We start from the raw sequence: 57384 nt of genomic DNA on the forward strand, positions 1-57384 counted from the left end.
TCATGGGTTGCTCGGTCGGCACGGTCAAGAGCCAGGTCTCCACCGGCCTGCACAAGCTGCGCGACCGCCTGGGCGCCGGGTTCCTCGACGCGCCCCCCAACGACGAGACGGTGACCCCATGACGGACACGCTCCGGGACCTCCTACGGATGGACGCTGCTGGCGTGGAGATCCCCGTCTTCGACCCGCACGAGGTGATCGGGCGCGCCGAACGGCGCCGGCGTCGTCACCGAGTGGCCGGCGCGCTGGCAGCTGTCTCGGCCGTCGCGGCGGTCGCCATCGCCGGCGCCGTGCTGGGCAGCGGCGAACCACGATCCGTGGGTCCTGCGGACGTTCCGTCGCACGGGCCTCGAGCCGAAGCGCCGAGGTCTCGCCCGATCGTCTGGAGCGACGACCTCGATCGCGGTCGCGTCGGCACCCTGCACGTGGGCGACCAGACCGTCGACATCGGCCAGGAGCTGACCTCGGTCCTCGACTGGTCCATGTCCGTGACCGACGCCGGGGCGGTGTACGCGCACGATGACGGCAGCGTCTGGTTCACCGACGGCGACCGACCGACCAGGATCGCCCGGAAGGCCTGCGCCGTCGCAGCGGGAGCAGCACGCGACCTAGGCCTGGCGACCGGGAACACCGGCGCACTGGTCGCGTGGTTCGACTGCGAGCCCGGGTCTCGAGGCGACCTGGTCGTCTACGACACCGCAGCGGACCACGAGGTGGTGCGCCACCGGGTCCCGTGGTGCGACGCCACGGCCGCGCCGATTCACCTGCCGGCGTCCGGTTCGGCCTGCCTGCCCGACGCCCTGGTCGGTGACCATGTGTACTTCACCCACCTCCAGGACGGGCAGGACGCGCAGACCACACGCCAGTTCCGCTACGACCTGACGAGCGGCCTGGTGGAGCCGTCCGGCCAGGCGGCGTACCGCGAGGACCTCCGTGGCCGTGCTCGCACCCTCGTGGTGGGGGCGAGCGGGCTGGACGGCACACCGAGCGAGGCCAGGGGGGTCGCCGGCGGATTCTCCTTCCGTCCGGCCGGGAGACGCTTGGTTCCCGTCGAGCACGTCGACGTGGGAGAGGTGGGCGCCGAGACCCGGGTCTTCGACGGTGCCACCGCACGTCCCGTGGAGCTGCGGCTGCCCGAGGGCTACCAGCCGACACCCGCCGACGTCCCGGTGTCGTTCTTCATCTTCGAGTGGCTCGACGACGACACCGTCGCGCTCGCTGAGAGCGGCTTCAGCACCGTCGGTGACGTCCTTGTGTGCCACCTCTCCGACGGTCGTTGCCGATCCGCGCTCACCGGTGCTGGAATCGTCCCGGGCATGCCTCTCCCGGGCTGACTGCAAGACCAAGGAGTCGCCATCAAGGTCCTGCTCGAGCATCGTTCACAGTCGGCCATCCGCCGACTGCTCATGGCCGAGCCCGAGCCAGGTTCGATGCTGCCGCCCGACGCGGTCGAGGCGGCCGCCCACCTGATCGGCGCCGACGTGTTCGGCGTCTTCGAGGCAGACGAGACGGGATGCTGCCTGAGAGCCATCACGTACCCGGAGCAGGGACTCCAGGACCCGCAGGTGTGCGACAGCGCGTTGCCGGTCGGGGTCGTGCACGACGCCGCCCAGCACGACGACGACCGGGAAGCCCCGCACTTCGGACTGCGCGACATCCTGTGGCTGGGGGTGCCGACGGGCTCGGGGACGGTGGTCCAGCTCGCGTACGACCGCCGTCAGCACGTCTTCACCGAGCAGGACGTCGCCGTGCTCACCCTCGTGGAGCCCGCGATCCGGCGGCTCGTGCGCGGCTGCGCGACACCCGCCCCTCCCACCGTGCTGACGCTGTCCGAGCGCAGGGTGCTCCACCTGGTGTCGACGGGCGCGTCGAACCGTGAGGTCGCCGAGGAGCTGGTGATCACCGTGCACACCGTCCGCAAGCACCTCGAGCACGCGTACCGAAAGCTCGGTGTCACCAACCGCACCGCGGCCGCCCTGGCCCTCCGCTCAGGGTCCTGACCGCGGCAGATTCGCCGATCGGCGAATATCCGCCGGGCGGCGGCGCTGGAACCGTGATGTCCGTTCAGGACTCACCGGCTCTAGGAGAAGACATGTCCAGGTTCGCCATCGGCGCCGCGGCCGTTGCAGCGGTGCTCGCCTCGCTTCCCGCCGCTGCGCAAGCCACCCCGTCGGGCACTTCCTGCCCCGGCGGCGCCAGCGATTTCGTCCTCTGGGACGTCACCGCCGAGCCCTACGGGGTGGACAACCTCGTCGACGAGAGTGGGAACGCCGATGGCTGGGCGTGTGCGAAGCCCATCTACGTCGTGACCGACGACGAGGGCAACCCCTTCCAGATCTACAACTTCCTCGACAACAAGTTCCAACCCCAGGGTTGACCGGCACGGACCTGGCAGACTCGGCAGATGGCCGAGAAGGACGAGCCCTCGCTGGAGCTGCCCTCACTACGGCTGAGGAGACGCTCCCGCCCGGCGCCGTCGGACCCGGCGCCCTCGGACTTGGCGCCCTCGGACCCGGCGCCCTCGGACCCAACGTCCTCGGACCCGGCGCCCTCGGACCCGACGTCCTCGGCCCCGTTGTCGCGGCGACTCGAGCTCCCGGCTTCCCTCGGAGCGGCGCTGACCGGACTCTTGGTCGGCGCGGCCGCGGTCGGGCTCGTCCGAGCGGGTCAGTCGGCGTGCGAGGCGATGTCCGGCACGTCGTCGTGCGGCGGTGGCCCGGGCCTGCTGGTGCTGGTCGTGATCGTGGTGTTGCTGGCGGGGGTCGGCGCGGGCCTGTTGCGGGTGCTCGGCGTACCCCACCCCGGCAGCACCAGCACCCTCGCCGTGGGTCTCGCCACCGTGGTGACCCTGCTGCTCTGGGTCGACGCGCTGTTCGAGGTCAGCGGTGCGGTCCTCGCCGCCCTCACCGTCCTGGTGGCGTACGTCGTCGCCCAGGCCGTGACCTCGGCATCCGACGGGTAACGCGCCGACACATGCGCTTCTGCCCCGATATATGGGGCCAGAAGCGTAAGTCAGGGCGCGTTACCCACAGAACCCCGCGCCTCACAGACGAGCGGCGACCAGCTCGGCGATCTGGACGGCGTTGAGCGCGGCGCCCTTGCGGAGGTTGTCGTTGCTGACGAAGAGGGCCAGGCCGCGACCGCCGGGGACGCCCTCGTCCTGGCGGATCCGGCCGACGTACGACGGGTCGTTGCCGGCCGCCTGCAGCGGGTTCGGGACGTCGCTGAGCTCGACGCCCGGCGCGGAAGCGAGCAGCTCGGTGGCGCGGGCCACCGACAGCGGACGCGCGAACTCGGCGTTGATCGCCAGCGAGTGACCGGTGAAGACCGGCACGCGCACGCAGATGCCCGAGACCGGCAGGTCGGGGAGGCCGAGGATCTTGCGCGACTCGAAGCGCAGCTTCTGCTCCTCGTCGGTCTCGCCGAGTCCGTCGTCGACGATCGAGCCGGCCATCGGGAGCACGTTGTAGGCGATGGTGCGGGCGTACTTCACCGGGTCGGGGAAGGTCACCGCCTCGCCGTCGTACGCCAGCTCGGGCGCCTTGTCGCCCGCGGCCGCCACCTGCGAGGCGAGCTCCTCGACACCGGCGACGCCGGACCCGGAGACGGCTTGGTACGTCGACGCGATGAGCCGGACCAGCTCGGCCTCGTCGTGCAGCGCCTTGAGGACCGGCATCGCGGCCATGGTCGTGCAGTTGGGGTTGGCGATGATGCCCTTGACGGCGTTGGCGATCTCGCCGGGGTTGACCTCGGAGACGACCAAGGGGACGTCGGGGTCGCGGCGCCAGGCCGAGGAGTTGTCGACGACTGTCGCCCCGGCCGCGGCGAAGACCGGCGCCAGCGCCCGCGAGGTGGTCGCGCCCGCCGAGAAGATCGCGATGTCGAGGCCGCTCGGATCAGCGGTGGCGGCGTCCTCCACGACGACCTCGGCGTCCTTCCAGGGCAAGGTCGTGCCGGCCGACCGGGCCGAGGCGAAGAAGCGGATCTCGGAGAGCGGGAAGTCGCGCTCGGCCAGGATCTGCCGCATCGCGACGCCGACCTGGCCGGTGGCACCGACCACACCGAGACGCACTCCGCCGGAAGCGTGGCGGCTCATCGGCCGGTCCCGCCGTACACGACGGCCTCGACCTCGGTCGAGTCGAGGTCGAAGGCGGTGTGCGTCGCCTGGACCGCGGCATCGACGAGCGACTCGTCGACGATCACGGAGATGCGGATCTCGGAGGTGGAGATCATCTCGATGTTGACGCCGGCCGAAGCCAGGGCCGCGAAGAACCTCGCCGTGATGCCGGGGTGCGAGCGCATGCCGGCCCCGATGAGCGAGACCTTGCCCACCTGGTCGTCGTACAGCAGCTTCTCGTAGCCCACCTCGTCGCGGATCCGCGCCAGCGCGCCCATCGCGGTCTGGCCGTCGTCGCGCGGCAGCGTGAAGGAGATGTCGGTGAGTCCGGTGGCGGCGGCGGAGACGTTCTGCACGACCATGTCGATGTTGACCTCGACCGAGGCCAGCGCCTCGAAGATCCGGGCCGCCTCGCCCACCTTGTCGGGGACGCCGACCACCGTGATCTTGGCTTCGCTCCGGTCGTGGGCGACGCCGGCGATGATGGCCTGTTCCATGGTCTCGTCCTCTGCGGGGTCGGGCACGATCCAGGTGCCTTCCTTCTGGGAGAAGGAGGACCTGACGTGCACGGGCATCTGGTAGCGGCGGGCGTACTCCACGCACCGCAGGTGCAGGATCTTGGCGCCGCTGGCCGCCATCTCGAGCATCTCCTCGTAGGAGACGCGGTCGAGCTTGCGGGCGGTCGGCACGATCCGGGGATCGGCGGTGAAGACGCCGTCGACGTCGCTGTAGATCTCGCAGACCTCCGCGCCCAGCGCCGCTGCCAGCGCGACGGCGGTGGTGTCGGAGGCGCCGCGGCCGAGGGTGGTGATGTCCTTGGTGTCCTGCGAGACGCCCTGGAAGCCCGCCACGATCGCGATCGAGCCGTCGGCCAGGGCCTGCTCGATGCGGCCGGGCGTGATGTCGATGATCTTGGCCTTGCCGTGCGCCGAGTCGGTGATCACACCCGCCTGCGAGCCGGTGAACGAGCGCGCCTTGTGGCCCAGCTGGGCGATCGCCATCGCCAGCAGCGCCATGGAGATGCGCTCGCCCGCGGTGAGCAACATGTCGAGCTCACGCGGAGGCGGCAGCGGCGTCACCTGCTGCGCCAGGTCGCGCAGCTCGTCGGTCGTGTCGCCCATCGCCGAGACGACCACGACGACGTCGTGTCCGGCCTTGCGGGTGGCCACGATGCGTTGCGCCACCCTCTTGATGCCGGCCGCGTCGGCGACGGACGAGCCGCCGTACTTCTGCACGACAGTGGTCTTCGAGCTCACGATCCGTCCTCATACGGCTCAGCGGCGAAGGCGCCACGCTGCGCCACGACGAACCTCGAGTCTACCCGGAGACGGCGTCGCCCCCCGCGCACCGACCGGTGGTCGAACTCCGTCCTGGAGCTCAGCGGGCCGGGCTGTCCTCGGCCAGCATCTCCTCGGCCACGGCGACCTGGTCGGAGTCGAGGTCGACGTCGACGTCGAGGCGGTCGTGCGCGACCACCGAGAGCAGGGCGTTGAGGGCGGCGCCGGCAAGGTTGCCCCAGGAGGAGACGTAGGAGAACTGCCACCACCACAGGGCCTCGTCGACGTTGCCCAGACGGTAGTGCCGCAGGCCGTTCTCGAGGTCGCTGGCGATGCTCGTGAGGTCGTCGGAGAGCTGGCTCTCGACCACCTCGGGCACGTAGGGGTCGAAGACGAAGCCGTAGGTGTCGATGTTGCCGAGCAGGTCGGCCAGGCGCAGCCGCATCGCGTCGAGGTCGGCGTCGGGGCCGACGTCGGGCTGGTACTCCTGGTGGGGCGTGAAGTCCTGGAGCGCCCCCAGCCGCGCTCCGGCGAGCAGCACCTGGCTGATCTCGAGGAGCAGCAACGAGATGGCCCGGCCGCCGTCGGTCTCGCGGGCGATCGCCCGCAGGGCGAGCAGGAAGCTCTCGACCTGGTCGGCGATCTGCTGGGCGAACTCCGCGGTCTCCGCGTCGATGGCAGGGTCGCCGAGCGCACGCTCGGGAACCTGCATGTCGTCGGTCATTCGGCCGACCTCCTTCCAGCGAACGCGCGGCCCAGGGTGACCTCGTCGGCGTACTCCAGGTCGCCTCCGACCGGAAGTCCACTGGCGAGCCTGGTCACCCGGATCTCCAGGGGTTTGAGCATACGGGTGAGGTAGGTCGCGGTCGCCTCGCCCTCCAGGTTGGGGTCGGTCGCGAGGATCACCTCGGTGAGCTGGGAGTCGGCGAGCCGGGTCATCAGCTCGCGGATGTGCAGCTGCTCGGGGCCGATGCCCTCGATCGGCGAGATCGCGCCGCCCAGCACGTGGTAGCGCCCCCGGAACTCGCGCGTCCGTTCGATGGCCACGACGTCCTTGTACTCCTCGACCACGCACAGCACGGTCTGGTCGCGCCGGGGGTCGGCGCAGATCCGGCAGAGGTCGGCCTCGGAGACGTTGAAGCAGACCGAGCAGAACTTCACCCTCGCCTTCACCTCGACGAGGACGTCGGCGAGCCGGCGTACGTCGACGGGATCGGCCTGCAGCAGGTGGAACGCGATGCGCTGCGCACCCTTGGGGCCTACGCCCGGCAGCCGGCCGAGCTCGTCGATGAGGTCCTGGACGATGCCTTCGTACACGGGTTCTTACTGTCCCGACGGCCCGGAAGGCCCCGGAGGAAGGCCGAACCCGACCGGCCCGGCACCCTCGCCGCCGACGCCCGGGCCCATCAGCCCGGTCGCGCCGAAGGGGTTCATCTGCTCGCCCACGAGGTCGTCGGCCTTGGCCTTCGCGTCGCGGTAGGCCGCGACGATCAGGTCGCCCAGCTCCTCGAGCGACTCGTCGTCGCTGCCGTCGACCACACCCTGCTTGATGGTGATCGCCTTGAGCTCGCCGGTGCCGGTGAGCGTCACCTTCACCGTGCCGCCGCCGACCTCGCCCTCGACCGTGGTGTCGGCGAGGCGGTCCTGGGCGCTGGCCAGCTGCTCCTGGAGCTGTTGGGCCTGCTGGAGCAGGGCGTTCATGTCGAAGCCGCCTGCGCCGAGGGACTCGAACGGGTTCTGGCTCATGGTGTGGTCCTTGTCGGAGGTGGTGGCTGGGGCGGGTCAGGAATGGGGGATCTCGTCGATGATCTCGGCCCCGAGCTCGCGCTTGAGGAGCTCGGTGGTGTCGAGGCCGTCGGTGTCGAGGTCGGGGTCGTCGGGGTGGGACACATCATCGTCTGCCACGGGCGACCGGGCCTCGGGCGCGCCGTCGGGTGCGGACCCGGTCGGGCGAGTCTGCTGGATCGCCTCCCGGGCCGCGGCGACGGCGACGGGGTCGGTCTGCCGGGCGGGCTCGTCGCGGGCCCAGTCGGGCGGCCCGTCCGGGGCTGCCGGGGACGCGGCCACGGGCTCCGCGGACCCCGGGTCCGGGGCAGCGGCCGGCGCGGGCTGGGTGGCGGGCTGGGTGGCCGGCTGGGTGGCCGGCTGGGTGGCCGGCGGCGCAGGGGTGACGGCCTCGGGCGGAGGCGACGTGGGCGCCTGCGCGGCGGGGTCGACCAGGGTGTCGATCTTCCAGTCGGCCCCGACCACCTCGATCGCCGCCTGGCGCAGGATCTCGTCGCAGCCGCCGCTGAGGAAGGAGTCGCGCGCACCGACGGTGTTGAAGCCGAGCGTGAGCACGTTGCCCTCGACGGAGAGCACCTGGGCGTTCTGGGTCAGGTGGATCCAGGCGACGCGACGCCGGAGCTTGGTCGCCTCGACGATGTCCGGCCACAGCCGGCGTACGTCGACCAGAGCCAGCCCTGCCGCGGGACCTGTGGTCGCGGGAGCGCTGGCCACGGAGGTGGTGGGCGGTGGGCCCGTGGGCGCCGGGGCTTCGGGAGCGGGGGTCGGCACGACAACGGGCTGCTGCTGCGCCGCGGGTGGCTCCTCTCGGACCGGTGGTGGCGCGGTGGAGGTCGTCGGCGGTGGCTCGACCGCGGCCGGCGGCGGCGCGGCGACGCTCGGGTTGACCGTCGCCGGGGCGCCGGCGATGGCCACCCGGCGCTCGAGGCGGTCGAGCCGCGCGAGCAACCCGTCGGTGGAGTGGTCGGCGCCGGGCAGCAGCACGCGGGCGCAGACGAGCTCGAGCAGCAGCCGGGGCGCGGTGGCCCCGCGCATCTCGGTCAGCCCGCTGGCCACGAGGTCGGCGGCCCGGCTGAGCTCGACCCCGCCGAAGCGCGCGGCCTGCGCGACCAGCCGCTCGCCCTGGTCCTCCGAGACGTCGATCAGCCCGGTCGCGGGGGCGTCCGGCACGGCCGCGACGATCACCAGGTCGCGCAGCCGGCGCAGGAGGTCCTCGGCGAAGCGGCGCGGGTCCTGACCGGTCTCGATGACCTTGTCGACCACCCCGAACACCGTCGCGCCGTCCCCCGCCGCGAACGCGTCGACGACCTCGTCGAGCAGGTTGTCAGGCGTGTAGCCCAGCAGGCCGGTCGCGAGCTGATGGGTCACGCCCTCGCTCCCGGCGCCGCCCATCAGCTGGTCGAGCACCGAGAGGGTGTCCCGGGCCGAGCCCGCGCCCGCCCGGACGACGAGCGGCAGCGCGGCCGGCTCGATCGGGACGCCTTCCTTCTCGCAGAGGTCGGAGAGATAGGCCGACAGCAGGCGCGGCGGGATCAGCCGGAACGGGTAGTGGTGGGTGCGCGACCGGATCGTCGGCAGCACCTTCTCCGGCTCGGTGGTGGCGAAGATGAACCGCAGGTGTGGCGGCGGCTCCTCGACGAGCTTGAGCAGCGCGTTGAAGCCTTGCGAGGAGACCATGTGGGCCTCGTCGATGATGTAGACCTTGTAGCGGCTGCGCACCGGCGCGAAGAACGCCTTCTCCCGCAGGTCGCGCGCGTCGTCGACGCCTCCGTGCGAGGCCGCGTCGATCTCGATCACGTCGATCGAGCCGGGACCGCCGCGCGCCATGTCGCGGCAGCTGTCGCACTCGCCGCACGGGTCGGCCACCGGCGCCAGTTCGCAGTTGAGGGCCCGGGCCAGGATCCGCGCCGAGGTCGTCTTGCCGCAGCCGCGCGGGCCGGAGAAGAGGTAGGCGTGGTTCACCCGGTTGTTGGCGAGCGCGGCGCGGAGCGGCTCGGTGACGTGCTCCTGACCGATCACCTCGGCGAACGTCTCGGGCCGGTAGCGGCGGTACAGCGCGAGGGGTGACTCCACGTCTGCACCCTAACCAGCGGCCCCGACACCCGACAGGCCGCCAACAGCACGACGCGACGTGTGGGCCACGCAGAGACGAAAGGGCCCCCCGCGTACCCGACAGAGCTCGCCTGCCCTTGCTGCCTTCCGGCCCTGGGGGATTCAGCGGGATGTCGCCACGCGGGGGGTTGGCCGCAGTCTAGGCGAGGCGTCGGCGGGGCCCCAAAGCCGGTCGGCGGTCCACCGATTTCCCGGCCCCCGACCCCCCCAGGTAGCCTCCTGCGCGGAGGATTCGCCTAGTGGCCTATGGCGCTCGCTTGGAAAGCGGGTTGGGTTAACAGCCCTCAGGGGTTCGAATCCCCTATCCTCCGCCAGGAGCGATCTGCTCGAACTCGCGAGGTTCCTTACCTCCGAGAGGCCGAGGGCGTCGCTCAAGGACACGACTGAGCCCTGGTCGGCAGAACGCCTCGCGTTCCTGCCCGCCGGGGCTCTTTCGTATGTGGTGCGCGCCTCCTCCATCACCGGTTCGCGAGCTGCTCGACCACCGGCGGGTGGATCATCCACACGTTGGGCTCCCAGTACGACGCCAGATCAGCCTCGCGGTCGACGCTCAACGGCGCCAGTCCCTCGGGGAAGACGTAGGTGCCCGAGGCGGGGAAGGCCAGGCCGGTCCACGACTCCCACTCGGCGACCGTGCCGGTGATCCGCAGCGAGTCCGGGAGCGGGGTCGAGACCCGCGCGCCGAGCCGCTCGTGCACCCTCATCCACGGATCGAGCAGCTGGCCGTCGTCGCGCCGCCAGGCGACGTACTGCTCGATGGGGGTGATCGGGTAGCGGTCCTTCATCGACGGGCGCACCGGCGCGACCAGGTGGGTCAGGCCCTCGCGCCCGGCGAGCGTGCGCATCGCGCCGAGGATCTCGGCGGCCAGGCCGCGCAGCCGGCCGCCGCGAGGCGTCTCCGCCGCGAGCGCGCACAGGGTGTTGGGAGGAGGTGTGCCCCGGAAGGGCTCGAAGACGAGGCGCAGCGCCTCGTCGAAGCTCGGAGGGAGCGTCGCGTCCTCGCCGTCCCAGTAGAACGCGCCGGTGTGGCCCTCAGCCACGACCTCGTCGGCGTCGTCGTCGTAGAGCACGAACTGCAGCTGCGGGATCTCCTGGTCCAGGCGCGGCCACAGCTCGTTGAGCACGTCGCCGTGCAGGTTGTACTCCGGCCACACGTCGGCCGACTCGATGCCGCGCTCCCAGAGGTCGGGGCGCTCGGCCGCGGTGTGGAGGCTCAGGGCTCGTTCGGGCACGACCGGCATCCTCACAGGCCGCTGCGGCGGCGCGCCAGCAGCGGCCGCAGCAGCGCCGCGATCGCCAGAGCCGCTCCGCCGATCAGGCCCAACCAGACGGCGTTGCGGCGGGTCTCGGCGAGCCGGTCCTCGGGCGGGACCGGGGCCTGCGCGCGGGGGTTGCGGTCCGGCTCCTCGGCGTTGGTGGCCACCTCTCCGGACGCCGCCGGCTGGAGCGGCCGGCTCAGCGCCTCGTCGGGTTGCACGACCCCGGCGCCCGTGAGGTTGTCGGGCACCAGCGGCGCGCCGTCGGCGGTCTGCACGAGGCGGGAGACGACCTGGCGGGCGGACTGGCGTGGGTACGCCGCCCGCAGCACCGCGACGACCCCCGCGACCTCGGCGGCGGCCCAGGACGTCGCTATGGACGGCAGCACGCAGGTGCCGCCGTTGACGCCGGCGGTCACGGCGCCGTACGTCGGCGCGGCCACGTCGATCGCGCTGCTCTGGAGGATCGACGACCGGGGGTCCGCCTCCGCCCCCGGCGCGCCGCCAGCGGTGGCGCTCACGGCCAGCACACCGTCGTACCCCGCAGGGAAGACCAGCCCCGCGGCGTCCTCGCCCGTGCGCAGCTCGCCGAGCTCGTCGAAGAGGGGCTGACCCTCCACCGGCCGGTTGCCGCTGCCCGCCACGACCACGACGTCGGCGTCCAGCACGGCCCTGATCGCCTCCTCCAGCTGGCGGCTCGGCCCGACCACCAGGGCGACCGTGACCACGCCGATGTCGAGACGCTCGGCGTTGTCGGCCACCCAGCGCAGGCCGGCCGCGACCCGCGGCGTCTCGACGCCGACCTGACCCTCGCCGGGCTCGGCGCTGTCGTAGACCCGGACGTCGACGACCTCGGCCCCGGGCGCGAAGCCCACCGGCAGCGGCTCGGGGGCGGCCGTGCGGCGGGGTCCCGCGACGAGTCCAGCGACGGCGGTCCCGTGGTAGTCACCGAGCTCCGCCTCGACCCCGCCGAGGCTGAAGGAGACCCGCTCGACGACCGGGACCTGCGCGCCCGCGGCGACCCCGGAGTCGACGACCGCGACCCGCACCCCGGCCCCGGGGGTCTCCCCCCGCCGAGCGAGCCGGGCCCACGCTTCCGGCATGTCGATCAGGTCGAACGGCGTGCTCGGCGACGTCGAGTCGACGGGCCCGTCGTCGACCCCGATCTGGGAGCAGTCGACATCGGCCAGAGCCTTGGGCGTCGCGGACGCCGGCGCGGCTCCCACGCACACCGCGCCCAAGCAGACGGCGGCGAGCGCTACTCGCACGACGTGGCCCCGTCGTCCCGCGTCGGCGGGCACAACGCGGCGTCCTGGCTCAGCGCCACACCGGGCCGGAAGAGCTGCACCCACGTGTCGGGGACGACGGGTGGCGCGACGCCGGCATACCCGAGCTGGTCGGCGGCGACCCCGACGAGGCGGTAGGCCAGCCCCTTGGCGTCCATGAGGAACGGCGACCCGTCGGTCACATCGTCCGGGTCGTCCGGGTCGTCCGGCTCGTCCCAGTCTCCGGAGAGCACGTAGGCGCCGCGGCCCGCGTCGACGCGGATGGACGTGGTGTCCGCGGCGACGTCGGCTGCCGAGGCGTTGCCCGTGGGGTCGGCGGCCACGTGCACCCGGGGCGCCTCGCCGGGCCGCGCGTCGAGCTGGGCGCACTGCTCCCCCAGCACCGGTTCGAGGAGGCCGCCGGGCCAGTGCGCGTCGGCGTACGTCGCAGGCCCGCGCTCGACGTTGACCGACCCGTCGACCGCGACCACCCGCGGCTCCTCGGGCAGGTTGGTGTACACCGCCAGCGCGAACTCGTCGAGGTCGACGGGGTGGTCGGGTCCGAGCAGCAGCGCGCCGCCGTCGTGCGTCACGACGTCACCGACCCGCGCATCGCCGGGCAGGCCGGACGACGCGGTGGCGTACGAAGCCGGCCGACCCACGTCACCCAGGCCGAGCGTGCCGATCGCGAGATCGCCGCCGGTCGGGAAGAGACCGAGGTAGGTCTCGCTGACTTCGGTGGCGTACGCGCCGGCCTGGAGACCGAGCGCCGTGAGCATGTTGTCGCGGGCGCCGGCTTGACGCGGCAGGAGGTAGCGGTAGGCGCTCGGCGTCTCGCTGCCCGAGGGTCTGGCCTGGGCGAGGAGGTAGAAGCGGCCGCCCTCGCGGACGACCGACCCGGCGCCGGCGGCCGCGCGCACCGCGGGCTCCTCGGAGACATCGAGCCGAAGCCCCGTGGTCGGTCCGGTGCACACGGTCCAGCCTGACCCGATCAGCCGCCCGGCGCCGGGTGGGCTCGCGGGCGCCCCGAGGATGCCGATGTCGCTGCCGACGATCTCCTCCTCGATGGCCGACTGGGCGATGATCGTCGGCTCCACCTCGCTGCCGAGGATCAGCTTGGCCGAGGTGTTGTTGATGACGGGACGGACGACCACGGGCGGACCCTCGTCGGTGATGACATAGGGAGCGCCGGTCTCCTTGGAGACGAACAGTCCAGGCTGGGCCCAGTCGTCGGGCGTCTTCTTGGTGAAGATGCCGGCGATCGCGGCACCGGCGATCAGCAGCACGGCGAGGGCCGCGCCCCCGACGATGACCCGGGCCGGCCTGGCCGGCTCGACCTCGCGTCCGCCCGGCGCGCCCGACACGAACGCCGTGACCAGCCGACGGCGGCTGAAGGAGTGCGCCTCGACGAGGTCGCGCTTGGTGGCCATCTGCCGCCCTACGCCCGGATGTACTCGAAGATGCCCGTCGCGACGACGACGAGAGGCAGCAACGAGAGCAGGCAGACCGACTCGACGAGGTCACCCAGCCGCCCGCGGCGGATCGACGGTGACGCCGGCAGCAGGGTCAGGGCGAGCAGCACCGCGCCGGTCGAGGCGAGCGCGACCGCGGTCGTGGGACGCCAGTCGGGGTGCAGCCACAGCACGGCGACGGCCGTGACGGCCAGCCCCAGGACCCCGGCGGTGAGGCCGACCAGGACCTCGGCGCCGGTGCGGTACTGCCGGGTGCGCAGCATCACGACCAGGCAGCACACGACGGACAGCAGCGTGCCCGCCAGGCCGAGCGAGACCGCGATCGGGCCGATGAGCACGAGCAGCAGGCCGACCGTCGCGGAGATCGCGACGAGGATCTCGTGGGCCGTGCGCGCGTCCGCCGCCACCTGGACGGCGTCGATCTCGTCGGGATCGGCGGTGATGTCGGCATCGCTGAAGAGCTGGTCGACCTTCGTGCCGGTGGCGCCCAGCGCCATCCACGGGAAGACGCTGCCGGCGATGACGACCAGCACCAAGGTCGCCGTCAGCACCTCGGCGTAGCCGACGTCCGCCGCGCGGAGCACCAACCCCGTCGCGAGGAAGACCGCACCCACGACGACCGGCGGGATCATCAGCGTGCGCCCGTCACCGAGCCCGATCAGGCAGACCAGGCCCGCCAGGATGACCCCCACGGCGGCGTACACCACGGGCCGGTCGAAGAGGTCGCCCGAAGGCGCGAGCATCAGCCCCGCGACCACGGCGTAGCCGCAGCCCATCCAGGCCACCGCCACCGCTGCCTCGGTCTCGCGCTGCGCGCGGGAGAGGACGATCGCCCCGGTCACCAGGCCGGCGGCGACCAGGCCGGCCGCGACCGCGGCGAGGGGGCTGTCCTGGATCAGCAGCGCCACCGCTCCGAGCGCGAGCAGCAGCGCGGCCGCGGTGAGGGCGGTACGCCGCCCCGACGCCGGCTGCCAGGGCTTGAGGTCGCGCTCGACCACGTCGGTCATCGCCTCGACCACGTCGTCGTAGACCCGCGGGACCTCGTCGTCGACGCCCGCGGTCACGGTGATCAGCCCGCCGTCCTCGACGCCCTGGATCACCAGGCCGGCATCGCCCGCGAGCGTCCGGCCGTCCGCCGTCACGAGGTGGTAGCCGCCGTAGACCGTCGCGCCGTCCAGCAGCCCCACGCTGCGGGCCAGCTCGGGCACCAGCTCCGCCACCGGGACGGCGCCCGGGAGCACGAGGTCGACCCGCCGCGATCCGGACGCGACGGTCACCCGCAACAGGCTGGAGGCGCCCGATGCGCCTGACCCAGCCGGCCCGGCCGGTCCCGATCCCACTGGCAGGGCCTGGCTCATCGGCACCTGTTCCCCATCACGTCCTCATTCACGGCCCGAAATCCGTACGCGCGAACGCTACCGCCCGAGCCTCAGCCGATGACGCCGGGCGCGGCACCGTCGTCGTCGATCCACTCGCTGGTCTCGGCGATGGAGTCCAGCCGTTCACGACGCGCGTCCTCGTCGTCCTCGCTGCGTCGGCCGTTGCGACCGACGGCTGCGCTGCCCTTGAGGGGGGCCTTGCCGGAGCTCTTGCCCGCGACGCCGCGACCACCAGCGGCAGCGGCACGGCCGCCCGCACGGCCGCCGGACTTGGCACCACCACGAACGGCGCCACGGCCGCTCGCGCCGGCACCGGCACCACGGGCAGTCGAGCCCGCGGCGGCACCGGTTCCGCGACCGAGCGCGCCCGAGGCGCTGGTGCGGCTGCTGGCTCCGAGGGCGTTGGGGGCCGCCCCGCGGGGAACGCCCACACCGCTGACGGCACCGCCCGTCGCGCCACGGATCGCGCCGGTGAGTCCGCCTGCCACCGCGCCGCCGGCGAGGCCGGCACCGAGCGCGCCGGCCGCAGGACCGGGCAGACCCGGTGTGACGGCGTGGCCGGGCAGGCTGCCCGTCGTCGAGGGGATCGGCGCCGGGGCCGAGGGCGTGCTCGGGCCCAAGGGGCCGCCCGGGTGCGGAGCAGAGGGCGGCAGTGACGGGTGCGGGTCGTGCGGCGTCGGCGTCGGGAACGGCTCTGGCAGGTCGTCGGGGTCACGGGGGTCGTCCGGGTCCCGCTGGTCCTCCGGGTCACGCGGGTCGTCGGGGTCCCGCGGGCCGTCGGGATCACGCTGACCGTCCGGGTCACGCGGGTCGGACACGGGGATGCCGTCACCGGGCGGCCGCGTGCCGCCACCACCGGGGACGCCGCCGCCACCGCCTCCAGCCCCACCGGCTCCGCCACCGGCACCACCGACGGGCTCCGGTGCGTAGGGGTCGGGCGGTGCGCCCATGCCGTGCACCTCGGAAAGGGCGACGGCCGACAGGTAGTACTGCTTGTCGACCTTCTTCAGCGCCTCGCCGAACGCCGTCTCGCGCTGGGTGGCCTCGGCGGCGTACGCGTCGGACTTGCCGTTGTGGTCGAGCTTCTGCTGCTCCTCGGTCCGGGAGTCGTTCGGGTCGTACTGGAAGGGGCCGGGGTCGGTCTTGGTCGCCGGGTTGTCGTTGAGGACCCGCTCGGCCTCCCAGAACTCGTTGGCCGCGTCGGAGAGGGCCCGGCCGGACTTGTCGAGGTCGGCCTGCTGCTGCTCCATCTTGTCGGCGAGCCGGAGGAAGGCCTCCTTGGCCGCGTCGGGGGTGCGGCCGGTGATGCCGTAGTCGGCCAGCTTGGGCGCGACGTCGCGAAGTCCGTCCATGACCCAGTTGACGTTGAGGCCCTGGTAGGTCCAGTCGAGTGACTTGCCGATCGCGGGGTTGAAGTCGGCGCGGTTGAGGGCGGCGCGCAACCGCTGCTCGTTGGGTCCCATCAGGCTTCCTCACTCCCTGGCCCGCTCCCTGGGTCGCCGGCGGTGTGGCTGGCGTGCTCCCGGCCGCGCCGACGAGCGTCGTCCAGGCCGGGCAGGTAGGACTGCTCGGTCAGGTTGTCGATCGCGGTGCGGTACTTCGTGAACGCCGCCATGCTGATGCCGTCGACGTCGTCGAACGCGGACTGGGCGCTCTCGAGGTTGGTGTAGAAGGTGTCGATGCACTCGATGACGGACTTGACCGTCTCGAGCATCACGCTGTGCGCCTTCTCGTGATGGCTGTGCAGCATCGGCGAGTGGTCGAAGTCGCCGAACTCGGGCATGGATCCCCCGATGGTGGCGAAGTCACCGGTCTCCAGCGAGTCGCGGAGCATGATCAGGTTGCTCCGCAGGCTCGACATCGCATCCATGTTCCACTGGATGTCGTCGGCCAGCATGACGTTTCCTCCTGCAGGGACTCCCCCGAGTCGTGCTCTTGGGGTGGTGCTGTCGTAGACGCCCGAACAGGGCCGGCGGCGCGCAGTCGTCGTAGGTGAACACGAGACCGGCCGCCGACCCTGACCGGATCAGAAGTCGAAGCTCGCAGCGTTCTTCAGGTCGACGGCTCGGAACTCGGCGTTGGAGTTGTAGACGGTCTGACCGGACTTGTCGAGCAGGTCCTTCATCTCGGTCATCGCGAAGTCCCACGTCTGCTTCATCTCGGCGAAGGCGACCTTCGTCTCGCCGTCCCACTGGTTGACGAGCGGCTGCAGGTCGCCGATCAGGTCGTCGAGGACGCGGTCGATCGAGTCCACGATGCGCTTCATGCCGACCGAGGCGTTCTCGAGGGCGGCGTGGTCGACCCGGAGGCCGTCGAGCTTTCCGTCGAAGGTCATTGGTCTCTCTTCTCTGTGTCAGATCTGGTCACGTGAGGTCTGGTGGGGGTGAGGGCCGGCGACTCAGAAGTCGCGCACGCCCTCCATCTGGTTGCGGATCGAGGCGACGTTGGAGGCGCTGGTCTCGTCGGAGGTGGTCAGCGACTTCTCGGTCTGGCTCAGGCTGGCCTCGAACTTCTCCAGCGTCTGGACGATCGCGCCCTGCTTCTCGTCCCACGCTGTGTTGAGGACACCGAACGCGATGGCCCCGTCACCGCCCCACTTGCCGTTCAGCTGGTTGATCTCGCCCTGCAGCTCGTTGCTCAGGCGACGCAGCTCGACCTTGGCCTCGGCGAGGAGCTGCTCGGTGGTCTTGAGGGTTCCCTCGCCGAATCCCACGCGGTTCTGGCTCATTGGATGCTCACTTCCTTGTCCCCGGTGGATTCGCCGAGGGGCTCGTTGACACCTGTGCGTTGTCACTTGCGTGCGTGTCCGACCGCGTTCCCGAGACGTGGGATCCGACTACCGGACAACGCTGGTCTACCCGGCTCGTCGCGGGCCAAACCTCGGATGCGCGCGGCTGTGGAAACCAGCCGTGGCGCGGGGTGGACCCCCCATCAGCCCGGTCAGCTCGAAGGACCGTTGGCCGAGGTGAGCTCCCAGAGCGCCAGGAACAACCCCGACGACACGATGATGCTGGCCAGCGCGAAGGCACCGGCCACGGACTCCGCGACCTCCGCGCGCCGTGACCACCAGGCAGACCGCCAGCCGCGGCCGGTGGCGACCGCGGCCACCAGGAGCACAGCGGCGACGACGCCGGCACCAACGGCGACGAGCGCCAGACGGCCCTGCGCGAGGCCGAGAAGGAGCTGCCCGGCGAGCACGATCCAGCAGTAGAGACCGGCGACGCGGAGCAACGAGCGCGGGGCAGCATGCCGATAGCTCCGCGCGACGAGGAGCAGCGACGCCCCCACGAAGAACACCATCGAACGCGCGCCGATCCGGTCGATGTCGCCGGCGGCAGTGGTCAACAGCTGCGGCACGGCCACGACGACGATCGCGGCGATCGCGGCGCACGCCGCCGTGGTGGTCCGGGCGGCGCGACCGGCGACGGCGGCGACGCCGGCGAACGAGACGACGGTGCGGCCCCGGCGGCCCCGGCGGCCCCGCGGCACCTCGCGGGCCGACCAGGCCGACGCCGCCAGCCGCTCGAGGTCGATGAGGTGGTGGTCGGGCACGTCGACGGCGAGCAGCGGCACCGACCTGCTCGCGAGCATCGCGACCAGCAGCAGGACCGACCACACGACCGCCGGCGCAACCCCGAGCAACGCCCCCAGAGCAGGCACGACGAAGGCAGTGCCTCCGGCCACGATCCAGACGAGGAGGCCCTCGTCCGGTCCTGCCGCCACTGCGCGAGCCACTCCCGCGGTCACCGCGGCCGCCAGCGCCGCGCCACCGATGATCGCCGGGAGGTGCAGAGGGTCCGGGTCCCACAGCAACGCGTACGCCGCCGCGCCGGCGAAGACAGGTGCCGTCACCGCCCTCAGCGGTGCCAGGCGGCCCACCGGCAGGACACCGGCGACGGCGGCACCGAGCAGCACCAGCACGACCGGGGTGGTGAGGTCGGCCGAGCCGGACGGCGCCAGCAGCCAGCCGGCCAGCGCCGCAGCGGCGGCCGCGGTGACGAACCAGCCGACGGCCAGCGGCCCGGGTGCATCCTCGGGACCGCGCACAGGGGTGCGCGCTGACGGGTGGCCGACGGGCGGACGCTGGGCGCCCGTGGTGGCGACGAGCACCGTGCCGGTCCCGATCCCGCCCTCCGAGAGGACCAGGTCGGGCGGCAGCGACGCGCCGGTGCTGGTGAAGAGCAGCGGGACGGTGCCGAGCCCGGACCGCTCGGCGTACTCCCTGGCGACGTCCCACGTGGACGCGCCGCCCGGGACGACGAGGTCGAGGACGCCCAGCGGGCCGTGCACGCTGAGTGCGACCGCGCCGTGGCTGGAGACCGCGGGCGGAAAGGCGTCGGGCACGCGCCTCGCCCCCTCCGAGAGTTCCGATCTGACCGTGCAGGTGATTGAGCCGGCCCCAGCAGGGTAGTCGCTGTCAGGGGTCCCGCTTAGGCTGACGGTCTCTCGGTCCGGCGGCCGGGGCTGGCAGACACCGACCACTCGGGGGATCGATGAGCACGACGTTGCGGGGCACGCGCCACGACGAGCCCGAGCTCCCCACCGGTCGCATCCAGCTCCAGCCGCCGCCGCAGATCGACCAGGCGGAGGGCGCCGGCGGCGTCCTCATGAACGCCATCCCGATGCTCGGCAGCCTCGGGTCGATCGTGCTCGTCGCCACCATGGGCGGCGGGCAGAACGGCGGTCGCAGCTACATCGCCGCCGGCATGTTCCTCTTCGCGACGCTGGGCTTCATCGTGGTCCAGATCGACCGGCAGCGGAAGCAGCGGACGCAGCAGGTGACCGGCTCGCGGACCGAGTACCTCCGCTACCTCGCCGGAGTCCGCAAGATCGCCCGCGACTCGGCCGACCAGCAGCGCCGGGCCCTCACGTGGCACCACCCGGACCCCACGGCGCTGCCCGCCCTCGCCGAGGAGCGGTCCCGGGTATGGGAGCACACGTCCAACGACACCGGATTCCTGCACGTGCGCTACGGCCTCTGCGCGCAGCCGCTGTCGATCGACCTCGTGCCACCCGACAGCACCCCGATCGACCAGGTCGACCCGGCAGCGGCCTCGGCGCTGCACCGCCTGCTCGTGGTGCACCGCATCCAGCCCCACCTGCCCGCCAGCATCGACCTGCGTGCGTTCGACGGGATCGAGGTGTGCGGGCCCGAGGAGCAGGCGCGCGCGCTGGCCCGCGCGCTGGTGTGCTCGGCCACCGCCTTCCACTCGCCGAGCAACCTGATCGTGGCGGTGCTCTGCGACGAGCAGCACCTCGCCCACTGGGACTGGATCAAGTGGCTCCCCCACGCCCAGAGCGCCCAGCTGAGCGATGCCGTCGGACCCACGCGCATGGTGACCACCCAGCTCGCCGACCTGGCGACCATGCTGCCGCCCGACCTGAGCGACCGGCCGCGGTTCGGCGCGGACGAGCGGCCGGCCACCCCGCACATCCTCCTGGTCGTCGACGGTGCCACGCTGCCGCCGGGCAACCACGTCATCCCTCCCGACGGCCTGCACGGCGTCACGCTCATCGACCTGCCCACCCGGTGGGACCAGCTCGACGACTCATCGCGGCTGCGCCTGGAGATCGAGGATCCCGAGCTGGACGCCGGTGCCGCCGCCCGGCTGGTCGGTCACCCGAGCAAGGTCGCGATCCAGGCGCTGCGCGTGCGCGAGGCCCCGGTCCTCGCACTAGGCGACCAGTGCGACCTGGCGACCGCCGAGGCGTTCGCGCGCCGGCTCACCCCGCTGCACACGGTCTCGGCGGGCGCGACCTCGGACGAGACCCCGAGCGAGATCACCGGACCGTCCGACTTCATGGACCTGCTCGGGCTCGGCGACGTGCACCACTTCGACCCGTCCGCAGCCTGGCGCACCCGACCCGCCCGCGACCGGCTGCGGGTGCCCATCGGCCTCGGCGAGGGCGGCGGCTTGGTGCACCTGGACATCAAGGAGTCCGCCCAGCAGGGCATGGGGCCGCACGGCCTCGTCATCGGCGCCACGGGGTCGGGCAAGTCCGAGTTCCTGCGCACGCTGGTGCTGGGCCTCGCGCTGACCCACTCGCCCGAGCAGCTCAACATGGTGCTGGTCGACTTCAAGGGCGGCGCGACCTTCGCGGGCATCGCCGACATGCCCCACGTCTCGGCCGTCATCACCAACCTGGCCCAGGAGCTCACCCTCGTCGACCGCATGCAGGACGCACTGTCCGGTGAGATGGTGCGCCGCCAGGAGCTCCTCCGCGAGGCCGGCAACTACGCCTCGATCCGCGACTACGAGCGCGCCCGCGCGGCGGGCGAGCCGCTGGCACCCATGCCGTCGCTGTTCCTCGTGGTCGACGAGTTCTCCGAGATGCTGTCGGCGAAGCCCGAGTTCATCGACCTCTTCGTCGCCGTCGGCCGACTGGGCCGCTCGCTCGGTCTGCACCTGCTGCTCGCCTCGCAGCGGCTCGAGGAGGGCCGGCTGCGCGGCCTGGAGTCGCACCTGTCGTACCGCATCGGTCTGCGCACCTTCAGCGCCCAGGAGTCCCGCTCGGTGCTCGGCGTGCCCGACGCCTACGAGCTGCCGTCCGTGCCCGGGCTCGGCTACCTCAAGCCCGATCCGACGACGTTGCAGAAGTTCAAGGCCGCCTACGTCTCGGGGCCTCCGGCCACCAACCGTCCCCGGGTGCGTCGCGACGAGGGCGGACACGTGCAGGGGATCTTGCCCTTCACCATCGCCGAGGTGCAGACCATCGAGTCCCCGGACCCCGGGGAACCGGAGCCCGTGGTCGCGGAGCAGCCGGTCCAGCAGGGCGAGGGGCCGACCCTCCTCGACGTGGCCGTCTCACAGATGGTCGGCCAAGGACCGCCGGCCCACCAGGTCTGGCTGCCCCCGCTCGACGTCCCCGACACCCTCGACGACCTGATGCCCGACCTCGTCGACGACCCCGAGCTCGGGCTCGTCTCGCCACACTGGCGGGCGATGGGTGCCCTCACCATCCCGCTCGGTACTGTCGACCGTCCGCGCGAGCAGCGACGCGACACCCTGACCATCAGCCTCACCGGCGCCGGTGGTCACGTGACCGTCGTCGGTGGTCCCCGCAGCGGCAAGAGCACGCTGCTGCGCACCATGGTCACCAGCCTGTCGCTGACCAGCACCCCGCAGGAGTCGCAGTTCTTCGTGCTCGACTTCGGCGGCGGCACGTTCGCGCCGCTGGCCCGGCTCCCCCACGTCGCCGGGGTCGGCACGCGGTCCGAGCCCGACGTCGTACGCCGGATCATCGCCGAGGTGACCGGCGTGGTCGACCGACGCGAGGCCTACTTCCGCGAGCAGGGCATCGACTCGATCGAGACCTACCGCTCGCGCCGCAGGCAGGGTCGTGCCGACGACGGCTTCGGCGACGTCTTCCTGGTCGTCGACGGGTGGAGCACGCTGCGCGCCGACTTCGACGACCTGGAGCTCGAGCTGCAGCAGCTGGCCGCGCGCGGCCTCACCTTCGGACTGCACGTGGTCGCCGCCGCCGGACGGTGGGCCGATTACCGCGCCGCGATGCGCGACGTCTTCGGCACCAAGCTCGAGCTCCGCCTCGGCGACCCGGTGGACTCCGAAGTGGACCGTAAGGTCGCCGCGCTGGTGCCGACGGGCCGGCCGGGCCGTGGTCTGGTCCCGGGCAAGCTGCACTTCCTCGGCGCGTTGCCGCGCGTCGACGGGGACCCCTCGCCCGATTCCGTCGGCGACGGCGTCGACGACCTGGTCAAGCGCAGCGACGCCGCCTGGCGCGGCCCGCGCGGACCCAAGCTGCGGCTGCTCCCCGAGCTCATCACGCTCGACGCGGTGCGCGCCCAAGCGGTGGAGCAGCGCCTCGACGACCGCCGGTTGCTGCTCGGCGTCGACGAGAAGGAGCTGGCCCCGATCGGTCTCGACATGGACCTCGAGCCGCACCTCCTCGTCTACGGCGACAGCCAGTCCGGCAAGAGCGCGCTGCTGCGCACGCTGATCCGCGAGATCACCCGCAGCCGCACCAACAAGCAGGCCCAGCTGGTCGTGGTCGACTACCGCCGCTCCCTGCTCGGCGAGATCCCCGAGGACTACCAGCTCAACTACCTCACCTCCGCCGCGCAGGCCCAGCCTGCGCTGCGCGACCTGGCGACCTACCTCGAGAGCCGGATCCCCGGTCCCGACGTCACCCCCGACCAGCTGCGCAACCGGTCGTGGTGGACCGGGGCGGAGGCGTTCGTGATCGTCGACGACTACGACCTCGTCGCGACCCAGCAGAGCTCACCGCTGGCCGTCCTCCAGCCGCTGATGGCGCAGGCCCGCGACGTCGGCCTGCACGTGATCGTCGCCCGCCGCTCCGGTGGCGCCTCGCGAGCGGCGTACGAGTCGGTCATCCAGTCCCTGCGCGACCTGGCGATGCCCGGCATCCTGCTCTCCGGCTCGCCCGAGGAGGGCCCGATCCTCGGCAAGCTGCGCCCGCAGCACAGCGCCCCCGGCCGTGGCCGGATGCTGTCGCGCTCGCGCGGCCTCGACGTGCTTCAGGTCGCCTGGACCGATCCCAAGCTGTAGGCCACCTGCTCTCCCGGCCCACCCGGCTGTCCGCACTGTCCCCGCCCCCGCCGCCCCCCGCCGCCCCCCGCCGCCCCCCGCCGACAACAACCGCGCAATTGCTGAGTTATGGCCGTCATGTGGGGCCTCGAAGCGGCAACAGCCGTTCAATTGCGCCGTTGTTGTCGGCGGGTGTGGGCCGCCCGCTCGTGGCGGCAACAACCGCACAATTGATGGGTTTTGGCTGTCCGTGCCGGCCAACGGCGACAACAACTCAGCAATTGCGCGGAAGTGGTCCTGACTCGACGGCCCGGACAGCTACCGACGACCCGACCCGAACATCCCGCGCGCGATCTCGCGGGCGGCAGTGCGCATGAAGTCCTTGAAGGCGCCGGACTGGACGACGTCCTTGACGACGCCCCCATCGCGTGACCCGTCGTCCTCCTGTCGGCGCGAGGTCGTGCGCGAGCGCGCCTTGGCCTCCTTCTCGGCGGCGGCACGGTCGAGCTTGGCCTGGCGCTGTTGCTCGGCGTACGCCGCGTCCTCGGCGGCCTTGCGGGCGCCCTCCTCGAGCTTGGCCGCGAGCTTCTCGCGGGCGGACTCGCGGTCGATCGGCTCGGCGTACTTGGCGTAGCGGGGGCTGGCCTTCACGGCGGCGCCCATCGCGGCGGCGTCGGCGGGGGCCATCAGCGACTCGGGTGCGCGCAGGCGGGTCCAGGCGACCGGGGTCGGGGCGCCGCGTTCGTTCATGACGGTGACGACGGCCTCGCCGATGCCGAGGCTGGTGATGACCTCGCCGAGGTCGTCGTACCCGCTGGTGGGATAGGTGTTCACGGTCGCCTTCAGCGCCTTGGCGTCGTTGGGCGTGTGCGAGCGCAGCTGGTGCTGGACCCGCGAGCCGAGCTGAGCGAGCACGTCGTCGGGGACGTCGGTCGGGCTCTGGGTCACGAAGAAGACGCCGACGCCCTTCGAGCGGATCAGCCGCACGGTCTGGGCGATCTGGTCGAGGAACGACTTCGACGCGTCGTTGAAGAGCAGGTGCGCCTCGTCGAAGAAGAAGACGAGCTTGGGACGGTCGATGTCGCCGACCTCGGGCAGGTCGTGGAAGAGGTCGGCGAGGAGCCACATCAGGAAGGTCGAGAAGACCGCCGGCCGGTCCTGGAGGTTGGGCAGCTCGACCAGCGAGATCAGGCCCTTGCCCTCGGGCGTCACCTGCAGGAAGTCCGCCGACTCGAACTCCGGCTCGCCGAAGAAGGCGTCGGCTCCCTGGTCCTGGAAGGCGATCAGCTCGCGGAGGATCACGCCGGCGGTGGCGGTCGAGAGCCCGCCCAGGCTCTTGAGGTCGACCTTGCCCTCGTCGGAGGTGAGGTGGCCGACCACCGCCCGCAGGTCCGCGAGGTCGAGCAGCGGCAGCCCGAACTTGTCGGCGTAGTGGAAGATCAGGCCGAGGCTCGACTCCTGCGTGTCGTTGAGGCCGAGCACCTTGCTGAGCAGCACCGGCCCGAACGCGCTCATCGTCACCCGCAGAGGGATCCCGGTGCCCTCCCCGCCGAGCGCGTAGAACTCGGTCGGGAAGCCGGTCGCCGTCCAGGTCTGCCCCACCGACGCGGCACGCGAGGAGATCTTCTCGCCGCCCTCACCCGGGACGCTGAGCCCGGACAGGTCGCCCTTGATGTCGGCGGCGAAGACGGGTACGCCGGCCGCGCTGAGCTGCTCGGCCATCAGCTGGAGCGTCTTCGTCTTGCCCGTTCCGGTCGCGCCGGCGACCAGGCCGTGGCGGTTGAGCATCGCGAGCGGGATGCGGATGGGGACGCCGCCGAGGTCGTTCGCGTTGAGCATCAGTCCGCCGAGCTCGAGAGCCGCGCCCTCGAACTGGTAGCCCGCAGCCACCGCCGCGGTGAGCGCGTCCAGCTCCTCGGCAGGAGCGGAGGCCTCGGCGGGAGCGGGGGCCTCGGCGGGAGCGGGAGGCTCGGCGGGAGCGGGGGGCTCGGCTGGGGTGGCTGCCTCGACGGGCGGCTCCGAGCTGGCGTCCGGCGGCGGCGTGGTGTCGCTCATGGGGCGAGCCTAGGAGGTTGCTGGACGATCGGCGCGCAGCGGATCGGATCGTTCGGCAGCCTCTCGCAGCCCGTGGTCGGCCCGAGTCGGAGGCTCTGGACGGTTGGCTAAGGTACCCGCATGGTCCGGGAGAGCGAGCTCCACGGAGGAGGGACCCGCTGATGGTGCGCGGCATCCGCTCCACCCTGACGCTCGTCTTCCTGGTCGCGCTGCTCGTCGGTGCCGTCATCTGGGGCTGGGGCGCCGCGACGAAGCCGCTTCCCCAGACCCAGGACGAGCCGCTCTGCGAGGAAGTCGCCGTCGAGGCGGGGCAGCGCGTCTACCCCGACCAGGTCGCGGTCAGCATCTTCAACGCCAGCTCGCGCGCGGGACTCGCGGGCCGGACGACCGAGCTCTTCCTCGACAGCGGCTTCGGTGAGGGCGACAGCGGCAACGCCCCGACCGGGACCGAGGTGGCGTACGCCCAGATCTGGGCGAGTGATCCCAAGAGCCCAGCGGTGCGCCTCGTGAAGAGCTACCTCGGCCCGCGCGCGACCATCACCGAGGGCGACCAGCTCGGGGTCGGTGTGGTGGTGGTCGTCGGCGAGGAGTTCGAGGAGCTCGTCAAGGGAAAGAAGTCGGTCAAGGCCGCGGCGGACGGGTTCGTCTGCAGCCCTCCCGGCACCACCGACTGAGCAGAACGGACCCGGCCCAGCCGCAGCCGCGACCCGTCACTCGTCGAGCCAGGCGGCCAGCCGTCCGCCCACCGCGACCTGACGCAGCCGGATCTCGGTCGACTCGCGCTGCTTGCGGGGCGTGACGACGACGAGGTCGTCACCGGTGCGCAGCGCCGTGCGCGGCTCGGGCACGAGTGCGCGGCCGCCCCTGATCACCAACGAGACCGACGCCCCTGTCGGGAGGCGCAGCTCGCCGACCTCGACCCCGTGCATCTTCGAGCCGGGGCTGATGGTGACCTGGAGCAGGTCGGCGGCGACCTTCTCGAGGGGCGCCGCCTCGACCTCGAGGCCGCGCGGCTCGCTGCTCAGCGCGACGCCCAGCCACCGCGCTACGAACGGGAGGGTGGGCCCGGTCAACAGGGTGTAGATCACGACCATCACGAAGACCAGGTCGAAGAGCCGCTCGGCGCCGTCGACGTCGGCCGCCAGCGCGATCGTCGTCAGGACGATCGGGACCGCGCCGCGGAGCCCGGCCCAGGACAGGAAGGCGTACTCGCGCCAGGGCATCGGCTGGACGACCGTGCTCACCAGCACCGAGAGCGGCCGGGCCACGAACGTGAGGATCAGGCCGGCCACCACGGCGAGACCGACGATCTCGGGGGTGATCCGACCGGGCGAGAGCAGCAGGCCGAGCATCACGAACAGCCCGATCTGCGCCAACCAGGCGATCCCCTCGGCGAAGGACCGGGAGGCCAGCCGGTGCGGGAGCTCGCTGTTGCCGAGCACGAGGGCGGCGACGTAGATGGCGGCGAACCCGCTGCCGTGCACGGCCGCCGCGGCGCCGTACGCCAGGAACGCCAGGCAGAGCACCGCGATCGGGTAGAGGCCCGAGGCGGGCAGCGCGATGCGCCGCAGGATCCACGCGCCGCCGAAGCCGAAGAGGAGGCCGGACAGCACGCCGACAGCGAGCTCGAAGCCGACGGTGCCCACCATCTCGGCGATGCTCTTCTCCTGCAGCGCGCCTGACGACACGAGCGTGACCAGGACGACGGTCGGCGCGTCGTTGAGTCCCGACTCGGCCTCGAGCGACCCGACCAGCCGTCGTGGCAGCGGGATCGCGCGCAGCACCGAGAACACCGCTGCGGCGTCCGTCGGCGACGTCACCGCACCGAGCAGGATCGCGAGCTCCCAGGACAACCCGAGCAGGAAGTGCGACCCGACCGCCACCACGGTCACGGACACCGCGACGCCCAGCGTGGCCAGCGAGACGCCCAATGGCATCGCGGGGCGCGCCTCGGACCAGCTCGTCGTCAGACCACCTTCGGCGAGGATCACGGCCAGCGCCGCGAAGCCGAGCGCGTGCGCCAGCTGGGCATCCTCGAAGTTGATGCCGAACCCGGACTCCCCCAGCGCAACCCCCATCAGCAGGTAGATCAGCAGGCTTGGCAGGCCGGCGCGGGTCGAGGCCCGCACGGCCAGGATGGCGAGGAAGGTGACTGCCGCGCCGACCAGCACGAACTCGTCGAGCTGGTGGGCGTCGAACGTCACGAGCACCTCGTCGGGGTGGGCGGTGGGCCAGGGAAACGGGGTGGAGGGCCGATCGTATCGGCGTTTGCGGCAGCGGTTCTCCACAGCCCGTGCGGGCGGACGTTTGTCCACAGAGCCGTTCGGGCAGGACGCGTGCCGACGCACCTCGCTCCGAGGGCACCCAGGAGGCAATTTGTACGGCGACGCGGACGCGATCAGGGCCCTGGCCCGACGGCTCGACGAGCAGGGCTGCGACATCATCGACGAGGCCGGTCGCCTGGTCGCCCTGGCGGAGGCGTGCGGGTGGTCGGGGCTGGCGGCCGACGCCATGCGTCGCCGCAACCAGGTCCGGGCAGCCGCGCTGCACAGGACCGCAACGCGTCACGAGGACGCGGCGGCGGCGCTGCGGCGGCACGCCCGTGAGGTCGAGAACCGCCTCGAGCTGATCGCGGCCGCCGAGCGCCAGGTCTCCACCTGGCTCGACGAGGTCGGCGACCTGGTCGGCGGGTTCGTGCCGCCCTCGCCAGGGCATCGGAACTGGCTCGACGTCGACCTCCCCGTGCCGACCACCGTGCCGACCGCGTGAGCGGGGCAGACGAGGCCGTCACGATCAGTGAGGTCGTCGGCGGGAGCAACGGCTTGGCGGTGTCGCACGAGGAGGCGCGCGGCCTCGCCGCGGCGTACGACGAAGCCGGTGACCGGCTGCGCGCCTGGGCGCTGACCGGCGCGCGGGTCCTGGCCGACGGCGACCTGCTGGCGTCAGCGGTGCTGGCGCCGGTGAGCTTCGCCGAGGCCGAGGCAGCCGTGCTGCTGGCCACCACCGGGCCGGACGGCGCGCTGGCCGAGTCGCTGGGCTGGGAGGCGGACGCGCTGCTGATCCGGGCGTGCGTGGCGGCGTTCGAGCGCACCGACCAGGCCGTCGCCCTCGCCTTCCACCTCGTCGACCAGCAGGTGGGGCGCGCCCTCGGTGCGGGGTTGGGGCGGTCCGCGCCGACGGCGCTGGCCGCGGGTGCCCTCGCGTACGCGACGTACCTCACCCTGACCCCGGACGAGCAGCGCGCCCTCCGCGCGGCCGCGGCGGGGGGATCGAGGGCGCTGCAGGCGTGGTTGTCGCGCCACCCGTGGATCGTCGAGCACCTCGCCTCGGGAGGAGGTGGGCTGGTCGACGGCTTGTGGGCGGGCGCGACCGGGCAGCTGGTGCTCGGGCCGGACGGCCAGCCGCTCCCGCACCTCACGACGAGCGCGGCCGCGGAGGTGCTGGCCGGCTTCTACCCCGGCGACGGCGACGCTGACGTGGTCCGGCGCGACGACCTGCTCGCGCACGGGTCGGCGGCCCCGCCCGTGCCGTCGGACCTGGCCGCGATGCTGACGCACCTGCGCGAGGTCAGCCTGCTCTCGACGGGTTCGACCTCCCCCGGCAACGGGACGATCGAGGTGCAGACGATCACTGGACCGGACGGCCCGCGGCACGTCGTCTACCTTCCCGGCACCGACGACATGCTCACGACACCCTGGTCGCGCGACGCCGACGTCCGCGACCTGCCCACGAACTTCGCCGCCGTCGGCGGCGCCGACACCACATACGCCGATGGGATCCTCGAGGCGATGGCGGACGCCGGGATCCGCCCCGGTGAACCGGTCGCGCTCGTCGGCCACTCGCAGGGCGGCATCATGGCCGCCTGGCTGGCCGCGCACCAGGACACGTACGCCGTGTCCGCGGTCGTCACCGCCGGCTCGCCGGTCGCCGGCATGGGCCCCTACCCCGACGGCATGCAGATGCTGTCGCTGGAGAGCTCGGCGGACGTCGTGCCCCTCCTCGACGGAGACCCGAATCCCGACACCCCTCAGCACGTGACGGTCGTCTTCGACGACCCCGGCGTCGATGCGAGCGCGAACCCGGTCGTGGACGCGCACGACCTGGCTCGCTACGTCGAAGGAGCGGCGGCCGCGGGCGACAGCGACGACCCCTCGATCAGGGACGCGCTGCGACGCCTGAGCGAAGCGGGCTTCCTCGGCAGCGACGACCCCGCGCGCAGCCAGGTGCTGCAGATATCCCGCCGATGAGACAGCGAGCCGGCCACGTCACACCGGACTCGGGGTTTAGGGGAGCCCAGGGCGGGGAAGGCGTGCCTCGGAACCTCACCCGGCCGCAACCACGGGTGAGCCGCGGAGGAGCCGCGGACGTGGGACTTCGAGGAGTGAGCCGATGTACGGCGACACCAGCGTGATGCGCAAGCGCGCAGCCCAGCTGCGCGAGCAGGGCGTCGACATCGCGGCGACCGCCGACGGGCTCGTGGCCCAGGCCGACGGGATCTCCTGGACCGGCCGGGCGGCCGACGCGATGCGCACGCGGGTGCGCGAGCGGGCCGCGCACCTGAAGGAGGCGGCGGCGCTGCACGAGACCGCCGCCGACTCGCTGGGTCGTCACCTGGCGGAGGTGGACCGTCTCAAGGAGACGATCGCCGGGATCGAGCAGAGGGCCGCCTCGCTGGGCGCCGACGACGAGACGTCGGCGGCATTCGTCCGGCCCCAACGCGGCCACAAGGACTGGCTCGATGTGAGCCTGCCCGGACTGTGAGTCCGCCGTGATCGTGGCCGGACAGCACCCTCCCCTGACCCCACACCAGACTGCGAGCGCACCCTGATGGCGACCGTCGACCTGACCACCCCCATACCGGCTCCGGACACCCTCCTCGAAGCGCTGCCGCGCCGCGTGACCCTGACCCTTTCGGAGCTGCAGACCGCTGCCCGCCTCGCCGGCGACGCGCCGCTGCCGTTCGACCTCACCGCACCCGGGCCGGGCGCGCTCGAGGACCGGATGGGTCAGAGCCGCGGCTCGATCGAGGACACGGCGTACGTCGCCGCCCTCGGCACCCTGCACGATCCGATCGAGTCGCTGACCAGGCGCGGACTGCTGGACGGAGACACCCTTGACCCTGGGCTTGACCCTGGGCTTGACCCTGGGCTTGACCCTGGGCTTGACCATGGGCTCGCCGGGGCCATCGGGCTGCTCGCCACGCCCGAGGTCGCCCTCGACCTCGAGGTGCGCGTCGAGCAGGTGCAGGCCAAGGCCTGGCACCGCGAGGCCGGAGGCGCGGTCGCGACCCTGGCCACCGTGGACGGGATCGTCTTCGAGCTCGCGTGGTACGACGCCCCGCAGTGGCCCCACGAGCTTGCCCGGGCCGCCGTCGTGCCGGAGGACGTGCCACTGACCACCTCCGCGTTCCCGTGGATGGTCGACCTGCCGTTCGACCTCGCCAGCGGCGCTGCCGAGGCGTTGCGCACCGGCCGCGGCGACCTGTTGCCGGTGCTGGTCTCGCAGCACTCCGGCGGCATCGTCGACGGCGACGGGCAACCGGTGCCCGACCTGGATGTCCAGACGATGCTGCCGGCGCTCTTCGACGAGACACGCGGCCGGCTGCGGGCGATGGTCACCGACCTCTCGTCCGGAGCGGCCTCGGTGGTGGGCGTGGTCTCGTGGGTGCTGCTCGCCGACGGCTGGCGCGCGCTGCGCCCGCACCAACACGGCGACGAGCCGCGCGTCGAGGTCAGCGCCGTGGCGCCCGAGGACCTCGCCGCCGAGCTGGCGCCGGTGCTGGCGGAGGTGACCCGATGACCGAACGCATCGACACCGTGTCGGTCCACGACACGTTCGAACCAGGCGATCCGGAGGCCGCACGGTCCGCCGCAGGCGCTGCCACGGGCGACAAGTACGACCGGCTCCTGCAGCTGGCCGCCGGCTTCGACGCCGCAGGCGAGGACATGCGCGCCCGGGCGCAGCTGGGCGAGACCGTGCTGCGCGACGACGACGTCGCCGCCTCCGAAGAGCTGTCCCCACGGACCTACGCGCAGCTCGAGGAGGACGTGCGCCATGCGACCACCGGCAAGCACGGGCTGCTCGCCCGGTCGGTCGAGCTCGACGCGGACGCCCTGATGATCCGCGCCACCGTGCTGACCTACCGCTGGATCGACGACCTGCAGGAGGCGGCGTACAAGACGCTCGGCGCGATCGCCGGGCGCGCGATCGGCTACCTCGCGCCCGAGGTCGAGCTGGGAGGCGCCATCGTCTCGGCCGGCCTGATCGAGACCGACGCGCTCGACCGCGACGGCGTCGCGGCGTACATCGACGAGCTCGCCAAGAACAACCCCGACCTCCTCGAGCACGTCCAGAGCGGAGGCGGCGGTCTGCTCGAGAGCCTCCAGATGCGCTCCCTGCTGACCGCGGGCGTGCTCGCCGGTGCCTCGGGGGGCGACGCGGGCCGCGGCGGTCTCCGCGCGGTCGGCGCCGAGCCGCTCGCCGCCGACGCAGCCGCCGCGCTGCGCGACGTGGCCGGCGACTTCACCGTCGCCCCGGTCTCGGTGACGCCCGCCCTGCCCACCGACACTGTCGCGCCACCTCGCAACGTCGAGGCGCTGATGTCCGCGCTGTCCGGCGCCGAGCGCGGCATCACCGTGAGCAAGGTCGGCGTCGACCGCTACATCGCCTACCTCCCCGGTCCGATCGAGGCCGGCGAGGGACGGCTGCGCCTGGTCGGGGGCGACCACTCCTCCTACACCTCCCAGGTCGTCGCCGCGGTCGAGCGTGCGGTCGCGAACGGCGGAGAGGGCGTGGCCCGCGTGATGCTGGTCGGCTCGGCGCAGGGAGGCGTCAGCGCCGCGGAGGTCGCGGCGACCGTTCGCTCCGAGGCCTTCGTCGTCGAACAGGTGGTCACCGCGGGAGCCCCCGGATCGCAGGTCCACGACATCCCCGAGTCGACGCGGGTGCTCTCGCTCGAGGACCGCGCCGATCCGGTGGCGCTGCTCGGCTCCTTGATCAACGCGAAGGTCGCCAACCGGCTGACCGTGGTGTTCGACGCCGCCGCGGACGGAGCCGAGCCCGGCAGGATGTCCTACGTCGCCGGCGGTCGCGCAGCCGACCAGGCGGGCCATCCGGAGCTGCGCGCGGAGATCTCGCGCCTGCAGGAGCTGGGCTACCTCGCCGGCTGAGGTGGTTGGGCGACCCACGTAGCGTCGGGGCCGTGTCCGCACTCCAGCGGGTCAGGCAGCTGTTCGGCCGGGTGCCGGACCACCCTTGGGTGGTCCTCGCCCTCGTCGTGGGCGGTGTCGTCGCGCTTCGCGCCCCCGGTGCCGGAGGTCTGGCCTATCCCGACGAGGGCGGGCTGTTGCTGGTGGCCGACCAGCTCCACGACGGACCTCAGCTCTACGGGCGCCTCTTCGTGGACCGCCCACCCGGCCTGGTGGCGGTGTACGCCGTCGGCAACCTGCTCGGCGGGATCGAGGCGGTCCGCTGGATCGGCATCGTGCTCGTGGTCGTGCTCGTCGGGGCCGCGTCCCTGCTGGGCCGGCTCGTCGGGTCGCGCCAGGCCGGGATCTGGACCGGGATCGCGGCCGCGGCGCTGGCGTGCAATCCGCTGCTGGGCACGAGGTCGATCAACGCCGAGCTGGTGGGAGCGCCGCTGACCGTGCTCGGCGTCCTCGTCACCGTCGCCGCCGTACGCCGCCCGCCGGGCTGGTCGCGAGCGCTCCTGCTCGTCCTGGCCGGGCTGCTCGGGAGCGCGGCCCTGATGGTGAAGCAGAACCTCGCCGACACCGTGGTGTTCGGGACCGTGCTGCTCGCGGTGCTCGGGCTGACCCGCGCCTGGCCCGCGCGCCAGGTGCTGACGGCGTACGCCTGGGCAGCGCTCGGGCTCGCTGTTCCCTGGTTGGTGACGGCTGCCTGGGTCGTCATCGACGGTCCCGGCCTGCGGGTGCTGTGGGACACGCTGTACGCCTTCCGGGTGACGGCATCGGCGGTGATCGCCGACCAGGACGCGAGCGCGCCGACGCGACGGCTGCTGACCTTGCCGTTCCTCGGGCTGGTGAGCGGGCTGCTGATGATCGTCGGAGTCGGCTCCTGGAGGTTGCGCCGACGACTCGCGGCGCGCGACCCCGTGGTCGTCGCGGGTCTGGCGATGCTGGCGGCCGAGGTCGCCGGGGTGCTGCTGGGCGGCAGCTATTGGTCGCACTACCTGGTCGGCCTGCTGCCGGGTGCGGTGCTCTGGATGGCCCTGCTGGTCAACGGTCCTCGCGGTCGGGTCCGCGTGCTCGTGGCCACCGTCGGGGTCGCGCTCGGGTCGACGCTCGTGTCGTCAGCGGTCGCGGTCATCCCCGCCACGCCCGGCGACCGCTCCGACGAGGCCGCCCTGGTGGCCTGGCTGGACAGCGCCGCGCGCCCCGGCGACACCGGCGCGGTCACGTGGGGACACCCGCAGCTGCTGGAGGCCAGCGGCCTGCTGCCTCGGTCGCCGCTGATCTGGAGCCTGCCGCAGCGCACCCTCGACCCCGACCTGCACCGCTTCAAGAAGATGCTGTCGGGACGTCGCGCCCCGACGTGGGTGCTGGTCTGGAACCCCGTCGACAGCTGGGACCTCGACGTCGGCGGCAAGGCCACGCTCACGCTGATCGCGCACTACCGCTTCATCCGCTACGTGTGCGACGTGGGCGTCTACGTGCGGCGCGACGTGGTTCGGGTGCTCCCGCCGATGCCGACACGCTGCGTCGACTGATCGCCGGCGGCGTCAGCCCGCCAGCACGAGGTCGACGGCACGCACGTGGTCGTCCTCGTCGACGTAGAGACGCACGGCGGCGTACGACGAGCAGTCGCCGCCGCCCCCGCGGGTGATGGTGACGCCGCGCAGGCCGGCCAGGTCGGCCGGCAGGTCCTGCTGCTCCACGCAGGGCGCGCCCGGCGGCTCCTCGGTGAAGGCCGGCCGGCGACCCAGGTCGTCCACCGCATCGAGAGCCGAGAACGGACAGGCCCGGTCGGCGTACCCACCCGGCGGGCAGAGCTGCCAACGGCTGCGCAGACGCAGGTCTCCGAAGGCGAGCCGGCGCTGGTGGTGGCCTCTGACGTAGAGGTCGACCGGACCGCCGCTCGGCGGCAGCGGCCGCGCACCCTCGGCGAAGTCGACGAACAGGCCGGCGATCCGGGCCAGGTCCTCCGGGGCGTCGGTCGTGGTCACGGCCGGGGTGTCGGCGCCGGGCGGCGGGGAGCTGGAGGAGTCGTCGGGACGGCTGGGTGAGCCGTCCCCGAGGAGGGCTTGCGGCAGCATGATGAGCAGAGCGACCAGACCGGCGACGACGACCGCCGCTCCCCCGCGGATGAGGTCCATGCCTGGCAAGACGTACGAGCGGCCCAGCTGGTTGCCTCATCGGGCGCGTCGCTACCGGATCGAGACCTGAGCAAGCAGCGCAGGTGGCATCGAGGCCCGGCTACCGGCGGAAGGCGACGTCCTCGTCGAAGGCCGCACGCATCCGCAGGTCGGTGCGCGGATCGGCGGGAGCACAGCAGGACTGCAGCGTCACCCGGCCCAGCAGCGAACCGGCCACCAGGGCCACGACCGGGAGCACCACCAGCACGGCGATCACGTACTGCACGTGGCCAGTGTGCACGCGATCGGCCCCGAGCGCGAGGACTCGTCACCAGTTGGGCGGGCAGGCGGCGTACGCCCCGATGCGCCTGTCGGGCGGACGCGAAGGAGCCGGAGCCCCCCGGTAAGAGGTCTCCGGCTCCCCGGTCTGCGCGCCGTCCCCCCGGACCGGCGCGAAGACCGGCCCTACTCGACGATCGCCTGGCGGACCAGGTCGAGCCCGTCGACGACCCGCGGCGGCTCGATGTGTCCCGGCGTGTGGACCGGGTCATCTGCCGGAGCGGGACCGGCGGTTGCCGTGCCGCAGGCGGTGGCGGCGATGACCAGCAGGACGCCGGCCGCGGCGGTCTTCAGTGTGGTGATGGTGTTCATGAGCTGGTTCCCCCGTTGGTTGATACGTGCGGTCGAGATCAGTTGTTGGCGCAGACGGCCCAGCCGAAGATGCCCATCTGAGAGCTCCCGGTGTTCTTGGCCTCGACCCACCAGCCGATCCCGCCGTCCATGGGCGCGGACTCGCGGATGCTGAGGTTGGCCGGGACCTGGCTGGAGATGCCGCCACCCAGGACCTTCTTGTCCCCCGGACAGGCGACCGCCCACGCTGCGGCCGAGCCGCCCTGGACGGTCTCGCCGGCGACGACGTACTCGAGGCCGCTGACGCCGCCGACCGGGCCCTGCGGACCCTGCGGACCCTGCGGGCCCTGCGGGCCCTGGGCACCCGGCGCGCCCGTGGCTCCCGTCGCACCCTTGGGACCAGCAGGCCCCTGTGCGCCCTCGGGACCCTCGGGACCCGCCGGGCCGCGAGGACCGGCGATCGAGCCCGAGAAGTCGTCCTTGGTGAGCGAGCCGTTGCGGACGTCCTTGCCCGTGATCGACTCGTTCTTGATCTGTTTGCCGGTGAGGAGCTGGGCGGCCGCCTCGGCTCCGGCCGTGGCGGTGCTGCCGACGACGAGCGCCGCGGCGATCATCAGGACCGTGCGGACGCGCGGCCCGTTCATCGGCAGCTTCTTGGTGCTGTTGAGCTTCATTGGTGGTCTCCCCCGTGGTGGTGGTGCTGGATGGGTGGTGGTCGGTCAGCGGCGGTTCGCCGTGACGATGCGGTACTCCCAGTCGAGGACGACACCGTCGCCGTCCTCCGTGGACCGGTCGTAGCCCTCGGCGAGCGCGATCAGGTCGGCTCGCAGCGCGGCCCGGCCCACCTCGTCGAGACGGCCGGCGGCGGCGTACGTCGGGCCGTAGTAGGTGAGGAACAGGTCGGCGAAGCCCGCGGCCGAGCCGAAGCGCTGCGTCACGGTCGCGGTGACCGACGCGACGTCGGTGACGTCGTCCCCCAGCAGCTCGGCGACGACGGTCTCTGTGCCCCACCGGGTGGCGGGCATCGCACCGGCCGGCGGCGCGACGTGCTGGCCGACGGTCTTGAGGATCGCGCCGACGAAGCCCTCAGGCGTCCAGCTGGCCAGGCCGATGCGGCCTCCGGACCGGGTGACCCGGACCAGCTCCTGGGCGGCCTGAGCGTGGTCGGCGGCGAACATGACGCCGATCGCGGAGAGCACGACGTCGAACGACCCGTCGGCGTACGGCAGGTTCTCGGCGTCGGCCTCGTCGAAGCCGATCTCGAGGTCCTCGGCCTCGGCCCGGCGGCGCGCGATGTCGAGCAGCCCCGGCACGTAGTCCATGCCGGTCGCGACGGCGGCGCGCCGTGCGGCGGCGAGGGCCACGTGACCGGTCCCGGTCGCGACGTCGAGGACGCGCTGCCCGGGAGCGATGCCGACGTGGTCGACCAGGTGCTCGGAGACCGGCACGGTGATCGCGGCGATCTTGTTGTAGTCGCCGCTGCTCCAGACCTTCTGCTGCTTGTCGCGGAGCTCGAGGTACGAAGCCGTGTTGGTGGTGATCGTCATGGTGGTGCCTTTCGTGGTGCCTCGTGTGGTGTGCGTCGACCCGAGCGGGAGGACGCGTCGGTGTGGTGTGGAGACCGCGACGGAGATGTGCTCCTGCCGGACCCCGGCCAGGCGCATCGCCTCCGCGACGTGCTCGGCCGAGGCGGCCTCGACGAGCAGGAAGCACGTGTCGTCCTCGGGCACGAAGATCGACCGCACGCACTCCACCGGCCGGCCCTGGCGGGTCAGCTCGGTGCAGGCGCTCTCCGCCCGGGCAGCGGACTGCTGCGCGGCGGCACGGTCACCCTGGGCGACGTAGAGCTCGACGAGGTACTCGGTCATGGCTCAACGTTCGGGCCCGGGACTGGGTCGTCGAAACTACGGACGACCCGAGGATCCGACCCCGGCGACCCCAGGATCCGGGACGCCCACGGCGACAACAACCACGCAATTGTGCGGATGTTGCCGCTCACGAGTCCCGTGGCCGACAACAACCGCGCAATTGAACGGATGTGGCCTCACGGGTCGCGGCTCAGGCTCCGTCGAGCTCCTGGAGGGCGGCGGCGAGCTGGGGCCGGCCCCGGATGCCGAGCTTGGCGTAGGTGTTGCGGAGGTGGAACTCCACGGTGTTGACGGTCACGACCAGCGTGCGGGCGATCTGCTTGTTGGCCAGGCCTTCGACGGCGAGGTCGGCGACCCGGCGCTCGGTGGGGGTGAGGCCGCCCTCGGCGGCCGGACGCCGGGCGCCGGAGCGCTCGAGCTCGGCACGCACGTCGGCGACCCAGCCCGGAGAGCCGAGCCTCTCGAAGGCTGCCGCGGCGCGCTCGAGGGTGTCGCGGGCGGCGCCCCACTTCTTGGCGCGCCGCTGGGCCCGCCCGAGAGCGAGCAGCGTGCGCGCCTCGTCGAAGCACAGCCCGAGGGCCTGGTACGCCGCCGCGGCCTCGACCAGGGCGGCGGCGTGCTCGTCGGCGTACCCGTCGGCGTGGATCGCGACCAGCGCCGCCGACCGCTGGGCTCCCACCCGCGCCCACGGGTGGTCCTGGTCCTCCGCGAGCTCGGCCAGCTGGGCGACGACGGCCGAGGCGGCGTCGTACGACCCCAGCTCGAGCAGCGCCTCGACCAGGTCGGGGGCGACCGGGAACGCGCCCGGATCGAGCACGCCCTCACGCTGGTTGTGCTCCCACACGGTGGTGAGCCGACGCGCCGCCTCCTCGGGGTCCTTCGCGAGCAGCGCCGTGACCCCGAGGGCGCGGGACGCCTCGAGCCGGTCCCAGCCGACGCCCTGCTCCTCGGCCTGGGAGTCCGCCCGGCCGCCCCAGAGGAGCGCGTCCTCGACGTCGCCGCGGCCCATGGCCAGCAGCGCCCGGCAGCGCTCGTACATCGGCCAGTGCAGCAGGTCGTCGTCGGTGGACGCAGCCCACTCGATCATCAGCCGCTCCACGGCAGGCCAGTCTCCGGCGCGCAGCTCCAGCTCGACGAGGTGCAGGCGGGCGAGCGCGTGCGGGGACGGCTCGCCCCACAGCTCGGTGCGCTCCATGAACGCCTCGAGGAACGCGCGCCCCTGCTCGATCTCCCCGCGCCAGACGCGGCGTTGCCCGGCCACGCGCTGGGGGTAGCGCGCGAGGTAGCCCCGGTGGCCCGCCAGCTCCTCGAACCTCTCGACCAGGTGGTCGACCGGCTGGCCGCGCAGCGCCTGGGTCCAGGACCGCGTGTAGAGCGCCAGCCGCTGGTCCTCGGCGTCGCCGTCCTCGCTGTCGGCGACGGCCTCGGCTGCGAGCCGGTCGGACTCGGCGATGTCGCGCACCTGGATGACCGCGACGTTCTCGGCGAGGAACGACTGCGCCCGTCCGCGGCAGGGCTGGATGTCCCCGGCCTCCTCGAGGGCCTTGGCGTGCAGCGCGGTGATCTCGGCGTTGCCGTTCACGACGCCACCAGTGAGGAGGTGGTAGCCGAGCACCCGGGACCCACCGGCCGGGAGCGACGCCACGCGCGGGCCGAGCAGGTCGGTCAGCCGCTGCTTCTCGCCCGCGTCGTGGAGGTGCCGGCTCACCGTGAGCAGCCGGTCGTACGCCGGCACGTCGGGCGGCGTGAGCCGCCACGCGTGCGAGGCGAGGTCGACGCCGAGCCGAGTAGCGCCACGCGCCGCCGCCTGCTCGGCGGCGCTCTCGATGCGGGCGGCCAGCTCCTCGTCGGGCTCCTCGGTGGCCAGGGCGAGGTGCAGGGCCGCGAGCTCCTCGTCGGCGACCAGCTCGGCCAAGCGACGGTGCAGGCCGCGCTTCTCCTCGTCGGACGCCCGGCGAACGGCCACCTCGGCGAGCAGCGGGTGCGAGGCGCGGACCTTCTCCCCGTCGACGGCGACCACGCCGGCCTCGATCGCGCGGTCCAGCAGCTCGGGGCCGGCCAGCTCGCGCAGCTGGGTCACCCGCACGTCGGCGCCCAGCGCCAGGGCCAGGAGCACGCGGCGTACGTCGTCGTCGAGGTCGGCGACCCGGAGGCCGAGCAGGTCCTCGACCTCGTCGGGGAGCGGGATCTCGTCGCCGAACGACTGCTCAGGCACCGACTGGGGACCGCGCCGCACCAGGCTGCGGCCCACCTCGAGCGCGAAGAGCGGGTTGCCGGCAGTCACGTCGTAGACGCGACGCAGCACGTGGTGGGGCAGGCGCAGACCGAGCCGCGTCGCCAGCAGCTGGCGGGTAGCGCCGAGGCTGAGCGTGCCGACGGCCACGTGCGCGAGCCGCTCGATCGGGATCGCCCGCTCGACGTCGGGCCGCCGCCCGGGACGGCGCGCCAGCAGGAATACGACGGGCTCGGCGACCAGCCGCTTCGCGGCGTACACGAGCGCTTCGCCGGAGCCGAGGTCGAGCCACTGGAGGTCGTCGACCGCGACCACCACCGGGCCCGCGGCGGCGAGCGCGCGCAGCGCCGACAGGACGGCGAGGGAGATGACCTGCGGTTCCGGCGGGGCGCCGGTGGGCTCGGCACGGTAGAGCGCCACCTCGAGGGCTCTCAGCTGCGGGGCCGGGATGCTCGCGAGCTGCTCGCTGGTCACCCCGTCGAAGAGGTCGATCAGGCCCGCGAACGGGAACTCCGCCTCGGCTCCGCTGCCGCGCGCCACGAGGACGCGGAAGCCGCGCTCCCTCGCGCTCGCGACGCCGTGGTCAAGGAGGCTGGTCTTGCCGACCCCCGGCGGGCCCTCGAGCACCAGCGCGGCCGCCGGCGGGACGCTCCCGAGGAGCACCTCGATGGCCTCGCTCTCGGCCTCCCGTGCGACCAGGCCGGTTCGGGTCCCGTTGTGAGCACCGGCGGAGCCGCCGGTGTCGGCCCACGACGCAGCGATGGGCGCTTCAGCGTCCATGGTCGCCCGTGCCATGCAGGGATGTTCGCAGCGTTCGGGGCTCCCCGTCTCTAGGGTTTTCAGCGTATCGCCACGCCTCAGTCGCCGGGAATGATGCCTTGGAAACGATTGAATGACTGTTCAATCAGTGGCATCCTGCCTTCCATGTCGCTCGATGCCGCCGCCATCAACCCCTCAGCCGCCAAGGCCGGAACCTCCGAGTCGGCGGGGTCCGCGTCGACGGGCGACCTGCCCGACCGCGCGCAGTACGTCGTCGTGGGCGGCGGAGTCGTCGGCACGTCGATCGCCTACCACCTCGCCATGCTGGGGGCGACGGACGTGGTGCTGCTCGAGCGCAAGCAGCTGACCTCCGGCACCACCTGGCACGCCGCCGGCGAGATCGTGTCCGGAGGCACCACGGAGGACGCGCTCTGGATGGCCCGGTACTCCGCCGAGCTCTACGCCCGCCTGGAGGCGGAGACCGGCCTGGCCACCGGCTTCCGCCAGTGCGGCTACCTCCAGCTCGCCACCACCCAGCGCGCCGACGAGAGCCTGCGCCGCGAGACGGCGTACATGCGCTCGGTCGGGATGACGAAGGAGGTGCTCTCGCCGCGCGAGGTCGCCGACCTGGTGCCGCTCATGCGCACCGACGACATCGTGCACGGCTTCTGGACCCCCGACGAGGGTCGCGCCAACCCGGTCGACGTGACGATGTCGATGGCCAAGGGCGCGCGGATGCGCGGCGCGCGGATCTTCGAGGACACCGAGGTCACCGACTTCCTCCTCGAGGGTCGTCGTGTCGTCAGGGTTCGTACGCCGCGCGGCGACATCGCCTGCGAGAAGGTCGTCATCGCCGCGGGCCTGTGGGGCCGCGAGCTGGCCGCCAAGGCCGGCGTCACCGTGCCCCTCCAGGCCGCCGAGCACTACTACCTGCTCACCGAGCCGATCGAGGGCGTCACGCCCGAGTCGGTGCCGGTGATCGAGGACGGCGAGGCCTACGGCTACTACCGCGAGGAGGGTGGCGGCCTGCTGGTCGGGATGTTCGAGCCGGTCGGCAAGGCGTGGGCCCTCGACGGCGTCCCGCGCGACAGCGCGTTCGCGGTGCTGCCCCCCGACTGGGACCGGATGGCGCCGTTCCTCGAGGTCGCGATGAAGCGCTTCCCGGCGCTCGAGAACGCCGGCATCCGCACGCTCTTCTGCGGACCCGAGAGCTTCACCGACGACCTCTCGCCGATGCTGGGCGAGTCGCCCGAGGTGGACGGCCTCTACTTGTCCTGCGGCCTCAACTCGGTCGGCATCCTGTCCGGCGGCGGGCTCGGCCACATGATGGCGCAGTGGCTCATCGAGGAGCACCCGCCCCTCGACCTCACCGGGTTCGGGGTCGACCGCACCCACGAGTTCCAGGCCACCCGGCTGTTCCGCGAGCAGCGCACGGTCGAGCGGCTCGGCTTCCTGCTCAACGACCTGTCCTGGCCGAACGCCCAGAACACGCGCGGACGCGACGTACGCCGGTCGCCGTACCACGCCCACCACGTCGCCGACGGCGCGCACTTCGTGGCCACCAGCGGGTGGGAGTACCCCGACTACTTCGCCGGCGCCGGGGTGGAGCCCACGGTCGAGTGGGGCTTCGAGCGCGGCGAGGCCTTCGAGCGCACCCGCGAGGAGCACCTGCACGCCCGCGACAACCTGGCGATCTTCGACCTGTCGCTGATGTCGCACCACCTGGTGCAGGGCCCGCACTCGATGGCCGTGCTCAACCGCGTCTGCGCCAACAACGTCGACACCCCGGTCGGCCGGATCGTCTACACGCAGTGGCTCGACGAGCGCGGCGGCATCATCGCCGACGTCACGGTCACCAGGCTGGCCGAGGACGAGTACGTCGTCGTCAGCGGCGACAACATCCACCGCCGCGTGCCGGCGTGGATCCGCCGCCAGACCCGCGACGACGAGTTCGTCGTGGTCACCGACGTGACCGGCGCCTACTCCCTGCTGTCGGTCCAGGGGCCGCGCTCGCGGGAGGTGCTGCAGGCGCTGAGCCCGGACGACTTCTCGGACGAGGCGTTCCCCTACCTCTCCGCACGCAAGGTCGAGCTCGGCTACACGCCCCTGTGGGCGCTGCGGGTGACGTACGTCGGCGAGCTGGGCTGGGACCTGCTCGTGCCCACGGAGTTCGGCGCGACGCTCTACGACCAGCTGCGCGACTCCGCTGCGTCGGTCACCGGCACCTTCCGGCCGACCGGTGTCGGCGCGCTCGACACGATGCGGCTGGAGAAGGCGTTCCGCGACATGGGCCACGACATCGACTCGACCGACACCCCGCTCGAGGCGGGTCTCGGCTTCGCCGTCGCGTGGGACAAGCCCGGCGGCTTCGTCGGTCGTGACGCGCTGCTCAAGCAGAAGGAGTCCGGCCCGCTGACCAGCCGCCTGGTCAACGTGCTGCTCGGCTCGCCCGACTTCGACCTGATCGGCGACGAGCCGATCTACTGGGACGGCCAGCCCGTCGGCGTCGTCCGCAGTGGTGCCTTCGGCCACTCCCTCGGCGCCGCCGTCGGCATCGCCGACGTCAGCCGGGACGAGGGCTTCACCGCCGCCGACCTGGCCGCGGGCTCCTTCGAGATCGACGTCGCCGGCACCCGTGTCCCGACGCAGGTCTCGCTCAGGCCGTTCTTCGACCCGGAGCGGTCCCGCATCCTGCGCTGAGCGTGACGACGGTGATGGTCGAAGATCACACGTCATGGCTCTTGGATCGTTCCAATTTCTTGGTCAGACTGGTGACATGCGCCTGATCGACGAGCTCGACACCCTGCACGCCTCCTACGTCCGCGCCATCAACGTCGCCGTTGCCGACGACGACCTGGCCCGCGCCGAGCGCCTGGCCGAGGAGTACGACCACGACGCCATCCAGCTGATCGCCGAGCGCGAGGGCAAGACGCACCTGCTGCCGATCCGCCGCCCCCAGCTCGCCGACTCGTCGCTGCGTCGACTCGTGCGGAGCCTGCGCGCCGGCCGCGCCGCCTGACCACGGACCCGCTCCTGAGACGCCAAGACGCCGACGACCCTCAGGTCCCCGGCGTCCCGTGGCGGTGACGGAGGGATTTGAACCCTCGGTGGACTTGCGCCCACAAACGCTTTCGAGGCGTTCTCCTTAGGCCGCTCGGACACGTCACCGCCGGTGAGGCTACCGGAGCCGATGGGTGGCGAAGAAATCGTCTAGCAGGGCCGAGGTCTCCTCGGCGAGCACACCGGGGACCACCTCGGGCCGGTGGTTGAGGCGGCGGTCGCGCACCACGTCCCAGAGGCTGCCGACCGCGCCGGCCTTGGCGTCGTACGCGCCGAAGACCAGGCGCTCGACCCGGGCGAGGACGATCGCGCCGGCGCACATCGTGCACGGCTCGAGCGTGACCACCAGGGTGCAGCCGTCGAGGCGCCACTCGCCGCGGGACGCCGCGGCGGCGCGCAGGGCGACGACCTCCGCGTGGCCCGTGGGGTCGCCGGCGGCCTCCCGGATGTTGCGGCCGGTGCCGATCACCGAACCGTCCGCGTCGAGGACGACGGCGCCGATCGGCACGTCGTCGGTGTCGAGGGCGCCGCGCGCCTCGTCGAGGGCGGCCCGCATCGGCGCCTCCCAGTCCCTCTGGTTCATGCAGCCGTCATGCAGACGTCAGTCCGACCGCCTCGTCGAACATCTCGCCGAAGCCGAGCCGCCGGGCGACGTCCGAGAGCACCTCGTCCGGGAACGCCTCGTCGTCGTCGAGCAGCTCGCCCATCTCGTCGGCGTGCAGCCCGAGGTCGCCGAGGATGTCGAGGTCGCCGGCCGGCACCTGGTCGTCGTCCTCCTCGGGGTAGGGCAGGCCCAGCTGCTCGACGGCCGACCGAGCGATCTCCCACTCGTCGGCGGCGGTGACGTCGGAGAGGAGGATGCGCACGTTGGCGCCCGCGACCCGCACGATCAGGAAGAAGTCCTCGTCGACCGCCACCAGCGCGAGTGCGCCGACCTCCCCGGGAAAGCGTCGTAGAGCTGTCGTCAGGGCCTCGACGTCCTCGGCCAGCGAGTGCGCGATCTCGCGCACCTGCCACTGGCCGTCCTCGCGGTAAGCGGCCAGCGCGAAGTCGATCCCCTCGATGTCATCGGGGGTTCCGGCGGTCCCGCTCGGGGTGGGCACGTCCCCAGGGTGGCACGGGGCGCAGGCAACGCCAACCCTGTTAGCCCGAGGCGATGGCCAGGGCTACTAGGGTGCGGCCCATGCGCACGCTCGTCGTCGACCACCCGCTCGTCGCCCACAAGCTCACCGCCCTGCGCGACGAGAACACCGATTCGCCGACGTTCCGTCGGCTCGCCGACCAGCTCGTGACCCTGCTGGCGTACGAAGCCACCCGCGACGTCCGGGTCGCGCCGTTCGACATCGTGACACCCGTCGCCCCGACCACCGGCGTGAAGCTCTCGGAGCCGCGACCGCTCGTCGTCCCGATCCTGCGCGCCGGGTTGGGCATGCTCGAGGGCATGATGCGGCTGCTGCCGACTGCCGAGGTGGGCTTCCTCGGCATGGTCCGCGACGAGGAGACGCTCAAGGCGTCGACGTACGCCGAGCGCCTGCCCGACGACCTGTCGGGCCGCCAGTGCTACGTGCTCGACCCGATGCTCGCCACCGGTGGCACGCTCGCCGCCGCGATCCGCTTCCTCGTCGACCGCGGCGCAGACGACATCACCGCGATCTGCCTGCTCGCCGCCCCCGAGGGCTGCGACCGCCTCGAAAAGGGCCTCGAGGGCATCGACGTGCCCGTCACCATCGTCACCGCGGCCATGGACGAGAAGCTCAACGACAAGGGCTACATCGTGCCCGGGCTCGGCGACGCGGGCGACCGCCTCTACGGCATCGTCTGAGGGCCGCCGAGAAGGGTCCGTCAAGTCGGCGTGCTAGAGGGCCTTGACCGCCGAGAGCAGCTTGTTCATCGAGTCCTTGGCGTCGCCGAAGAGGAGCTGGGTGCGCTCGTCGAAGAGCAGCTCGTTCTCGATGCCGGCGAAGCCGGGGCGCATGGAGCGCTTCATGAAGATCACGGACTTGGCCTGGTCGGCGTTGAGGATCGGCATGCCGTAGATCGGGGCACCCGGACTCGTCTTGGCGGCCGGGTTGACGACGTCGTTGGCGCCGACGACGAGGACCACGTCGGCGTCCTTGAACTCGCCGTTGATCTCGTCCATCTCCTTGAGCTCCTCGTAGGGCACCTGGGCCTCCGCGAGCAGCACGTTCATGTGGCCGGGCATCCGGCCGGCGACGGGGTGGATCGCGTAGTCGACGAGACCGCCGCGCTCGTTGAGCAGGTCGACGAGCTCGCGCAGCGCGTGCTGGGCCTGGGCGACCGCGAGGCCGTAACCGGGCACGATGATCACACGGTCGGCGTACGCCAGCATGATGGCCGCGTCCTCGGGGGTGGCCGAACGGACCGGGCGGTCGGAGGCCTCGCCGCCGCCGAGCGTCGAACCGCCCTTGAGGGCGCCGAACAGGATGTTGGCGACCGAGCGCCCCATGGCCGAGGCCATCAGCAACGTGAGGAACGTGCCGGACGCGCCGACGAGCGTGCCGGCCACGAGCAGCAGCGTGTTGGACAGCACGTAGCCGCCGGCGGCGACGGTCAGGCCGGTGAAGGCGTTGAGCAGCGAGATGACGATGGGGACGTCGGCGCCGCCGACGGGCAGCACGAGCAGCACGCCGACCAGCAGGCCGACCAGGCCGATCGCGATGCCGAGACCGACCGTGGGATCACGCACGACCAGGACGCTCAGCACCACCACGGCGATCAGGGAGCCGCCGAAGGCCACCGGGAAGCCCGGGAAGGTGACCGGGCGCGAGGTCATCAGGTCCTGCAGCTTGGCGAAGGTGATCGCGGAGCCAGCGAAGGAGATGGCACCGACCGCGATCGTGAACGCGGTCGCGACCAGGTTGAACGTCGGGGCGCCGGCCCCGATCTCGTCCAGCTCGAGGAGGGCGACCAGCGAGGCGGCGCCACCGCCGACACCGTTGAAGAGCGCCACCATCTGCGGCATCTGGGTCATCTGCACGCGTCGCGCGCCGACGACGCCGGCCACCGTGCCGACCGCGATCGCGGCCAGCATCGGGACGACGTTCTGCAGGTCCTCGAGGTAGAAGAACGGAAGCGCACACGCGACCACGGCAGCCGCGGCGCCGATGAGGTTGCCCGCGCGCGCCGTCTTGGGTCCCGACAGCCCCTTGAGAGCGAGGATGAACGCGACCGCGCAGATGAGGTAGATCAGCTGCGCCCAGGTGGGGATGGAGCTCACGCGGCTGCTCCGTCCTGGTTCACGGGCTTGGCGGGAGCCTTGCGGCGGGTGAACATCTGCAGCATCCGGTCGGTCACCACGAAGCCGCCGACCATGTTGACGGTCGCGAGCACGATCGCGATCAAACCGACGACCAGCGCGATGCCGTCGGCGTGGGCGGTGACGATGATCGCGCCCAGCAGGATCACGCCGTGGATGGCGTTGGCGCCGGACATCAGCGGTGTGTGCAACGTCGAGGAGACCTTGGAGATCACCTCGATGCCGACGAACACGCTGAGCACGAACACGGTCAGCCAGGCGATCTCGTTCACGCGGAGGTCTCCGATCCTTCAAGCGCTTCACGTGTGGGCGCGTGCCGGATCTCCCCGGCGTGGGTGACGCAGGAGCCGGCGACGATCTCGTCGTCGAAGTCGGGGGCGAAGAGCGGTTCGCCCTCCTTGGCCGTCATCAGCGTCAGGATGTTGACGATGTTCTGCGCATAGAGGCGGGACGCCGGGCCGGGCATCTGCGACGGCACGTTGCGCCCGCCCCAGACCTGGGCGTGGCCGATCCGGACGACCTCGCCCGCCACCGAGCCTTCGACGTTGCCCCCGGTCTCGGCGGCCAGGTCGACCACGACCGAGCCCGGCCGCATCTGCTCCACCATCGCCGAGGTCACCAGCATCGGCGCCTGCCGGCCGGGGACGGCAGCCGTGGTGATCAGCCCGTCGGCAGCGGCGATGTGCGGGGCGAGCAGGTCGCGCTGCCGGGCCGCGCGGTCCTCCGTCATCTCACGGGCGTAGCCGCCGGCGCCCTCGAGCGTCTCGAGCTCGAGGTCGATCGCCTTGGCGCCCATCGAGCGGATCTCCTCGGCGGCCGCCGCGCGGACGTCGTACGCCGACACGACCGCGCCGAGCCGCCGAGCCGTCGCGATCGCCTGCAGCCCGGCGACACCCGCGCCGAGCACCACGACCTTCGCGGGCTGGATGGTGCCGGCGGCGGTCATGTTCTGCGGGAAGAACCGGCGCAGCATGCCCGCCGCGACGATGGCGCAGCGGTAGCCCGCGACCAGCGCCTGCGAGGACAGCGCGTCCATCGACTGGGCCCGGCTGATGCGCGGCACCAGCTCCATCGCGAACGACGTGACGCCGGTGTCGCGCAGGTCGGCGACCAGTCCCAGCTCGGTCGAGACCGGCAGGAACGACACCGTCGCCGTGCCCTGCTTGAGCAGGCGGATCGTCGCGATGTCGAGCGGCTGCACCGAGACGACCACGTCGGCGGACGACAGGTCATCCTCGATGATGGCGCCCGACTCGACGTACTCCTCGTCGGAGCTCAGCGACCCCACGCCCGCACCCGGCTGGACGGCCACCTCGTAGCCGAGCCCGGTCAGCTTGCCCACCAGCTCGGGCACCAGCGCGACGCGCATCTCTCCGTCACGTGTCTCTCTCGCGACTGCGATCCTCACGGTGGGCAACCTATGCCACATGACCGACCACTGGGCGACTGACCTGCGGGGAATGGCCGATCAGCCGATCGCGCGCAGGCCTACAACAGGTCGTGATCGACGGCCCAGGCTGCTGCGGCCGCCCTGGACGTCACCCCGAGCCGGCTGCGGATGTTGGCCACGTGGCGGTGCACGGTGTGCGCGCTGATCACCAGCTCCGCGGCGATCTCGGCGTCCGTGCGGCCGGCGGCGACCAGGCGCAGCACCTCGCGCTCGCGGGCGGAGAGGGTCGGGTCGAGGGCGGTACGTCGCGGCGGCTGCGCCGCCGGCGCCCGGCCCGCGAGGAAGGTCTCGACCGCGTCGACCACGGCACCGCTGTCGCCTCGCCAGGGGAAGTGCTCGTCGCCCACGAGCTCGACGAAGGTCGCCCGCCGGATCCGCTCCGCCAGGTCGCGCCCGAGCGCGAAGGGGATCGCGCCGTCGTGGCGCCGGTGCAGCACCAAGGTCGGGGCGGAGACCGCTGCGACGGCGTCGGAAGCATCGAGCGCGTAGACCGCCCGCAGCGCCGCGACCGCGCCCTCCCGCGACGCAGACCGTCGCTGGAACGCCGCGAAGGCCTGCCGGTCGCGCGCATTGGCGCTCGGCATGAAGACCTCGCTGAGCACCCGCGATCCCAGACCCCAGTGCTGCCCAACCAGGGCCAGCATCGACTCCCGGGCGGCCGGGGCGGCGATGTCGACGCCGCGCACGTAGCCGCCATAGAGGATGAGGCGGTCGACCCGGTCGGGCTCGCGGGCGGCGTACGTCGTGGCGACGGGACATCCGGAAGAGGCGCCGAACAGGTGCACCCGCTCCCCCGGCCGCGCGGCCTCCCCGACGACCCCGGCCAGCACGGCGACCTCCTCGTCGCGGTCGGCAGGCGCCGGTCCCCGGTCGGAGAGCCCCGCCCCGGGACGGTCGTAGCGGACCACGCGCGTCGTGCGCGCGAGGCGGCGTACGAACGCACGGAAGGCGGGGTCGGCCCAGTCGAGCTCGAGATGGCTCGACCACCAGCCGCCGATGACGAGCAACGGACCCGAACCGACCGAGGACCAGGCCACGGACCGGCCGCCGATGTCGGCGTGCCGGACGACCTGGTCCTCGGCAGAGTCCCCAAGGGTGTCCCCGGAGGTGTTCTCGGGTGCGTCCTCCAGCGCAGGCACCCTCGCGAGTCTAGGGACCTCGATCGCGAGTGGGCTCACTTCCCGACCGAGTAGAAGCGCCACATCGGGTGCTCCAGCGCGGGCAGGTGCTCGGCGCCGGCGAAGCCGGCCTCGCGCACCCAGCGCTGCAGGGTGCCGACCCGCAGGACGGTGCCGTTGACGACGCGATCCGACTCGGCCCACGTCGCGGGCAGGCAGTGCAGCACGCTCATCGCGTACTGGCTGCGTTCCACGCGCTCGGCCGGAGAGGGCATCGCGTCCTCCTGCACGTGGTCGGCGACCAGGACCGCACCGCCGTCGGCGAGCAGGTCGTGGAAGCCGGTCAGCGCGGCGATCGGCTCCCCCATGTCGTGCAGGGCCTCGAACACCGTCACGAGGACGACGTCGTCCCCGGCGACCCGCCGGAGCAGATCGGTGTCCGCGGCGTTGCCGTGCAACACCTGGATCCGTGCCGAGAGCCCGGCGGCCTCGACGTGGCGACGTGCGATCTCGGCGGACTCCTCGTCGAGGTCGATCGCGACGACGCGAGCGTTCGGGAAGGCGGTGGCCAGGGCGATGGACGACCAGCCCTCGCCGCAACCTGCGTCGACGATCACGCCGCCACGGTCGAGGCGATCGGCCAGGCCGGCGCTCTCGACCCAGCTGCGCGCCAGGTGCAGGTACGCCGGCTTGTTCGTCGCCGACAGGCCGAACCGCAGCTCGTCGCCGAACTCGCCGTAGTCGACGCCCGTGCCAGCGGTGTACGCCTCGGCCACGGCCGGCAGCGTCTGCGCGACGCCGAGCAGCAGCGAGCCGAGCGCCCCGACGAAGGCGAGGCTGTCGTGGTCCGCCAGGACCGCGACGCGGGCGGGCGACAGCACGAAGGTGCGCTCGCCGGTCCGGAAGTCGGTCTCGACGACGTCGACGAAGCCGGCGGCAGCCTGCTGGTCGAGCCACTCCTCGGCGTACCGTCGCGCGATGCCGGCCTTCGCCGCGAGGGTGTCCGCCGAGAGCGGGCCGGTCGCGACGATGTCGTAGAGGCCGAGCCGACGGCCGAGCTCGACGGTCAGGACCTCGACGGCTCCGGTGAACTGGTCGGAGATCCTCGTCGCGAGGAGGACGGCGCGCTGCTCGTCGGTCAGCTCGGCTGTCTGGTTGGTCTGGGTGATGCTCATGATGCTGCTTCTCTTCCTTGGTTCGTGACGGTTGTCGACGGTTTCGATGGTTGGTGCTGCTGCCTCAGCCCCAGCGCCCGGCGATCCGGGCGAGGCGCTGGTGCTTCACCTCGACCCAGACCGCGTGGGCGGACGCGACGACCGCGCCGTCCTCGTCGAGCAGGGCCGAGGAGGTCTTGTGGGAGCGGTGGCCGGACCCGAGGGTCCAACCGACCGCGATGAGGGGCTCGCCCACGGCGATCTCGCGCCTGCGGTGGGCGGCGATCGAGCCGAGCAGGGCGATCCTGCCCTCGTCGAGCAGGTGCGCGGGATAGCTGACGCAGTCGAGTGCGCCCCACACCGACGCAGGTGTGGCTAGGCCGTCGACCGAGAACCACGAGGGCGGGTCGTAGGGGGCCGCCAGGATGCCCGGGTGGCCGGCGAGCGGACCCGGCGTGACGCGCAGCCCGCCGACGCGCTCAGGTCCGCAGACGACGCAGTCCGACAGGGTGTGCCGAACGCCGCGGAACGGGTGGTTCCGTCTGGCCTCCTCGGCCTGCGCGTACGTCGGGCGGGCGGGCGGCTCCACCACGAACGGACCGCTCCGCTCGACGGTCGCGACGGTCTCGAGGCCGTCCATGACGGCGTACCAGTCCGGCGTCCACCCGACGCCGAAGCGCGTCGCCAGCGGAACCGGACGCCGCAGCGTCACCTTCGCGGTGCCGCCGGTGAGGACGGCGAACGTGCCCGCCGCGAAGCCGCCGTTGGCGGCCTTGCGGGGGCCGTTCATCGTGATGTCGAGCGCCAGACCGGGCTGGGTCGCGACGCCGGTCGACTTGTTCGGGACAGTGGTCGTGGTCATGCCCCAAGTGCAGCGTCAGCAAGCCCTCTGCCACATCGCCGGAACCGGCCAACCGCGATGGCCGGATCCGGCCACTCGGGGGTCGGGCTCAGTCGAGACGGGACATCGGGAAGGTCTCGACCACTTCGTAGCGCGGTCGCTTGCGCGGACCCTCACCGAGGTACGACGCCACCAGCGCGAGCTCGCGCGCCTGCCAGGTGGGTCCGGCGTACGCATCGAGGACCTCGACCCACTCGGTCACCCCGGTCGGCCGGCCCATGCGCGCGACCGTGAGGTGGGGCCGGAACCGCTGGCCGTCGACGTCGATGCCGGCCTTGCTCGCGGCTGCCCTCGCCCCCGTCGCCGCCCTGTCGAGCTCGGTGCGCGCGACGTCGTCGAGCTCGAGACCGGCCCAGAGGACGCGCGCCTTCGCGACGTTCGGAAAGGCGCCGCCGCCCGCGATGCGGGTGGGGAAGGCGTGCCGCTTGCGGGCCGCCCGCGTCAGGCGCTCGACCAGGTCGTCGAGCTGCCGGTCCTCGACCTGCTCGAGGAAGGCGAGAGTGACGTGGATCTGCTCCCGGAGGGTCCACCGGAACGCGGCGGCATCTCGTCGTACTGACAAGAAGTCGTCGAGGTGCTCCAGCGCCTCCTCAGGAGGCACGACCGCCACGAACATGCGCACGGCCCGGACGCTACAGAGTCGTCCCCACGACGGAGCCGATGCCGTAGGTGATCGCCATGGCCAGCAGGCCACCCGCCACGTTGCGTACGACGGCGCGCTGGGCGCCGCCGTACCCGAACTTCGCGCTCGCCCAGCCCGTCAGCGCCAGCGCGAGGGCCACGGCGACGACGGTGACGCCGATCCGCAGACCGACCGGCACCAGCACGATCATCAGCAGCGGCAGCAGCGCGCCGACGGTGAACGACAGCATCGATGCCCACGCCGCGGTCCAGGGGTTGGTGAGGTCGTCGGGGTCGATGCCGAGCTCGGCCTCGGCGTGGGCGCGCAGGGCATCGTGCTCGGTGAGCTCGCGGGCGACCTGGAGCGCGAGGTTCTCGCTCAGGCCCTTGTCGCGGTAGATGCCCGCCAGCTCGGCGAGCTCCTCCTCCGGGTCCTCGCGCAGCTCGCGTCGCTCCTTCTCAAGGAGGGCCTGCTCGGAGTCGCGCTGGGTGGAGACGGAGACGTACTCGCCGGCCGCCATGCTCAACGCACCCGCCGCGAGCCCGGCGACGCCGGCCAGCAGGATCGTGCCGCGCTCGCTGGTCGCCGCCGCCACGCCCATCACGATGCCGGCGGTCGAGACGATTCCGTCGTTGGCGCCGAGCACGCCGGCACGCAACCAGTTGAGCCGATTGTTGATCCCGTCCTCGTGCGGTTCGTCGGCGTGCGGGCCGATGTCTGCAACTTCAGGCTCGACGCTCACAACCCCATGTTTCCTTGGGCTTTCGGCTCACGCAACGAAGGCAAGGCTGGCCTCTCACCGATTCTCGTGACCTACAGCCCCAGGTCGCGGCCGATGAGCTCCTTCATGATCTCGTTGGAGCCGGCCCAGATCTTCGTGACGCGGGCGTCGCGCCAGGCGCGGGCGACGCGGTACTCGTTCATGAAGCCGTAGCCGCCGTGGAGCTGGACGCAGTGGTCGAGCACGTCGTTCTGCACCTGCGCGGTCCACCACTTCGCCTTGGCGGCGTCGATGGCGGTCAGGTCGCCGTCGTTGTGGGCGAGCACGCACTGGTCGACGTACGCCTGGGTCACCTCGACCCGGGTGAAGAGGTCGGCGAGGAGGAACTTGTTGTGCTGGAAGGCGCCGACCGGCTGACCGAAGGCCTTGCGCTCCTTGGTGTAGGCCAGCGTCTCGTCGAGGATCTGGCGGGCGTGGGCCAGGTTGGTGACGGCCGAGCCGAGCCGCTCCTGCGGCAGCCACGTCATCATGTGGATGAACCCCTGGTCGACCTCGCCGATCACGTCGGCCGACGAGACGCGGACGTCCTCCATGAAGAGCTCGGCGGTGTCGGACTCCTCCTGCCCGACCTTGTCGAGCTTTCGGCCGCGCGAGAAGCCGGGCTTGTCGGTCTCGACGCCGAAGAGCGTGATGCCCTTGGCCTTCTTCTCCGGCGACGTGCGCGCGGCGATCACGACGAGGTCGGCGGAGTAGCCGTTGGTGATGAAGGTCTTGGACCCGTTGAGCACCCAGTCGTCGCCGTCGCGGACGGCGGTGGTCTTGAGGGCGGCGAGGTCGGAGCCGCCGGACGGCTCGGTCATCCCGATGGCGGTGACGATCTCGCCGGAGCAGAAGCCGGGGAGCCAGCGCTGCTTCTGCTCGTCGGTGGTGAGCTCGACGAGGTACGGCGCCACGATGTCGCCGTGGATCCCGAAGCACGACGGCAGCGTCATGTTGACCTTCGCGAGCTCCTCGGTGAGCACCGCGACGAACCTGTAGTCACCTGCCTCGGCACCGCCGTACTGCTCAGGCACGTGCAGGCCGTGCAGGCCGGCCTTGCCGGCCGCCAGCCACAGCTCGCGGGGGAGCCCCTTGGCGGACAGGTGCTCCTCGAGGTGCGGCACCACCTCCCTGTCGAGGAACTCCTTCACCGACTGGCGGAAGGCCTCGTGGTCCTCGTCGTAGATCGTGCGCTTCATGTCCGCGATACTACTGCTCGGTAATTTGGGGTCGTCCCGTATTCAAGCGGGTACGGCACCCGGTGTTAGTTTGATCGTTCCAATACCGAGGAGATCGACCGTGCAGATCTGGCCAGGAGCCGCCTACCCGCTGGGTGCGACGTTCGACGGAAGCGGCACCAACTTCGCGATCTTCAGCGAGGCCGCCGAGAAGGTCGAGCTGTGTCTCTTCGACAACGGGGACACGCCTGGCGCGTTCCCCACCGAGACGCGCATCGAGCTGACCGAGGTCGACGCCTACGTCTGGCACTGCTACCTGCCGCACGTGCAGCCCGGGCAGCGCTACGGCTTCCGCGTCCACGGCGAGTACGCCCCCGACCGCGGGGTGCGCTGCAACCCCAACAAGCTGCTGCTCGACCCCTACGCCAAGGCGACCTGGGGCGCCATCGACTGGAACCAGTCGCTGTTCGGCTACGACTTCGGCGACGAGGACTCGCGTAACGACGAGGACTCCGCCGAGCACATGGTGCTGGGCGTCGTGATCAACCCGTTCTTCGACTGGGAGGGCGACCGCCGCCTCGCGATCCCCTACAACGAGACCATCATCTACGAAGCCCACGTCAAGGGCCTGACCGAGCTTCACCCCGACGTGCCCGAGGACCTGCGCGGCACGTACGCCGGCCTGGCCCACCCGGCCATCACCAGTCACCTGACCCAGCTCGGCGTGACGGCCATCGAGCTGATGCCGGTGCACGAGTTCGTCCAGGACAGCACCCTGCTCGACAAGGGGCTGCGCAACTACTGGGGCTACAACACGCTCTCGTTCTTCGCGCCGCACGCCGACTACGCCACCAGTGCGAGCGACCCGACCCTGCGCGGCCAGCAGGTGCAGGAGTTCAAGTCGATGGTCAAGACGATGCACGCCGCCGGCATCGAGGTCATCCTCGACGTGGTCTACAACCACACCGCGGAGGGCAACCACCTCGGGCCGACGCTGAGCTTCAAGGGCATCGACAACGCGGCGTACTACCGGCTCATGGAGGACGACCCGCGCTACTACATGGACTACACCGGCACGGGCAACAGCCTGAACGTCCGGCACCCGCACTCCCTGCAGCTGATCATGGACTCGCTGCGCTACTGGGTCACCGAGATGCACGTCGACGGCTTCCGCTTCGACCTGGCGTCCGCGCTGGCGCGCGAGTTCTACGACGTCGACAGGCTGTCGACGTTCTTCGAGCTCGTGCAGCAGGACCCGGTGGTCAGCCAGGTGAAGCTGATCGCCGAGCCGTGGGACGTCGGGCCTGGTGGCTACCAGGTCGGCAACTTCCCGCCGCAGTGGACCGAGTGGAACGGCGCCTACCGCGACACGGTGCGCGACTTCTGGCGTGGCGAGCCGTCGCTGGGTGAGTTCGCCAGCCGCCTCGCGGGGTCCTCCGACCTCTACGAGCACTCAGGCCGACGTCCGGTCGCGAGCATCAACTTCGTGACCGCGCACGACGGGTTCACCCTGCGTGACCTGGTGTCCTACAACGAGAAGCGCAACGACGCCAACGGCGAGGACAACAACGACGGCGAGAGCCACAACCGCTCGTGGAACCACGGCGTCGAGGGACCGACCGACGACCCCAAGATCCTCGGGCTGCGGGCTCGCGCCCAACGCAACTTCATCACGACGCTGCTGCTCAGCCAGGGCGTGCCGATGCTCCTGCACGGCGACGAGCTCGGACGCACCCAGGACGGCAACAACAACACCTACGCCCAGGACTCCGAGATCAGCTGGGTGCACTGGGACAAGGTCGACCGTCCCCTGATCGACTTCACGGCCGCCGTGGCCCGCCTGCGCAAGGGGCACCCGACCTTCCATCGCAAGCGGTTCTTCACCGGCAACACCGTGCGCACCGGCGACGGTGCGCGCCTCAACGACATCGTCTGGCTGCACGAGGAGGGCCGGCCCATGGAGGGCGACGACTGGTCTGCCGAGGACGCCCGCTTCGTCGGCATGTACCTCAACGGCCACGGCATCGCCGGCACCGACGCCTTCGGCAACGCCATCGTCGACGACCACTTCCTCCTCTACTTCAACGGCGGTGACCAGGCGGTCGAGGTGACGCTGCCGCCCGAGGAGTACTCCGCCGCGTGGGGCGTCGTCATCGACACGGCCGGAGCGACTGCCGACGACGCCGCGCGCGCTGCCGGTGAGGTCCTCGCGGTCGAGGGTCGCAGCGTGGTGGTGCTGCGCGAGTACGCCGAGCCCGAGGCCGCCCCCGACCACTCCGTCGCCGCCTCGGTCGCTGCCCTCGTCGAGGAGAACAAGCCGGCTTCTCGGCAGCCGCGCCGATGAGCCGGCCGGCACCGACGAGCACGTACCGCCTCCAGATCACCGAGGACTTCGACCTGGTGGCGGCGGCCGGCGTGCTGTCGTACCTCCACGACCTCGGTGTCGACTGGGTCTACCTCTCGCCCCTCCTGGCTGCCGAGGCCGACAGCGAGCACGGCTACGACGTCGCCGACCACACCAGGATCGACCCCGCCCGCGGCGGCGTCGCGGGCCTCGCCGCGGTCTCGGCCGAGGCGCGGCGGCTCGGGATGGGCGTCCTGGTCGACATCGTGCCCAACCACGTCGGCGTCGCCGACCCGGCCGGCAACGCCTGGTGGTGGAGCGTCCTCACCCACGGGCCCGCGTCGCCGTACGCCGACGCCTTCGACATCGACTGGGCGGCCGGTGGGGGACGGCTGCGGATCCCGGTGCTGGGTGACGACGACGCGCCGGCGACCCTCGGAGGTCCGGTGGGCAACCTGCGGGTCGAGGCCGGCCAGCTGCGCTACCACGACCACGCCTTCCCGCTGGCTCCCGGCTCCGCCGACGACTACGACCCCGACCAGCCGGACGGGGTCGACGCCGACGCGATCCACGCGCGGCAGCACTACGAGCTGGTCAGCTGGCGCCTCGCCGACTCCGGCCTCAACTACCGCCGCTTCTTCGCGGTCAGCTCGCTCGCGGCCGTGCGGGTCGAGGAGCGCGAGTGGTTCGACAAGACCCACGCGGCGATCGGTCAGTGGTTCGCCGACGGGCTCGTCGACGGCCTGCGCGTCGACCACCCCGACGGGCTGCGTGACCCGGCGGCGTACCTCGACGACCTCGCCGAGCTCACCGGCGGCGCCTACGTCCTGGTCGAGAAGATCCTGGAGCCCGGCGAGCGCCTGCAGGCCTCGTGGGCGACCGCCGGCACCACCGGGTACGACGTACTCGCGCTGGTCGACCGCGTGCTCACCGACCCGGCCGGAGAAGCGCCTCTCACCGCCCTCGACGACCGGCTGCGCGGAGCGCCTGTCGACTGGCACGCGCTCGTCCACGACAACAAGCGGCGCATCGCCGACGGGATCCTGCGCGCCGAGGTCCTGCGCATCGGACGCGAGCTGCGCGTGGCGTTGCCCGACGCGCCCGCCGACGTCGACGACGCGGTCGCCGAGCTGCTGGCGTGCTTCCCGGTCTACCGCTCCTACCTCCCGGACGGCCGCGAGCACCTCGACGAGGCGTTTGCCGGCGCGCGTGAGCACCGTCCCGACCTGGCCGCGACGCTCGACCTGCTCGCCCCGGTGCTCGCGGACCCGACCGCGCCGCCGGCGCTGCGCTTCCAGCAGACCAGCGGCATGGTGATGGCCAAGGGTGTCGAGGACACGTCGTTCTACCAGTGGTCCCGGCTGACCTCTCTCAACGAGGTCGGCGGCGACCCGTCGATCTTCTCGACCCCCGTCGACGAGTTCCACGACGCCATGGCCGAGCGGCAGCGCGACTGGCCGGTCGCGATGACGACGCTCTCGACCCACGACACC

At 72.2% G+C, this 57384-nt stretch carries 52 protein-coding genes, 2 tRNA genes and 1 other RNA gene (2 of these 55 cut by a window edge); 19 read left to right on the top strand and 36 right to left on the bottom strand.

The annotated features are described in order from the left end of the window. The 5 genes from ABD295_RS18300 to ABD295_RS18320 all read left to right on the top strand — a co-directional run. A protein-coding gene (locus tag ABD295_RS18300; protein ID WP_344305249.1) for a SigE family RNA polymerase sigma factor crosses the window boundary here: on the top strand, window positions 1-122 show its 3' portion. It extends 415 nt beyond the left edge of the window; only the last 122 of its 537 coding nucleotides appear in the window; its start codon lies off the left edge, out of view; its stop codon occupies window positions 120-122. Further along, a complete protein-coding gene (locus tag ABD295_RS18305; RefSeq protein ID WP_344305250.1) occupies window positions 119-1333 on the top strand; it encodes a hypothetical protein in 1215 nt (404 codons plus the stop codon). The genes ABD295_RS18300 and ABD295_RS18305 overlap by 4 nt, the downstream gene beginning before the upstream one ends. A 96-nt stretch (window positions 1334-1429) precedes the next feature. Further along, the gene (locus tag ABD295_RS18310; protein WP_344305251.1) at window positions 1430-1999 is read left to right on the top strand and encodes a helix-turn-helix transcriptional regulator; all 570 of its coding nucleotides are present in this window, start codon (window positions 1430-1432) and stop codon (window positions 1997-1999) included. 92 nt (window positions 2000-2091) lie between these two features. Beyond that, window positions 2092-2376 (top strand): hypothetical protein, encoded by a 285-nt coding sequence (locus ABD295_RS18315; RefSeq protein ID WP_344305252.1) that lies wholly within the window; start codon window positions 2092-2094, stop codon window positions 2374-2376. A 27-nt stretch (window positions 2377-2403) separates the two neighbouring features. Further along, window positions 2404-2961 carry a hypothetical protein gene (locus ABD295_RS18320; protein ID WP_344305253.1) on the top strand — a complete coding sequence of 186 codons (558 nt, stop codon included), beginning with the start codon at window positions 2404-2406 and terminating at the stop codon, window positions 2959-2961. An 81-nt stretch (window positions 2962-3042) separates the two neighbouring features. Here the strand turns inward: ABD295_RS18320 and ABD295_RS18325 are convergent, their stop codons facing one another. The 7 genes from ABD295_RS18325 to ffs form a co-directional block, all read right to left on the bottom strand. Next, window positions 3043-4095 carry an aspartate-semialdehyde dehydrogenase gene (locus tag ABD295_RS18325; RefSeq protein WP_344305254.1) on the bottom strand — a complete coding sequence of 351 codons (1053 nt, stop codon included), beginning with the start codon at window positions 4093-4095 and terminating at the stop codon, window positions 3043-3045. Next, window positions 4092-5372, bottom strand: a complete 1281-nt coding sequence (locus ABD295_RS18330; RefSeq protein ID WP_344305255.1) for an aspartate kinase — start codon at window positions 5370-5372, stop codon at window positions 4092-4094. Before ABD295_RS18330 ends, ABD295_RS18325 begins: the two co-directional genes overlap by 4 nt. A gap of 121 nt (window positions 5373-5493) precedes the next feature. Next, entirely contained in the window at window positions 5494-6117 is a 624-nt protein-coding gene (locus ABD295_RS18335) for a DUF5063 domain-containing protein (protein WP_344305256.1), read from the bottom strand. Next, complete coding sequence (recR, locus tag ABD295_RS18340; RefSeq protein ID WP_344305257.1) at window positions 6114-6710, bottom strand: recombination mediator RecR; 597 nt, start codon at window positions 6708-6710, stop codon at window positions 6114-6116. The genes ABD295_RS18335 and recR overlap by 4 nt, the downstream gene beginning before the upstream one ends. Before the next feature lie 6 nt (window positions 6711-6716). Next, on the bottom strand, window positions 6717-7139 hold the full coding sequence (locus tag ABD295_RS18345) for a YbaB/EbfC family nucleoid-associated protein (protein WP_344305258.1): 423 nt from the start codon (window positions 7137-7139) through the stop codon (window positions 6717-6719). A gap of 36 nt (window positions 7140-7175) precedes the next feature. After that, complete coding sequence (locus tag ABD295_RS18350; protein WP_344305259.1) at window positions 7176-9251, bottom strand: DNA polymerase III subunit gamma and tau; 2076 nt, start codon at window positions 9249-9251, stop codon at window positions 7176-7178. 78 nt (window positions 9252-9329) lie between these two features. Beyond that, an RNA gene (ffs, locus tag ABD295_RS18355) (signal recognition particle sRNA small type) lies at window positions 9330-9421 on the bottom strand. Window positions 9422-9515: 94 nt separating this feature from the next. Here ffs and ABD295_RS18360 point away from each other — a divergent pair. After that, window positions 9516-9604: transfer RNA gene (locus tag ABD295_RS18360), tRNA-Ser, on the top strand. A 144-nt stretch (window positions 9605-9748) separates the two neighbouring features. On the opposite strand, the gene ABD295_RS18365 is transcribed toward ABD295_RS18360, so the two are convergent. The 9 genes from ABD295_RS18365 to ABD295_RS18405 all read right to left on the bottom strand — a co-directional run bounded on the left by ABD295_RS18365 (window position 9749) and on the right by ABD295_RS18405 (window position 19006). Beyond that, the gene (locus ABD295_RS18365; RefSeq protein WP_344305260.1) at window positions 9749-10522 is read right to left on the bottom strand and encodes a hypothetical protein; all 774 of its coding nucleotides are present in this window, start codon (window positions 10520-10522) and stop codon (window positions 9749-9751) included. A gap of 11 nt (window positions 10523-10533) precedes the next feature. Further along, window positions 10534-11814: a S8 family serine peptidase gene (locus tag ABD295_RS18370; RefSeq protein ID WP_344305261.1), complete on the bottom strand. Its 1281-nt coding sequence runs from the start codon at window positions 11812-11814 to the stop codon at window positions 10534-10536. Then, complete coding sequence (locus ABD295_RS18375; protein ID WP_344305262.1) at window positions 11805-13241, bottom strand: type VII secretion protein EccB; 1437 nt, start codon at window positions 13239-13241, stop codon at window positions 11805-11807. The genes ABD295_RS18370 and ABD295_RS18375 overlap by 10 nt, the downstream gene beginning before the upstream one ends. An 8-nt stretch (window positions 13242-13249) precedes the next feature. After that, window positions 13250-14560: an EsaB/YukD family protein gene (locus tag ABD295_RS18380; protein WP_344305263.1), complete on the bottom strand. Its 1311-nt coding sequence runs from the start codon at window positions 14558-14560 to the stop codon at window positions 13250-13252. Window positions 14561-14712: 152 nt separating this feature from the next. Then, window positions 14713-16125 carry a hypothetical protein gene (locus tag ABD295_RS18385; RefSeq protein WP_344305264.1) on the bottom strand — a complete coding sequence of 471 codons (1413 nt, stop codon included), beginning with the start codon at window positions 16123-16125 and terminating at the stop codon, window positions 14713-14715. After that, window positions 16125-16559 (bottom strand): hypothetical protein, encoded by a 435-nt coding sequence (locus tag ABD295_RS18390; RefSeq protein WP_344305265.1) that lies wholly within the window; start codon window positions 16557-16559, stop codon window positions 16125-16127. The genes ABD295_RS18385 and ABD295_RS18390 overlap by 1 nt, the downstream gene beginning before the upstream one ends. Window positions 16560-16688: 129 nt before the next feature. Further along, window positions 16689-16997 carry a WXG100 family type VII secretion target gene (locus ABD295_RS18395; RefSeq protein ID WP_344305266.1) on the bottom strand — a complete coding sequence of 103 codons (309 nt, stop codon included), beginning with the start codon at window positions 16995-16997 and terminating at the stop codon, window positions 16689-16691. A 63-nt stretch (window positions 16998-17060) separates the two neighbouring features. After that, window positions 17061-17390 (bottom strand): WXG100 family type VII secretion target, encoded by a 330-nt coding sequence (locus tag ABD295_RS18400; protein WP_344305267.1) that lies wholly within the window; start codon window positions 17388-17390, stop codon window positions 17061-17063. Window positions 17391-17602: 212 nt separating this feature from the next. Next, the gene (locus tag ABD295_RS18405; protein ID WP_344305268.1) at window positions 17603-19006 is read right to left on the bottom strand and encodes a hypothetical protein; all 1404 of its coding nucleotides are present in this window, start codon (window positions 19004-19006) and stop codon (window positions 17603-17605) included. Between the two features lie 149 nt (window positions 19007-19155). Here ABD295_RS18405 and eccCa point away from each other — a divergent pair, with 149 nt between their 5' ends. Next, window positions 19156-23190 (top strand): type VII secretion protein EccCa, encoded by a 4035-nt coding sequence (eccCa, locus tag ABD295_RS18410; RefSeq protein WP_344305269.1) that lies wholly within the window; start codon window positions 19156-19158, stop codon window positions 23188-23190. A gap of 297 nt (window positions 23191-23487) precedes the next feature. On the opposite strand, the gene ABD295_RS18415 is transcribed toward eccCa, so the two are convergent. Beyond that, a complete protein-coding gene (locus ABD295_RS18415; protein ID WP_344305270.1) occupies window positions 23488-25224 on the bottom strand; it encodes a helicase HerA-like domain-containing protein in 1737 nt (578 codons plus the stop codon). Window positions 25225-25385: 161 nt separating this feature from the next. Between ABD295_RS18415 and ABD295_RS18420 the strand changes: the two genes are divergently transcribed. After that, complete coding sequence (locus tag ABD295_RS18420; protein ID WP_344305272.1) at window positions 25386-25898, top strand: LytR C-terminal domain-containing protein; 513 nt, start codon at window positions 25386-25388, stop codon at window positions 25896-25898. 36 nt (window positions 25899-25934) lie between these two features. Here ABD295_RS18420 and ABD295_RS18425 read toward each other — a convergent pair whose 3' ends face one another. Further along, window positions 25935-27428: a potassium/proton antiporter gene (locus ABD295_RS18425; protein ID WP_344305273.1), complete on the bottom strand. Its 1494-nt coding sequence runs from the start codon at window positions 27426-27428 to the stop codon at window positions 25935-25937. Between the two features lie 172 nt (window positions 27429-27600). Here ABD295_RS18425 and ABD295_RS18430 point away from each other — a divergent pair, with 172 nt between their 5' ends. The 6 genes from ABD295_RS18430 to ABD295_RS18455 all read left to right on the top strand — a co-directional run bounded on the left by ABD295_RS18430 (window position 27601) and on the right by ABD295_RS18455 (window position 33952). Continuing rightward, window positions 27601-27993 carry a hypothetical protein gene (locus ABD295_RS18430; RefSeq protein WP_344305274.1) on the top strand — a complete coding sequence of 131 codons (393 nt, stop codon included), beginning with the start codon at window positions 27601-27603 and terminating at the stop codon, window positions 27991-27993. Then, window positions 27990-29471 carry a hypothetical protein gene (locus ABD295_RS18435; RefSeq protein ID WP_344305275.1) on the top strand — a complete coding sequence of 494 codons (1482 nt, stop codon included), beginning with the start codon at window positions 27990-27992 and terminating at the stop codon, window positions 29469-29471. Before ABD295_RS18430 ends, ABD295_RS18435 begins: the two co-directional genes overlap by 4 nt. Before the next feature lie 142 nt (window positions 29472-29613). Then, window positions 29614-29985, top strand: coding sequence for a hypothetical protein (locus ABD295_RS18440; RefSeq protein ID WP_344305276.1), 372 nt, complete (start codon window positions 29614-29616; stop codon window positions 29983-29985). A gap of 66 nt (window positions 29986-30051) precedes the next feature. After that, entirely contained in the window at window positions 30052-31023 is a 972-nt protein-coding gene (locus ABD295_RS18445; RefSeq protein WP_344305277.1) for a hypothetical protein, read from the top strand. Then, window positions 31020-32393 carry a hypothetical protein gene (locus tag ABD295_RS18450; protein WP_344305278.1) on the top strand — a complete coding sequence of 458 codons (1374 nt, stop codon included), beginning with the start codon at window positions 31020-31022 and terminating at the stop codon, window positions 32391-32393. The genes ABD295_RS18445 and ABD295_RS18450 overlap by 4 nt, the downstream gene beginning before the upstream one ends. Window positions 32394-32425: 32 nt before the next feature. Next, window positions 32426-33952, top strand: a complete 1527-nt coding sequence (locus tag ABD295_RS18455) for a hypothetical protein (protein ID WP_344305279.1) — start codon at window positions 32426-32428, stop codon at window positions 33950-33952. Window positions 33953-33964: 12 nt separating this feature from the next. Here ABD295_RS18455 and ABD295_RS18460 read toward each other — a convergent pair whose 3' ends face one another. The 6 genes from ABD295_RS18460 to ABD295_RS18485 all read right to left on the bottom strand — a co-directional run bounded on the left by ABD295_RS18460 (window position 33965) and on the right by ABD295_RS18485 (window position 40063). Next, a complete protein-coding gene (locus ABD295_RS18460) occupies window positions 33965-34558 on the bottom strand; it encodes a hypothetical protein (protein WP_344305280.1) in 594 nt (197 codons plus the stop codon). A 100-nt stretch (window positions 34559-34658) separates the two neighbouring features. Further along, a complete protein-coding gene (locus ABD295_RS18465; protein WP_344305281.1) occupies window positions 34659-34823 on the bottom strand; it encodes a hypothetical protein in 165 nt (54 codons plus the stop codon). Window positions 34824-35002: 179 nt separating this feature from the next. Next, window positions 35003-35188: a hypothetical protein gene (locus ABD295_RS18470; RefSeq protein WP_344305282.1), complete on the bottom strand. Its 186-nt coding sequence runs from the start codon at window positions 35186-35188 to the stop codon at window positions 35003-35005. A gap of 38 nt (window positions 35189-35226) precedes the next feature. Further along, a complete protein-coding gene (locus ABD295_RS18475; RefSeq protein ID WP_344305283.1) occupies window positions 35227-35841 on the bottom strand; it encodes a hypothetical protein in 615 nt (204 codons plus the stop codon). Between the two features lie 45 nt (window positions 35842-35886). Beyond that, window positions 35887-37035 (bottom strand): class I SAM-dependent methyltransferase, encoded by a 1149-nt coding sequence (locus ABD295_RS18480; protein ID WP_344305284.1) that lies wholly within the window; start codon window positions 37033-37035, stop codon window positions 35887-35889. Window positions 37036-37225: 190 nt separating this feature from the next. After that, on the bottom strand, window positions 37226-40063 hold the full coding sequence (locus ABD295_RS18485) for an AAA family ATPase (protein WP_344305285.1): 2838 nt from the start codon (window positions 40061-40063) through the stop codon (window positions 37226-37228). A gap of 129 nt (window positions 40064-40192) precedes the next feature. Between ABD295_RS18485 and ABD295_RS18490 the strand changes: the two genes are divergently transcribed. Beyond that, window positions 40193-42727: an FAD-dependent oxidoreductase gene (locus ABD295_RS18490; RefSeq protein WP_344305286.1), complete on the top strand. Its 2535-nt coding sequence runs from the start codon at window positions 40193-40195 to the stop codon at window positions 42725-42727. 76 nt (window positions 42728-42803) lie between these two features. Further along, window positions 42804-43046: a hypothetical protein gene (locus ABD295_RS18495; RefSeq protein WP_344305287.1), complete on the top strand. Its 243-nt coding sequence runs from the start codon at window positions 42804-42806 to the stop codon at window positions 43044-43046. A 59-nt stretch (window positions 43047-43105) separates the two neighbouring features. Here ABD295_RS18495 and ABD295_RS18500 read toward each other — a convergent pair. The 3 genes from ABD295_RS18500 to ABD295_RS18510 form a co-directional block, all read right to left on the bottom strand. Then, a tRNA-Ser gene (locus tag ABD295_RS18500) sits at window positions 43106-43195 on the bottom strand. Between the two features lie 10 nt (window positions 43196-43205). After that, complete coding sequence (gene tadA, locus ABD295_RS18505; protein WP_344305288.1) at window positions 43206-43670, bottom strand: tRNA adenosine(34) deaminase TadA; 465 nt, start codon at window positions 43668-43670, stop codon at window positions 43206-43208. A gap of 7 nt (window positions 43671-43677) precedes the next feature. Further along, window positions 43678-44190, bottom strand: a complete 513-nt coding sequence (locus ABD295_RS18510) for a tRNA adenosine deaminase-associated protein (protein ID WP_344305289.1) — start codon at window positions 44188-44190, stop codon at window positions 43678-43680. Between the two features lie 80 nt (window positions 44191-44270). Between ABD295_RS18510 and upp the strand changes: the two genes are divergently transcribed. Then, entirely contained in the window at window positions 44271-44909 is a 639-nt protein-coding gene (gene upp, locus ABD295_RS18515; RefSeq protein WP_344305290.1) for a uracil phosphoribosyltransferase, read from the top strand. A gap of 33 nt (window positions 44910-44942) precedes the next feature. Here upp and ABD295_RS18520 read toward each other — a convergent pair whose 3' ends face one another. From ABD295_RS18520 to ABD295_RS18560, 9 genes are all read right to left on the bottom strand, one after another. After that, window positions 44943-46325: an NAD(P)(+) transhydrogenase (Re/Si-specific) subunit beta gene (locus ABD295_RS18520; RefSeq protein WP_344305291.1), complete on the bottom strand. Its 1383-nt coding sequence runs from the start codon at window positions 46323-46325 to the stop codon at window positions 44943-44945. Next, complete coding sequence (locus ABD295_RS18525; protein WP_344305292.1) at window positions 46322-46636, bottom strand: NAD(P) transhydrogenase subunit alpha part 2; 315 nt, start codon at window positions 46634-46636, stop codon at window positions 46322-46324. The genes ABD295_RS18520 and ABD295_RS18525 overlap by 4 nt, the downstream gene beginning before the upstream one ends. Beyond that, window positions 46633-47772, bottom strand: a complete 1140-nt coding sequence (locus ABD295_RS18530; protein WP_344305293.1) for an NAD(P) transhydrogenase subunit alpha — start codon at window positions 47770-47772, stop codon at window positions 46633-46635. Before ABD295_RS18530 ends, ABD295_RS18525 begins: the two co-directional genes overlap by 4 nt. An 80-nt stretch (window positions 47773-47852) precedes the next feature. Further along, window positions 47853-48953, bottom strand: a complete 1101-nt coding sequence (locus ABD295_RS18535) for an alpha/beta fold hydrolase (protein ID WP_344305294.1) — start codon at window positions 48951-48953, stop codon at window positions 47853-47855. 35 nt (window positions 48954-48988) lie between these two features. Beyond that, a complete protein-coding gene (locus ABD295_RS18540) occupies window positions 48989-50107 on the bottom strand; it encodes an SAM-dependent methyltransferase (RefSeq protein ID WP_344305295.1) in 1119 nt (372 codons plus the stop codon). 64 nt (window positions 50108-50171) lie between these two features. After that, window positions 50172-50948, bottom strand: coding sequence for a hypothetical protein (locus tag ABD295_RS18545; RefSeq protein WP_344305296.1), 777 nt, complete (start codon window positions 50946-50948; stop codon window positions 50172-50174). Between the two features lie 88 nt (window positions 50949-51036). After that, complete coding sequence (gene thpR, locus ABD295_RS18550; protein WP_344305474.1) at window positions 51037-51603, bottom strand: RNA 2',3'-cyclic phosphodiesterase; 567 nt, start codon at window positions 51601-51603, stop codon at window positions 51037-51039. Between the two features lie 16 nt (window positions 51604-51619). Continuing rightward, window positions 51620-52351 carry a VIT1/CCC1 transporter family protein gene (locus ABD295_RS18555; protein WP_425574125.1) on the bottom strand — a complete coding sequence of 244 codons (732 nt, stop codon included), beginning with the start codon at window positions 52349-52351 and terminating at the stop codon, window positions 51620-51622. Between the two features lie 71 nt (window positions 52352-52422). After that, window positions 52423-53568 carry an acyl-CoA dehydrogenase family protein gene (locus tag ABD295_RS18560; RefSeq protein WP_344305297.1) on the bottom strand — a complete coding sequence of 382 codons (1146 nt, stop codon included), beginning with the start codon at window positions 53566-53568 and terminating at the stop codon, window positions 52423-52425. A gap of 100 nt (window positions 53569-53668) precedes the next feature. On the opposite strand from ABD295_RS18560, the gene glgX reads away from it, so the two are divergent. Next, window positions 53669-55891, top strand: a complete 2223-nt coding sequence (gene glgX / locus ABD295_RS18565; RefSeq protein ID WP_344305298.1) for a glycogen debranching protein GlgX — start codon at window positions 53669-53671, stop codon at window positions 55889-55891. Next, window positions 55888-57384, top strand: partial view of a malto-oligosyltrehalose synthase gene (gene treY / locus ABD295_RS18570; RefSeq protein ID WP_344305299.1) — the beginning only. The gene runs 2598 nt beyond the window's last position; 1497 of the gene's 4095 nt are visible here — the first part of the coding sequence; it begins with the start codon at window positions 55888-55890; its stop codon lies off the right edge, out of view. Before glgX ends, treY begins: the two co-directional genes overlap by 4 nt.

The sequence above is a fragment of the Nocardioides bigeumensis genome, from assembly GCF_039531755.1.
Taxonomy (GTDB): Bacteria; Actinomycetota; Actinomycetes; order Propionibacteriales; family Nocardioidaceae; genus Nocardioides; species Nocardioides bigeumensis.

Bases quoted from the DNA above. Each gene is read 5' to 3' on its own strand.
- ABD295_RS18305 (WP_344305250.1), top strand. From the start codon at position 119: ATGACGGACACGCTCCGGGACCTCCTACGGATGGACGCTGCTGGCGTG.
- ABD295_RS18310 (WP_344305251.1), top strand. From the start codon at position 1,430: ATGCTGCCGCCCGACGCGGTCGAGGCGGCCGCCCACCTGATCGGCGCC.
- ABD295_RS18315 (WP_344305252.1), top strand. From the start codon at position 2,092: ATGTCCAGGTTCGCCATCGGCGCCGCGGCCGTTGCAGCGGTGCTCGCC.
- ABD295_RS18320 (WP_344305253.1), top strand. From the start codon at position 2,404: ATGGCCGAGAAGGACGAGCCCTCGCTGGAGCTGCCCTCACTACGGCTG.
- ABD295_RS18325 (WP_344305254.1), bottom strand. From the start codon at position 4,095: ATGAGCCGCCACGCTTCCGGCGGAGTGCGTCTCGGTGTGGTCGGTGCC.
- ABD295_RS18335 (WP_344305256.1), bottom strand. From the start codon at position 6,117: ATGACCGACGACATGCAGGTTCCCGAGCGTGCGCTCGGCGACCCTGCC.
- ABD295_RS18345 (WP_344305258.1), bottom strand. From the start codon at position 7,139: ATGAGCCAGAACCCGTTCGAGTCCCTCGGCGCAGGCGGCTTCGACATG.
- ABD295_RS18375 (WP_344305262.1), bottom strand. From the start codon at position 13,241: ATGGCCACCAAGCGCGACCTCGTCGAGGCGCACTCCTTCAGCCGCCGT.
- ABD295_RS18385 (WP_344305264.1), bottom strand. From the start codon at position 16,125: ATGGGACCCAACGAGCAGCGGTTGCGCGCCGCCCTCAACCGCGCCGAC.
- ABD295_RS18390 (WP_344305265.1), bottom strand. From the start codon at position 16,559: ATGCTGGCCGACGACATCCAGTGGAACATGGATGCGATGTCGAGCCTG.
- ABD295_RS18395 (WP_344305266.1), bottom strand. From the start codon at position 16,997: ATGACCTTCGACGGAAAGCTCGACGGCCTCCGGGTCGACCACGCCGCC.
- ABD295_RS18400 (WP_344305267.1), bottom strand. From the start codon at position 17,390: ATGAGCCAGAACCGCGTGGGATTCGGCGAGGGAACCCTCAAGACCACC.
- eccCa (WP_344305269.1), top strand. From the start codon at position 19,156: ATGAGCACGACGTTGCGGGGCACGCGCCACGACGAGCCCGAGCTCCCC.
- ABD295_RS18415 (WP_344305270.1), bottom strand. From the start codon at position 25,224: ATGAGCGACACCACGCCGCCGCCGGACGCCAGCTCGGAGCCGCCCGTC.
- ABD295_RS18420 (WP_344305272.1), top strand. From the start codon at position 25,386: ATGGTGCGCGGCATCCGCTCCACCCTGACGCTCGTCTTCCTGGTCGCG.
- ABD295_RS18440 (WP_344305276.1), top strand. From the start codon at position 29,614: ATGTACGGCGACACCAGCGTGATGCGCAAGCGCGCAGCCCAGCTGCGC.
- ABD295_RS18445 (WP_344305277.1), top strand. From the start codon at position 30,052: ATGGCGACCGTCGACCTGACCACCCCCATACCGGCTCCGGACACCCTC.
- ABD295_RS18450 (WP_344305278.1), top strand. From the start codon at position 31,020: ATGACCGAACGCATCGACACCGTGTCGGTCCACGACACGTTCGAACCA.
- ABD295_RS18460 (WP_344305280.1), bottom strand. From the start codon at position 34,558: ATGGACCTCATCCGCGGGGGAGCGGCGGTCGTCGTCGCCGGTCTGGTC.
- ABD295_RS18470 (WP_344305282.1), bottom strand. From the start codon at position 35,188: ATGAACACCATCACCACACTGAAGACCGCCGCGGCCGGCGTCCTGCTG.
- ABD295_RS18475 (WP_344305283.1), bottom strand. From the start codon at position 35,841: ATGAAGCTCAACAGCACCAAGAAGCTGCCGATGAACGGGCCGCGCGTC.
- ABD295_RS18480 (WP_344305284.1), bottom strand. From the start codon at position 37,035: ATGACCGAGTACCTCGTCGAGCTCTACGTCGCCCAGGGTGACCGTGCC.
- ABD295_RS18485 (WP_344305285.1), bottom strand. From the start codon at position 40,063: ATGGCACGGGCGACCATGGACGCTGAAGCGCCCATCGCTGCGTCGTGG.
- ABD295_RS18490 (WP_344305286.1), top strand. From the start codon at position 40,193: ATGTCGCTCGATGCCGCCGCCATCAACCCCTCAGCCGCCAAGGCCGGA.
- ABD295_RS18495 (WP_344305287.1), top strand. From the start codon at position 42,804: ATGCGCCTGATCGACGAGCTCGACACCCTGCACGCCTCCTACGTCCGC.
- tadA (WP_344305288.1), bottom strand. From the start codon at position 43,670: ATGAACCAGAGGGACTGGGAGGCGCCGATGCGGGCCGCCCTCGACGAG.
- upp (WP_344305290.1), top strand. From the start codon at position 44,271: ATGCGCACGCTCGTCGTCGACCACCCGCTCGTCGCCCACAAGCTCACC.
- ABD295_RS18540 (WP_344305295.1), bottom strand. From the start codon at position 50,107: ATGAGCATCACCCAGACCAACCAGACAGCCGAGCTGACCGACGAGCAG.
- ABD295_RS18545 (WP_344305296.1), bottom strand. From the start codon at position 50,948: ATGACCACGACCACTGTCCCGAACAAGTCGACCGGCGTCGCGACCCAG.
- thpR (WP_344305474.1), bottom strand. From the start codon at position 51,603: ATGTTCGTGGCGGTCGTGCCTCCTGAGGAGGCGCTGGAGCACCTCGAC.
- ABD295_RS18560 (WP_344305297.1), bottom strand. From the start codon at position 53,568: ATGAAGCGCACGATCTACGACGAGGACCACGAGGCCTTCCGCCAGTCG.